At 71.6% G+C, this 57010-nt stretch carries 55 protein-coding genes (1 of these 55 cut by a window edge); 23 read left to right on the top strand and 32 right to left on the bottom strand.

The features are described 5' to 3' along the window. On the top strand, window positions 1-100 hold a 100-nt coding region (locus LZG04_RS35000), incomplete at its 5' end, for an integrase core domain-containing protein (protein ID WP_233814429.1). Between the two features lie 28 nt (window positions 101-128). Here the strand turns inward: LZG04_RS35000 and LZG04_RS35005 are convergent. Further along, window positions 129-1022: a LysR family transcriptional regulator gene (locus LZG04_RS35005; RefSeq protein ID WP_233825332.1), complete on the bottom strand. Its 894-nt coding sequence runs from the start codon at window positions 1020-1022 to the stop codon at window positions 129-131. 76 nt (window positions 1023-1098) lie between these two features. Here LZG04_RS35005 and LZG04_RS35010 point away from each other — a divergent pair, with 76 nt between their 5' ends. The 3 genes from LZG04_RS35010 to LZG04_RS35020 all read left to right on the top strand — a co-directional run bounded on the left by LZG04_RS35010 (window position 1099) and on the right by LZG04_RS35020 (window position 4097). After that, on the top strand, window positions 1099-2034 hold the full coding sequence (locus LZG04_RS35010) for a DMT family transporter (RefSeq protein WP_233825334.1): 936 nt from the start codon (window positions 1099-1101) through the stop codon (window positions 2032-2034). Between the two features lie 195 nt (window positions 2035-2229). Next, window positions 2230-2640, top strand: a complete 411-nt coding sequence (locus LZG04_RS35015) for an SsgA family sporulation/cell division regulator (RefSeq protein ID WP_233825336.1) — start codon at window positions 2230-2232, stop codon at window positions 2638-2640. A gap of 35 nt (window positions 2641-2675) precedes the next feature. Next, entirely contained in the window at window positions 2676-4097 is a 1422-nt protein-coding gene (locus LZG04_RS35020; protein WP_308199631.1) for a serine/threonine-protein kinase, read from the top strand. Between the two features lie 9 nt (window positions 4098-4106). On the opposite strand, the gene LZG04_RS35025 is transcribed toward LZG04_RS35020, so the two are convergent. Both LZG04_RS35025 and LZG04_RS35030 read right to left on the bottom strand, forming a co-directional pair. Next, window positions 4107-4757, bottom strand: coding sequence for a response regulator transcription factor (locus tag LZG04_RS35025; RefSeq protein WP_053721568.1), 651 nt, complete (start codon window positions 4755-4757; stop codon window positions 4107-4109). Then, window positions 4754-5995, bottom strand: a complete 1242-nt coding sequence (locus LZG04_RS35030; protein ID WP_233825338.1) for an ATP-binding protein — start codon at window positions 5993-5995, stop codon at window positions 4754-4756. Before LZG04_RS35030 ends, LZG04_RS35025 begins: the two co-directional genes overlap by 4 nt. A gap of 111 nt (window positions 5996-6106) precedes the next feature. Here LZG04_RS35030 and LZG04_RS35035 point away from each other — a divergent pair, with 111 nt between their 5' ends. Together LZG04_RS35035 and LZG04_RS35040 are read left to right on the top strand one after the other, a co-directional pair. Next, complete coding sequence (locus LZG04_RS35035; RefSeq protein WP_233825340.1) at window positions 6107-7402, top strand: PspC domain-containing protein; 1296 nt, start codon at window positions 6107-6109, stop codon at window positions 7400-7402. Continuing rightward, window positions 7395-7598, top strand: a complete 204-nt coding sequence (locus LZG04_RS35040; protein ID WP_077010043.1) for a hypothetical protein — start codon at window positions 7395-7397, stop codon at window positions 7596-7598. Before LZG04_RS35035 ends, LZG04_RS35040 begins: the two co-directional genes overlap by 8 nt. Before the next feature lie 52 nt (window positions 7599-7650). Here the strand turns inward: LZG04_RS35040 and guaA are convergent, their stop codons facing one another. Continuing rightward, window positions 7651-9210 (bottom strand): glutamine-hydrolyzing GMP synthase, encoded by a 1560-nt coding sequence (gene guaA / locus LZG04_RS35045; RefSeq protein WP_233825342.1) that lies wholly within the window; start codon window positions 9208-9210, stop codon window positions 7651-7653. 51 nt (window positions 9211-9261) lie between these two features. On the opposite strand from guaA, the gene LZG04_RS35050 reads away from it, so the two are divergent. Further along, entirely contained in the window at window positions 9262-9981 is a 720-nt protein-coding gene (locus LZG04_RS35050; RefSeq protein WP_233825344.1) for a phosphotransferase enzyme family protein, read from the top strand. Window positions 9982-10079: 98 nt separating this feature from the next. Further along, a complete protein-coding gene (locus tag LZG04_RS35055; protein WP_233825346.1) occupies window positions 10080-11525 on the top strand; it encodes an aldehyde dehydrogenase family protein in 1446 nt (481 codons plus the stop codon). Here LZG04_RS35055 and LZG04_RS35060 read toward each other — a convergent pair. After that, the gene (locus LZG04_RS35060; RefSeq protein WP_233825348.1) at window positions 11515-12081 is read right to left on the bottom strand and encodes a TetR/AcrR family transcriptional regulator; all 567 of its coding nucleotides are present in this window, start codon (window positions 12079-12081) and stop codon (window positions 11515-11517) included. The genes LZG04_RS35055 and LZG04_RS35060 overlap by 11 nt on opposite strands. 78 nt (window positions 12082-12159) lie before the next feature. Here LZG04_RS35060 and LZG04_RS35065 point away from each other — a divergent pair, with 78 nt between their 5' ends. Next, window positions 12160-12906, top strand: a complete 747-nt coding sequence (locus LZG04_RS35065) for an SDR family oxidoreductase (protein WP_233825350.1) — start codon at window positions 12160-12162, stop codon at window positions 12904-12906. Beyond that, a complete protein-coding gene (locus LZG04_RS35070) occupies window positions 12903-14240 on the top strand; it encodes a cytochrome P450 (protein WP_233825353.1) in 1338 nt (445 codons plus the stop codon). Before LZG04_RS35065 ends, LZG04_RS35070 begins: the two co-directional genes overlap by 4 nt. Here LZG04_RS35070 and LZG04_RS35075 read toward each other — a convergent pair. From LZG04_RS35075 to guaB, 5 genes are all read right to left on the bottom strand, one after another. Beyond that, on the bottom strand, window positions 14215-15510 hold the full coding sequence (locus LZG04_RS35075) for an FAD-dependent monooxygenase (protein WP_233825355.1): 1296 nt from the start codon (window positions 15508-15510) through the stop codon (window positions 14215-14217). The genes LZG04_RS35070 and LZG04_RS35075 overlap by 26 nt on opposite strands. Further along, window positions 15507-16466, bottom strand: coding sequence for an MBL fold metallo-hydrolase (locus tag LZG04_RS35080; RefSeq protein WP_233825357.1), 960 nt, complete (start codon window positions 16464-16466; stop codon window positions 15507-15509). The genes LZG04_RS35075 and LZG04_RS35080 overlap by 4 nt, the downstream gene beginning before the upstream one ends. Window positions 16467-16485: 19 nt before the next feature. Continuing rightward, complete coding sequence (locus LZG04_RS35085; RefSeq protein WP_233825359.1) at window positions 16486-18204, bottom strand: FAD-dependent oxidoreductase; 1719 nt, start codon at window positions 18202-18204, stop codon at window positions 16486-16488. 112 nt (window positions 18205-18316) lie between these two features. Next, complete coding sequence (locus LZG04_RS35090) at window positions 18317-19450, bottom strand: GuaB3 family IMP dehydrogenase-related protein (protein ID WP_233825362.1); 1134 nt, start codon at window positions 19448-19450, stop codon at window positions 18317-18319. A 78-nt stretch (window positions 19451-19528) separates the two neighbouring features. After that, entirely contained in the window at window positions 19529-21040 is a 1512-nt protein-coding gene (guaB, locus tag LZG04_RS35095; RefSeq protein ID WP_233825365.1) for an IMP dehydrogenase, read from the bottom strand. A 65-nt stretch (window positions 21041-21105) separates the two neighbouring features. Here guaB and LZG04_RS35100 point away from each other — a divergent pair, with 65 nt between their 5' ends. Beyond that, the gene (locus tag LZG04_RS35100) at window positions 21106-21555 is read left to right on the top strand and encodes a DUF5319 domain-containing protein (RefSeq protein WP_233825367.1); all 450 of its coding nucleotides are present in this window, start codon (window positions 21106-21108) and stop codon (window positions 21553-21555) included. 61 nt (window positions 21556-21616) lie between these two features. On the opposite strand, the gene LZG04_RS35105 is transcribed toward LZG04_RS35100, so the two are convergent. The 5 genes from LZG04_RS35105 to LZG04_RS35125 all read right to left on the bottom strand — a co-directional run bounded on the left by LZG04_RS35105 (window position 21617) and on the right by LZG04_RS35125 (window position 27089). Continuing rightward, on the bottom strand, window positions 21617-22537 hold the full coding sequence (locus LZG04_RS35105) for an anti-sigma-D factor RsdA (protein ID WP_233825369.1): 921 nt from the start codon (window positions 22535-22537) through the stop codon (window positions 21617-21619). Next, window positions 22538-23110, bottom strand: coding sequence for a sigma-70 family RNA polymerase sigma factor (locus LZG04_RS35110; RefSeq protein WP_141980366.1), 573 nt, complete (start codon window positions 23108-23110; stop codon window positions 22538-22540). A 284-nt stretch (window positions 23111-23394) separates the two neighbouring features. After that, window positions 23395-23991, bottom strand: a complete 597-nt coding sequence (locus LZG04_RS35115; protein WP_015805222.1) for a response regulator transcription factor — start codon at window positions 23989-23991, stop codon at window positions 23395-23397. A gap of 80 nt (window positions 23992-24071) precedes the next feature. Then, the gene (locus LZG04_RS35120) at window positions 24072-24881 is read right to left on the bottom strand and encodes a hypothetical protein (RefSeq protein ID WP_233825371.1); all 810 of its coding nucleotides are present in this window, start codon (window positions 24879-24881) and stop codon (window positions 24072-24074) included. 1296 nt (window positions 24882-26177) lie between these two features. Further along, window positions 26178-27089, bottom strand: coding sequence for a MerR family transcriptional regulator (locus LZG04_RS35125; RefSeq protein ID WP_233825373.1), 912 nt, complete (start codon window positions 27087-27089; stop codon window positions 26178-26180). A gap of 283 nt (window positions 27090-27372) precedes the next feature. On the opposite strand from LZG04_RS35125, the gene LZG04_RS35130 reads away from it, so the two are divergent. Then, window positions 27373-27669 (top strand): WhiB family transcriptional regulator, encoded by a 297-nt coding sequence (locus LZG04_RS35130; protein ID WP_033428626.1) that lies wholly within the window; start codon window positions 27373-27375, stop codon window positions 27667-27669. Window positions 27670-27748: 79 nt separating this feature from the next. Here LZG04_RS35130 and groL read toward each other — a convergent pair whose 3' ends face one another. Next, window positions 27749-29374, bottom strand: a complete 1626-nt coding sequence (gene groL, locus LZG04_RS35135) for a chaperonin GroEL (protein ID WP_233825375.1) — start codon at window positions 29372-29374, stop codon at window positions 27749-27751. An 81-nt stretch (window positions 29375-29455) separates the two neighbouring features. Continuing rightward, window positions 29456-29749: a co-chaperone GroES gene (gene groES / locus LZG04_RS35140; protein ID WP_033428811.1), complete on the bottom strand. Its 294-nt coding sequence runs from the start codon at window positions 29747-29749 to the stop codon at window positions 29456-29458. A gap of 226 nt (window positions 29750-29975) precedes the next feature. Here groES and LZG04_RS35145 point away from each other — a divergent pair, with 226 nt between their 5' ends. Further along, window positions 29976-31493 carry an alkaline phosphatase gene (locus LZG04_RS35145; protein WP_233825377.1) on the top strand — a complete coding sequence of 506 codons (1518 nt, stop codon included), beginning with the start codon at window positions 29976-29978 and terminating at the stop codon, window positions 31491-31493. Here LZG04_RS35145 and LZG04_RS42785 read toward each other — a convergent pair whose 3' ends face one another. Continuing rightward, on the bottom strand, window positions 31494-31937 hold the full coding sequence (locus tag LZG04_RS42785; RefSeq protein WP_308199632.1) for a hypothetical protein: 444 nt from the start codon (window positions 31935-31937) through the stop codon (window positions 31494-31496). It lies immediately after the preceding gene. Window positions 31938-31961: 24 nt separating this feature from the next. After that, the gene (locus tag LZG04_RS42790) at window positions 31962-32354 is read right to left on the bottom strand and encodes an NAD(P)-binding domain-containing protein (protein ID WP_308199633.1); all 393 of its coding nucleotides are present in this window, start codon (window positions 32352-32354) and stop codon (window positions 31962-31964) included. Between the two features lie 105 nt (window positions 32355-32459). Between LZG04_RS42790 and LZG04_RS35155 the strand changes: the two genes are divergently transcribed. Next, window positions 32460-35546, top strand: coding sequence for a BTAD domain-containing putative transcriptional regulator (locus tag LZG04_RS35155; RefSeq protein WP_233825379.1), 3087 nt, complete (start codon window positions 32460-32462; stop codon window positions 35544-35546). Between the two features lie 93 nt (window positions 35547-35639). Here the strand turns inward: LZG04_RS35155 and LZG04_RS35160 are convergent, their stop codons facing one another. The 4 genes from LZG04_RS35160 to tsaB form a co-directional block, all read right to left on the bottom strand. Next, complete coding sequence (locus tag LZG04_RS35160; RefSeq protein WP_233825381.1) at window positions 35640-36413, bottom strand: transposase family protein; 774 nt, start codon at window positions 36411-36413, stop codon at window positions 35640-35642. A gap of 120 nt (window positions 36414-36533) precedes the next feature. Continuing rightward, the gene (tsaD, locus tag LZG04_RS35165) at window positions 36534-37586 is read right to left on the bottom strand and encodes a tRNA (adenosine(37)-N6)-threonylcarbamoyltransferase complex transferase subunit TsaD (RefSeq protein WP_233825384.1); all 1053 of its coding nucleotides are present in this window, start codon (window positions 37584-37586) and stop codon (window positions 36534-36536) included. Beyond that, window positions 37579-38022 carry a ribosomal protein S18-alanine N-acetyltransferase gene (rimI, locus tag LZG04_RS35170; protein ID WP_233825587.1) on the bottom strand — a complete coding sequence of 148 codons (444 nt, stop codon included), beginning with the start codon at window positions 38020-38022 and terminating at the stop codon, window positions 37579-37581. The genes tsaD and rimI overlap by 8 nt, the downstream gene beginning before the upstream one ends. Before the next feature lie 11 nt (window positions 38023-38033). Beyond that, on the bottom strand, window positions 38034-38708 hold the full coding sequence (gene tsaB / locus LZG04_RS35175) for a tRNA (adenosine(37)-N6)-threonylcarbamoyltransferase complex dimerization subunit type 1 TsaB (RefSeq protein WP_233825386.1): 675 nt from the start codon (window positions 38706-38708) through the stop codon (window positions 38034-38036). Between the two features lie 71 nt (window positions 38709-38779). Here tsaB and LZG04_RS35180 point away from each other — a divergent pair, with 71 nt between their 5' ends. The 3 genes from LZG04_RS35180 to LZG04_RS35190 are packed head-to-tail and all read left to right on the top strand — an operon-like array spanning window position 38780 to window position 40816. Next, the gene (locus LZG04_RS35180) at window positions 38780-39151 is read left to right on the top strand and encodes a MerR family transcriptional regulator (protein ID WP_233825388.1); all 372 of its coding nucleotides are present in this window, start codon (window positions 38780-38782) and stop codon (window positions 39149-39151) included. Next, window positions 39139-39444, top strand: a complete 306-nt coding sequence (locus tag LZG04_RS35185) for a co-chaperone YbbN (protein WP_233825390.1) — start codon at window positions 39139-39141, stop codon at window positions 39442-39444. Before LZG04_RS35180 ends, LZG04_RS35185 begins: the two co-directional genes overlap by 13 nt. A gap of 34 nt (window positions 39445-39478) precedes the next feature. Then, on the top strand, window positions 39479-40816 hold the full coding sequence (locus LZG04_RS35190) for an acyl-CoA synthetase (protein ID WP_233825392.1): 1338 nt from the start codon (window positions 39479-39481) through the stop codon (window positions 40814-40816). 9 nt (window positions 40817-40825) lie between these two features. On the opposite strand, the gene tsaE is transcribed toward LZG04_RS35190, so the two are convergent. From tsaE to LZG04_RS35210, 4 genes are all read right to left on the bottom strand, one after another. Then, entirely contained in the window at window positions 40826-41293 is a 468-nt protein-coding gene (gene tsaE / locus LZG04_RS35195; protein WP_233825590.1) for a tRNA (adenosine(37)-N6)-threonylcarbamoyltransferase complex ATPase subunit type 1 TsaE, read from the bottom strand. Beyond that, entirely contained in the window at window positions 41290-42384 is a 1095-nt protein-coding gene (locus LZG04_RS35200) for an alpha/beta fold hydrolase (RefSeq protein ID WP_233825393.1), read from the bottom strand. The genes tsaE and LZG04_RS35200 overlap by 4 nt, the downstream gene beginning before the upstream one ends. After that, window positions 42381-43493 carry an alanine racemase gene (gene alr, locus LZG04_RS35205; protein ID WP_233825395.1) on the bottom strand — a complete coding sequence of 371 codons (1113 nt, stop codon included), beginning with the start codon at window positions 43491-43493 and terminating at the stop codon, window positions 42381-42383. Before alr ends, LZG04_RS35200 begins: the two co-directional genes overlap by 4 nt. A gap of 551 nt (window positions 43494-44044) precedes the next feature. Beyond that, on the bottom strand, window positions 44045-45187 hold the full coding sequence (locus LZG04_RS35210) for a helix-turn-helix domain-containing protein (protein ID WP_233825397.1): 1143 nt from the start codon (window positions 45185-45187) through the stop codon (window positions 44045-44047). Between the two features lie 243 nt (window positions 45188-45430). Here LZG04_RS35210 and LZG04_RS42795 point away from each other — a divergent pair, with 243 nt between their 5' ends. After that, the gene (locus tag LZG04_RS42795) at window positions 45431-45706 is read left to right on the top strand and encodes a hypothetical protein (RefSeq protein ID WP_308199635.1); all 276 of its coding nucleotides are present in this window, start codon (window positions 45431-45433) and stop codon (window positions 45704-45706) included. A 108-nt stretch (window positions 45707-45814) separates the two neighbouring features. Continuing rightward, window positions 45815-46651 (top strand): tetratricopeptide repeat protein, encoded by an 837-nt coding sequence (locus LZG04_RS35220; protein ID WP_233825399.1) that lies wholly within the window; start codon window positions 45815-45817, stop codon window positions 46649-46651. A gap of 163 nt (window positions 46652-46814) precedes the next feature. Here the strand turns inward: LZG04_RS35220 and LZG04_RS35225 are convergent, their stop codons facing one another. Continuing rightward, a complete protein-coding gene (locus LZG04_RS35225; protein WP_233825401.1) occupies window positions 46815-47645 on the bottom strand; it encodes a phage major capsid protein in 831 nt (276 codons plus the stop codon). A gap of 621 nt (window positions 47646-48266) precedes the next feature. On the opposite strand from LZG04_RS35225, the gene LZG04_RS42800 reads away from it, so the two are divergent. The 3 genes from LZG04_RS42800 to LZG04_RS35240 all read left to right on the top strand — a co-directional run bounded on the left by LZG04_RS42800 (window position 48267) and on the right by LZG04_RS35240 (window position 50774). Next, window positions 48267-49076 (top strand): DddA-like double-stranded DNA deaminase toxin, encoded by an 810-nt coding sequence (locus LZG04_RS42800; RefSeq protein WP_233825403.1) that lies wholly within the window; start codon window positions 48267-48269, stop codon window positions 49074-49076. Next, entirely contained in the window at window positions 49067-49474 is a 408-nt protein-coding gene (locus LZG04_RS35235; protein WP_233825405.1) for an Imm1 family immunity protein, read from the top strand. Before LZG04_RS42800 ends, LZG04_RS35235 begins: the two co-directional genes overlap by 10 nt. A 92-nt stretch (window positions 49475-49566) precedes the next feature. Continuing rightward, window positions 49567-50774 (top strand): IS3 family transposase gene (locus LZG04_RS35240; RefSeq protein WP_233825407.1). Its coding sequence is split into 2 segments (ribosomal slippage): window positions 49567-49864 and window positions 49864-50774, totalling 1209 coding nucleotides; the frame shifts between segments, so codons are not numbered across the junction. Between the two features lie 210 nt (window positions 50775-50984). On the opposite strand, the gene LZG04_RS42805 is transcribed toward LZG04_RS35240, so the two are convergent. From LZG04_RS42805 to glmS, 3 genes are all read right to left on the bottom strand, one after another. Further along, window positions 50985-52082 carry a site-specific integrase gene (locus LZG04_RS42805; protein ID WP_233825409.1) on the bottom strand — a complete coding sequence of 366 codons (1098 nt, stop codon included), beginning with the start codon at window positions 52080-52082 and terminating at the stop codon, window positions 50985-50987. A 151-nt stretch (window positions 52083-52233) separates the two neighbouring features. Then, complete coding sequence (locus LZG04_RS35250) at window positions 52234-53631, bottom strand: NAD(P)H-hydrate dehydratase (RefSeq protein WP_233825411.1); 1398 nt, start codon at window positions 53629-53631, stop codon at window positions 52234-52236. 15 nt (window positions 53632-53646) lie between these two features. Then, window positions 53647-55509: a glutamine--fructose-6-phosphate transaminase (isomerizing) gene (gene glmS / locus LZG04_RS35255; RefSeq protein ID WP_233825413.1), complete on the bottom strand. Its 1863-nt coding sequence runs from the start codon at window positions 55507-55509 to the stop codon at window positions 53647-53649. Window positions 55510-55643: 134 nt separating this feature from the next. On the opposite strand from glmS, the gene LZG04_RS35260 reads away from it, so the two are divergent. Then, complete coding sequence (locus LZG04_RS35260; protein ID WP_233825414.1) at window positions 55644-56459, top strand: dienelactone hydrolase family protein; 816 nt, start codon at window positions 55644-55646, stop codon at window positions 56457-56459. 399 nt (window positions 56460-56858) lie between these two features. On the opposite strand, the gene LZG04_RS35265 is transcribed toward LZG04_RS35260, so the two are convergent. Further along, window positions 56859-57010, bottom strand: the 3' end of a protein-coding gene (locus LZG04_RS35265) for a hypothetical protein (protein WP_233825415.1). 295 nt of this gene lie beyond the right edge of the window; only the last 152 of its 447 coding nucleotides appear in the window; its start codon lies beyond the right edge, outside the window; it ends in the stop codon at window positions 56859-56861.

Below are 57010 nucleotides of genomic sequence, written 5' to 3' on the forward strand. Positions count from 1 at the left end.
CCGCCTGGCCGCCCTGCCCTACTGGGTCCAGGACTACAACACCCGACGCGCCCACAGCGCCATCGGCGGCCAGCCCCCCATCACCCGACTGACCGCCTAAGCGTCAACAACGTCACGAATCAGTACACCTAGCGCGCGGACGCCTTCAGGCCGTCCAGCAGGCTGGTCACCGCGGGCGAGCCGACGCCGTCCCCGCGGATCGCCGCGCAGATGGTCCTGGTCGGCTCGGGGTGGCGCAGCTTGCGGATCACCACGCCGGGGTGCACGACGCCCAGGCTGAGCTTGGGCACGATGGTCACGCCGAGCCCGGCCGCGACGAAGCCCTGCGCGGTCGGGTAGTCGTCGGCCTCCACCACGATGTTGGGCGCGAACCCCGCGCCCGCGCACGCGTCGAGCACGATGTCGCGGCACGGCCCGGGCGGCGTCACGGCGTCCACCCACTGCTCGTCGGCCAGGTCGGCGAGGTCGACCACGCGCTTGCGGGTCAGCTCGTGGCCTCGCGGCAGCACGGCCAGGTAGGGGTCGTCGAGCAGGTGCACGAGGTGCACGCCGCGCGGCGGCTCGTTCTCCCGGTGGTGCACGACGATGGCCACGTCGGCGCGACCGGCCTCGACCTCCACCATCGGGTCGTCCGGTTCGGTGAGCTTGAGGTCGAGCTGCACGTCGGCGTGCTTGGCCCGGAACAGGGCCACGGCGGGCGGCACGAGCGCCGCGCCCGCGGTGGCGAAGTAGCGCACGCGCAGCCGCCCCGTGCGGCCCGCGCGCAAGTCGGCGAGCGCCGCCTCGGCCTCGACGAGCTTGTCGGTGATCTGCGCGGCGTGCTCGGTGAGCAGCCTGCCCGCCACGGTCGGCCGCACGCCCCGCCCGACCCGGTCCAGCAGCGGCAGGCCCGCCTGCTTCTCCAGGGCCGAGACCTGCTGGCTGACCGCCGAGGGCGTGTACCCGAGGTTGACCGCCGCGGCGGTGATGGAGCCGGTGGTGACCACGGCCCGGAGCACCTGCATGCGTCGCACGTCCAACATGACCCGACCATACAGCGTTGCTTAAGGGTCGTGCAGTTCTATTCACTTGTGCTGGATACTTCGCAGCGCGCAGAGTATGGCCGTGAACAAGCCTGGCACGCTGATCAGGATGGGTGTCCTGGCCCTGCTCTGGGGTTCCAGCTTCCTGTGGATCAAGATCGCGCTGACCGGTCTCTCGCCGGTCCAGATCACGCTGACCCGCACCGCGCTCGGCGCGGCGGTGCTGGTCGCCCTCGTCTACTGGAGCAAGCAGCGGTTGCCTCGGGACCGGGCGTCGTGGCTGCACCTGGGTTTCGCGGCGTTCTTCGGCAGCGCGGTGCCGTTCGCGCTGTTCGCGTTGGGCGAGCAGACGGTGGACTCCGGCGTGGCGGGCGTGCTCAACGCCACCACGCCGCTGTGGGCGCTGGGCATCGGCCTGGCCCTGGGCACGGAGCGTCAGCGCAACCCGGCCCGGTTCCTGGGCCTCGCGCTCGGCTTCGCGGGCGTGCTGCTCATCTTCGCGCCGTGGCAGAAGGCCGGGCTGGCCGGCTGGGGCGCGCTCGCGTGCCTGGCCGCCGCGGCCTCCTACGCGGTCAGCTACGCCTACGTCGGCCGCAAGGTCTCCGGGCGGGGCCTGACGCCGATGCAGATCTCCTCGTCGCAACTGGTGGCCGCGGCCGGCATGACGGCCCTGGTGGTGCCGGTGGCGGGGGCGCAGCCGGTGCACCTGTCCTGGCAGCCGCTGGTGGCCGTGGCGATCCTGGGCGTCTTCGGGACGGGCGTGGCGTTCGTGCTGAACTACCGCGTCATCGAGGACGAGGGCGCGACCAACGCGACGATGGTCGGCTACCTGCTGCCCGTGGTGTCGGTGCTGCTGGGCGCGCTGTTCCTCGGCGAGGCGCTCAACCTCCGCGTCGTGCTGGGCATGGTGATCGTGCTCGTCGGGGTCGCGCTGACCCGCAAGCAGCCCGCGACGGCGATCGTGCCGGTGGTCGAGGAGCGCGTCGCCGAGAAGGCGACTACGCTCAAGTGACCTGCGATAACGCACTGTTACCCATCGGTACGGCGGGCGGCGCGGCCTACTGAGACAGCCGTCCTGGGCAAACGGGTGGACTTGAGACCCAGGTCTCCCCCGATAGCGTGGTGTTCACGCGAACCTCGTCCCGATTCGCCCTCTCGGACGTCTCCTCACATGAGAGGGACGACTCCGGAAGGGAACCCACAGGCCATGAGCAACGACAGCATCACCATCACCACGACGTTCCACCTCCTCGTCCCGGGCGTGGCCCCGGCGCCGGTGGAGGCCGAGCTCCACTACGAGCCGGAGGACCCGTACGCGGTCGCTGTGCTGTTCCACACCGGCCAGGGCAAGGTCGAGTGGATCTTCGCCCGCGACCTGCTGGCGGACGGGCTGCTGACCTCCGCGGGCGAGGGCGACATCCTGGTCCGGCCGGCCGCCGACGACCCCGAGCGGGTGCTGGTGGAGCTGAACGCGCCCACGGGCTTCGCCATCCTGTCCGCCGACGCCGAGGACATCGCCGAGTTCCTGGACCTCACCTACGACGTGGTCCAGCCCGGCGAGGAGGACCTGTGGATCGACTTCGACCGCGAACTGGCCAAGCTGGTCTCGACCAACTGACCCTCGCGGGCCGCGCCATCACCTAACCTGCTGGCGTGGCGGAGTCCGGGGGGACGGGGACGGTCGGCGGTCGGTACGCGCTGGTCGAGCGCATCGGCGGCGGCGCGATGGGCGTCGTCTGGCGGGCGAAGGACCGGTTGCTGGACCGCGACGTGGCGGTGAAGCAGCTCCGGTGGCCCGACCTGACGGCCGACGAGGTCGAGGTGGCCAGGGCGCGGGCCATGCGCGAGGCGCGCAACGCGGCCCGGTTGCAGCACCCCGACGCGATCTCCGTGTTCGACGTGGTGGTGGAGGACGACCGGCCTTGGCTGGTCATGGAGTACCTGCCCTCGCGCAGCCTGGCGGGGCTGGTGGCGCAGCGGGGCGGGCTGAGCCCGGACGAGGCGGCCCGGATCGGCGCCCGGGTGGCGGCCGCGCTGGCCGCGGCGCACGCGGCGGGCATCGTGCACCGGGACGTGAAGCCGTCCAACGTGCTCATCGGGCACGACGGCAAGGTCAAGCTCACCGATTTCGGCATCTCGCGGGCCGCGGGCGACGGCACGCTCACCGCCAACGGCATGATCACCGGGACACCGGCCTACCTGGCGCCCGAGGTGGCGCGCGGGGAGCAGCCGTCCCAGGCGTCCGACGTGTTCTCGCTGGGCGCGACGCTGTACGCGGCGATCGAGGGCAAGTCGCCGCACGGGGTGAGCGACAACAGCTTCGGGCTGCTGTACCGGGCCGCGGCGGGGCTGATCGAGCCGCCTGCGCGTTCCGGGGCGTTGACGGGGGTGTTGACGCGGTTGCTCGCCGCCGAGCCCGCTGAGCGGCCCACGGCGGCCGAAGCGGTCGAGCTGCTGGCCGACCTCGGATCGCAGGTCACGCCCGACCCGCCGGTCGCGGACGAGCCGGGCGGGCAGGAGCCGGGCGGGCAAGGGCCGGGCGGGCAAGGGCCGGGCGGGCAAGGGCCGGAACCCCGGGTCGAGGCGCGGTCGACCGAGGGCGGGGGCGAGGGCGGCGGGGGTGCGAAGCGGAAGCGGTGGCTCGCGCCGGTCGTGGCGGCGGTGGTGCTGCTGGTCGTCGCGGGTGCGGTCGCGGTGGCCGCGCTCCAGCCGTGGCGCTTCGGGGCAGGCACGTCGACGGCACCGAACGCGGCGGACGCGGCGGCGGACGCGGAGGCGGCCGCCGGGTTGGTGCGCCGGCACTACGACCTGCTGCCCGAGAACACGTCGGCGGCCTACGAGAACCTGGCCGTGTCGTTCCGCCAGCCGTTCGAGGAGTACCAGCGGTTCTGGAGCCAGTACGACGACGTGCGCACCGACCAGTTCGAGGCCGTGCAGGACCACCCGACCAGGTTCCTGGTCAGGGTGAGGGTGACCTTCGTGCGACGCCCGTCGGAGGTGGCGGGCCTCTACCAGCTCGTGGTCGAGCAGGTCGACGGCAGGCTCCAGATCAGCTCGTCCGAGCAGCTGGGCTAGCCCCGCCGGTCAGACCAGGCGGCGGTCCGACGCCCAGCGCGACAGCTCGTACCGGTTCGACAGCTGCGTCTTGCGCAGCACGCTCGACACGTGCGTCTCGACCGTCTTCACCGAGATGAACAGCTCCGACGCGATCTCCTTGTACGCGTAACCCCGCGCGAGCAGCCGCAGCACGTCCCGTTCCCGCGGGGTCAGCAGGTCCAGCTCGGGGTCGCTGATCGGGGCCGCGCCCGGCCGGTCGGCGAACGCGTCCAGCACGAACCCGGCCAGCCGCGGGCTGAACACCGCGTCGCCCTCCGAGACCCGCACGACCGCGCGCACCAGCTCCTGGCTGGAGATGGTCTTCGTCACGTACCCGCGCGCGCCGGCCCTGATGACCGCGATGACGTCCTCGGCGGCGTCGGACACCGACAGCGCCAGGAACACCACCTCCGGCAACGCGGTGCGCACCTGCCGCAGCACCTCCGCGCCACCGCCGTCGGGCATGTGCACGTCCAGCAGCACCACGTCCGGGCGGTGGTGCCCGATGCCCGCCACCGCCTCGCCGACCGAACCGGCCTCGCCGACGACCTCGATCTCGTCGGTGATCGAGTCCAGCTCGGCCCGCACCCCGGCGCGGAACAACGCGTGGTCGTCCACCAGGAACACCCGAACGGTCATGTCCTGGCCCCCGTCTCTCGCTTGTCTGCGGTCTTCCTCGGCATCATCAGCTGCACCTCCGTGCCCTCACCCAACCGGGTGCGGATCCGGACTTCGCCGCCGTGCCGGTCCATCCTCCCCCCAATCGAGTCCGCGAGGCCATGCCGGTCCTCCGGCACGGTCTGCGGGTCGAAGCCCTTGCCCCGGTCGCGGACGAAGACGGTCACCCGTTCGGGTTCGACCTCGCCGTACACGCTGATCTCCGCGACGCCCGCGTGCTTGGCCGCGTTGACCATCGCCTCCCGGGCGGCCTGCACCAGGGCGTACAGGTTCGGGTCGAGGTGGCAGTCGCCGACCACGACCTGCTGCACGGCCAGCGCGAAGCTGTCCTCCACCTCGCCCGACGCCTTGGCGATCGCGGCGGACATGGTGGTCGGCTGGCTGTTGTCCTCCACGATCCGCCCGTACAGCCACTCGCGCAGCTGCCGCTCCTGGCCCCGCGCCAGGCGCTTGACCTCGCGCGGCTGCTCGGCCTGCTTCTGGATCAGGGCGAGCGTCTGGAGCACCGAGTCGTGCAGGTGGGCGGCGATCTCGGCGCGCTCCTCGGTGCGGATGCGGACCCGGCGCTCCTCGCCCAGGTCGTTGATCAGCTTGATCCACAGCGGCACGGTGAGCACCGCCACGCCACCCAGCGTGGCGACCACCGCCAGCAGCGCGAACCGGAGCTGGTCGATGCCGTAGCTGTTGACCAGCAGGACGCCGATGCCGATGGCGACCAGCGCCACGCCCGCGAGGACGCGCACGATCGTGCTGCGGCCCGTGCCGCCGAGGATCCCGGACTTCGCGCCGTCACGCCACCGGCGGCGCTGCGCCTCGTCGGCCTCGCGCCAGACCACGGCCGCGCCCACGAGGGCGACCGCGAGCGGTCCGGCGATCCAGCCGCTGAGCGGGCCGGAGAACAGGCCGGCCAGCACGGCCGCGCCGATGCCCAGCGCGACCAGGCCCAGGGCCTGCTGGCGTTCCCTCGGGTTCGCGGCCTCCTCCGGCTCGCCGGCGGCCCGTTGGGGCACGAACAGCCACAGCAGGCCGTACGCGATCACGCCGACGCCGTTGAGCGCGGTCAGCGCGGCGAACGCCGCCCGCACCCAGAACACCTCGATGCCGAGGTGGTCGGCGACACCACCGGCCACGCCCGCGACCACCCGGCCGGTCCGCCTGCGGCGCACCGGCTCGACGGCGGTCTTCGTCTCCACGCTCACCCCTCGATGGTCACACGCGGGTCCGGGCCGGTCATCAGGGTTCCACCCGATGCCCGGTTCAGGGTGGGTCCCCGATGTGCGCGGGCACGTCGGGGACGCAAGCTTGTCGTCGTGAGCGGGAGCATCAGCGCAGCGAGCGTCGAAGAGACGCTGAAGGACTTCTGGGCCACTCGGCCCAGGCGGCCTCACGACGGTCGCAAGATCGCCGGTGTCGCCGCCGGTATCGCCCAGCGGTACCAGATCGACCCGGTCATCGTCCGGGTCGCGTTCGTGGCCATGGCCCTGTGCAACGGGGCCGGGCTGCTCGTCTACCTGCTCGGCTGGTTGTGGCTCGCGCAGACCGACGACGAGGTGTCGGCGGCGGAGTCGCTGCTCGGGCGGGGGCGCAGCTCGACGCCGACGGCGTTGACGGTGCTGCTCGGGCTCGCGGTGATCCCGGCGACCGGGTTCTTCGTGGACGGCGGGTTCACCATGGTCGGCGGCGTGCTGCTGTCCGTGGGCGCGATCTACCTGCTGCACCGCGGTCGCGGGCAGCTCAACCGGCCGGAGCCGACGGTGGCGTTCGGGACGGGGGACGGGGTCGGCGGTCTCGGCGGCGGGATCGGCGGGGTCGGGGACGGGGTTCAGGTCGGTGACGGTGCGGGGGGCAAGGTGTCGACGGAGGAGCAGACGACCGGGCGCGTGACGCCACCGGCCTGGGACCCGCTGGGTGCCGCGCCGTTCGCCTGGGACCTGCCCGAGCCGGGGGGCGTGCCGGAGCCCGCGGGTGCTCAGCCCGCGCCGGTGGCCGCGCGTCGGCCCAGGTCACGGGTCGGGGTGGCGACGTTCGGCGCGGCGCTCGTGGTGCTGGCCGGGTCGCTGGTGGCGTCGTCGTACTCGGACTGGTTCCACGCCGAGCACGTGCTGGGGCTGCTGGTCGCGGTGCTGGGCGCGGGGATGGTGCTCGGCTCGTTGCGCGGCGACGGCGGGCGCGGGCTGATCTGGCTCGTGGTGCCGCTGTCGGTGGTCGGGGTGGTGCTGACGTCGGTGGACTTCGACGTCGACGCCGATCAGATGGGCAGCACGCGGGCCAAGCCGACCACGCTGGAAGAGGTGCGGGACCGGTACACGGCCGGCGTCGGCGAGGTCGAGCTGGACCTGACCGCGTTGCCCGTCGACCGGGCGGCGACCGTGACCACGGACGTCGAGGTCGGGTTGGGCAGCGCGCGGGTCAGGGTGCCCGCCGACGCCGACGTGACGGTGGACTGCCGGACCGACCTGGGCTCGGTGCGCTGCCTCGGCCGCGAGTCCGACGGCGAGGGCAGGCACGAGGAGGTCACCGATTACGGGTCCGACGGGCCCGGTGGGTTGAAGATCGTGCTGGACGTGCGCAGCGATCTCGGAGAGGTGGAGGTGAGTCGTGGCTGACCAGGATTCGGTCGAGAAGCGCGGTGTGGACGTGGTGGGGCTGGTGTTCGGGGTCGCGGCCCTGGTCGCGGCCGCCTACATGCTCTCCGACGGCGCGTCGTGGCCCGACTTCCTCGACCTGAGGTGGGCGTTGGCCGGAGGGGCGATGGTGATCGGGCTGGGGTTGCTGGCGGGGTCGGCTCGTCGGCGGCGCTGAGGGGGTTCGGAAAGGGAGAAGGGCCCGTCCTGGGGAGGACGGGCCCTTCTTGCTACTCCCACTCGATGGTGCCCGGCGGCTTGCTCGTCACGTCCAGCACCACGCGGTTGACCTCGGCCACCTCGTTGGTGATGCGGGTCGAGATGCGCTCCAGCACGTCGTACGGCAGGCGCGTCCAGTCCGCGGTCATGGCGTCCTCGCTGGACACCGGGCGCAGGACCACCGGGTGGCCGTACGTGCGGCCGTCACCCTGCACGCCCACGCTGCGCACGTCGGCGAGCAGCACGACCGGGCACTGCCAGATCTGGCGGTCCAGGCCCGCGCTGGTCAGCTCCTCGCGGGCGATCGCGTCGGCCTTGCGCAGGACGTCCAGCCGCTCCTGGGTGACCTCGCCGATGATCCGGATGCCGAGGCCCGGACCGGGGAACGGCTGGCGCTGCACGATCGTCTCGGGCAGGCCCAGCTCGGTGCCGACCCGGCGGACCTCGTCCTTGAACAGCGCGCGGAGGGGCTCGACCAGGGTGAACTGGAGGTCGTCCGGCAGCCCGCCGACGTTGTGGTGGCTCTTGATGTTCGCCGCGCCCGCGCCGCCGCCGGACTCGACCACGTCCGGGTAGAGCGTGCCCTGGACCAGGAACCGGTAGTCGCCCTCGGCCTTGAGGTCGCGTTCGGCCTGCTCGAAGACGCGGATGAACTCACGGCCGATGATCTTGCGCTTCTGCTCCGGGTCGGTGACGCCCTTGAGCGCGTCGAGGAACCGCTCGCGGGCGTCGACGGTGACCAGGTTGACGCCGGTCGCGGCCACGAAGTCGCGCTCGACCTGCGCCCGCTCCCCTGCGCGCAGCAGGCCGTGGTCGACGAAGACGCAGGTCAAGCGGTCACCGATGGCGCGCTGGACGAGCGCGGCCGCCACGGCGGAGTCGACGCCGCCGGACAGGCCGCAGATCGCCTTGCCGTCGCCGACCTGCTCGCGGATCAGGGCCACCTGCTCGTCCACGATCGAGGAGGTCGTCCACTGCGGCCGGATGCCCGCGATCTCGTGCAGGAACCGGCGCAGCACCTCCTGGCCGTGCGGCGAGTGGCCGACCTCGGGGTGGTACTGGACGCCCGCGAACCGGCGCTCGGGATCCTCGAACGCGGCCACCGGCGCGCCTTCGCTGGTCGCGGTGACCGTGAAGCCGTCGGGGGCCTTGGTGACGCAGTCGCCGTGGCTCATCCACACGGGGTGGTTGGCGGGCAGCTCCTCGTGCAGCAGGCCGCCGGTGTGCTGGACGCCGAGCTCGGTGCGGCCGTACTCGCGGGTGCCGGTGTGCTCGACCGTGCCGCCCAGCGCACCCGCCATGGCCTGGAAGCCGTAGCAGATGCCGAAGACCGGGACGTTCATCTCGAACAGCTTCGGGTCGACCTGCGGCGCGCCCGGCTCGTAGACGCTCGACGGGCCGCCCGACAGCACGATGGCGGCCGGGTCGCGTTCCAGCAGCTCCGCCACGGGTGTGGTGTGCGGGACGACTTCCGAGTAGACCTGCGCCTCCCGGACTCGCCGGGCGATCAGCTGCGCGTACTGCGCGCCGAAGTCGACTACCAGCACAGGGCGGTTGCTGCTCTCGGCCACTGGGGGAAAACCTCTCGTCTGGCGGATCCGCGCAGGTGAAGGATGTCATGCGTGCAGGAGGAAGTGCTCACCGGAGGCGGGCTCAACGAGGTCGTGCGGGTCGGGTCGACGGTCCGGCGGCCGGTCGGACCGTGGACGCCCAACGTGCACCGGCTGCTGGAACACCTTGCCCCGCTTGGCATTTCGCCGGTGCCGCACGGGGTGGAGGTGGTGGGCGGCCGGGAGCGCGAGGTGTTGTCGTACCTGGAGGGTGAGGTCGGCCACCCGCCGTTGAGGGACGAGTTGCGGTCGGACGAGGTGTTGGTGGCGGTGGCGCGGATGGCACGTCGGTTGCACGACGCGTCGGCCGCGTTGGTCGGGGTCGCGGAGGGGTGGCAGTTCCCGGCCGTCGAGCCGGTCGAGGTGATCTGCCACAACGACCTCGCGCCCTACAACATGGTGTTCCGGGACGGGCTGCCGGTCGGGGTGTTCGATTTCGACGGTGCGCGGCCGGGGCCGCGGTGGTGGGACATCGCGTACACGGCGTATTGCCTGGTGCCGTTCTCGCCGGAATTCGGCGAGGTGGAGGACCAGCGGCGGCGGGCGGAATCGTTCTGCGCGGCGTACGAAATCGAAGTGGCCGGGATGGGACGGCGGGTGCTGGCGCGGCTGGACGACATGGTCACGATGATCCGGGAACGACCCGAGTTCCGGCGGCAACGCGAAGAGGGGCACGACGCGTACTACTTGCGGCACATCGACTACGTGCGCGAGAACTTTTCGGACCTGTAGCGGCGCCGGTCGCCCGCCGCGCCGGTCCGGTCGCCGCGAACGGGTGACGTCCAAGATCACTAGGCCGAAGTGCGCGGGTCGGGCATACGGTGTTCGGCATGGACGCGTTCACGCCCCAGCCACGGCCTTGTTGGATCGCCGGACACGCCGAACAGGGCGCTTCCGCCCTCGCCGTGCACCACCCGTTCGACGGAACCGAGGTGGCCTCGGTCGCCGTGCCGGGACCGGAGCAGGTGGAGCGGGCCGTCGCCGCCGCGGCGGCGGTGGCGAAGCAGTTCCGGCGCACGCCCGCGCACGTGCGGGCCCAGGCGCTGCTCCAGGTGTCGCAGGCGTTGACCGAGCGGGCCGAGGAGATCGCGGAGACGATCACCGCCGAGAACGGCAAGCCGTTGAAGTGGGCCGAGATCGAGGTGCGGCGGGCGGTGAGCACGTTCCGGTTCGCGGCCGAGGAGGCGCGGCGGTTCACCGGCGACCTCCAGCGCTTGGACACCGACGTCAGCGGCGAGGGCCGGTTGGCGGTGGTCCGGCGGGTGCCGCGCGGGCCGGTGCTCGCGGTCGCGCCGTTCAACTTCCCGTTGAACCTGGTCGCGCACAAGGTCGCGCCGGCGTTGGCGGTCGGCGCGCCGGTGATCGTGAAGCCCGCCTCGGCCACGCCGTTGTCGGCGTTGTTGTTGGGCGAGTTGCTGGCGGAGACGGAATTGCCCGAGGGCGCGTTCTCCGTGTTGCCGGTGCGCGGGTCGGACATGAAGAGCCTGGTCACCGACGAGCGGTTGCCCGTCATTTCCTTCACCGGGTCAACCGGGGTCGGGTGGTCGTTGGCGGACTCCGCCCCGCGCAAGCACGTGGTGATGGAGTTGGGGTCCAATTCGGCGGCGATCGTGTGCGCGGATTGGGACGATCTGGATTTCGCGGCGCGGCGGATCGCCACGTTCGGGAACTACCAGGGCGGCCAGTCGTGCATCGCGGTGCAGCGGGTCCTGGTGCACCGCGCCGTGGCCGAGGAGTTCGTGCCGAAGCTGGTCGAGGCGGTGCGGGGGCTGAAGACTGGCGACCCGCACGACCCCGAGGTCGAGGTCGGGCCGCTGATCGACGAGGACAACGCCCGACGGGTCGAGGAGTGGGTCGCCGAGGCCGTGGCCGGCGGCGGCGTGCTGCACGTCGGGGGCGGGCGGTCGGGCACGTCCGTCGAGCCGACCGTGGTGCAGGACGTGCCGGCGGACGCGAAGCTGTGGCGCGAGGAGGTGTTCGGGCCCGTGCTGGCGGTGGCCGTGGTGGACTCGGTGGACGAGGCGTTCGAACTGGCCAACGCGACGGAGTACGGGTTGCAAGCGGGTGTGTTCACCAAGGACGTGACGGTGGCGTTCGCGGCGGCGGCGGAGTTGGAGGTCGGTGGGGTGATCATCGGCGACGTGCCGTCCTACCGGGCCGACCAGATGCCCTACGGCGGGGTGAAGGGGTCGGGCACGGGACGCGAGGGCGTGCGGTCGGCGATGGAGGACTTCACCGAGGAGCGCACGATGGTGCTCACCGGCATCACTCTTTGAGCGCGCCCTTGGCGAGCATCAGCAAGCCGTTGACCAGGTCGTCCGCGCCGGAGCCGGTGGCCAGGGCACGCAGTTTGAGGCCCATGACCATGCCGACGACGGCACTGGCGACCTGGTCGGCGTCCTTGACGCCGATGGAGGCCAGCACGGTCGCGGCGAGCTTGTCGTAGGCGGCGAAGCACTCGGCGGCGGCGGCGCGCAGCTCCGGGTCGCGGCCGGCGTGCAGGTACAGCTCGTAGGGCGCGATGCGCTCGCTGTCGGTGCCGGTGGCCTCGGCCACCTGCCCGACGATGTCCGCCACCTGGTGCAGGTCGGCGCACGAGGCCCGGTTGTCGGTGGCCAGCTCGCCGAAGCGCCTCGTCTCCTCGGTGACGAAGTGGCGCAGGCTCTCGCGCAGCAAGTCCTGCTGGGTGGCGAAGTGGTAGGTGACGGAGCCGAGCGAGACCCCCGCCTCCTGCGCGATGCGCCGGTTGGTCACGCCCGCGACGCCGTCGTCACCGATGATCCGCAGCACGGCCGCGATGATCCGCTGCCTCGTCTCGGCCGGTCTCGTCATGTCGTTCATTGTCCGCCATGGGACGGGCGGCCGGATTCGCGATACTGTTCGTTCGAACGAACAGTATCGGGAGGGCGCATGAAGGTCTCGGGATCGACCGTGTTGGTGACCGGCGCGACGGGCGGGATCGGGCAGTCGATCGCACGCGTGCTGGCCGGACGCGGGGCGAAGCTGGTCCTGACCGGACGGAAGGTCGCCGAGCTGGAGCGGCTCGCCGACCAGGTCGGTGGGCGCGCGGTGGTGGCGGACCTGGCCGACGGGGTCGGGCGGTTGCTGGACGAGGTCGGGGCGGTGGACGTGCTGGTGGCCAACGCGGCGCTGCCGGCCGGTGGGGCGTTGGTGGAGCTCACCGCCGAGCAGGTGAGGCGGGCGTTGGCGGTGAACCTGGAAGCGCCCGTCGAGCTGGCCCGCGGGTTGGTGCCGTCGATGGTGCGGGCGGGGCGCGGGCACGTGGTGCTCGTCGGGTCGTTGGCGGGCAAGGTGGCGTCGGCGCACAGCTCGCTCTACAACGCGACGAAGTTCGGGCTGCGCGGCTTCGCGCTGGGGCTGCGGGAGGACCTGCGGGGCACCGGGGTGGGCGTGTCGGTCGTGCAGCCCGGCTTCGTGCGGGACGCCGGGATGTTCGCCGACACGGGCGCGAAGCCGCCCGCCGGGATGCGGACGGTGTCGCCGGAGCAGGTCGCGGCCGGGGTGGTGGAGGCGATCGAGGAGGACCGCGCCGAGGTGAACGTGGCACCGCCGGAGCTGCGGGTGATCAGCACGCTCGGCGGCGCGTTCCCCGCGTTCTCGTCGGGGTTGCAGCGGCGGTTGGCGGGCCGGCGGTGACGGCCGCGGTGATCCCGCACCCGAAGTGGCGGGTGCCGTTCCTGGGTGACGTGCTGGGCACCAACCGGCACACGCCGGTGCAGGACACGATGCGGCTGGGGCGCGAGCTGGGGCCCATCTTCACCCGGCGGTTCCTCGACCAGGAGATCGTGTTCGTGGGCGGGGCGGCGTTGGCGGCGGAGCTGGCCGACGAGTCGCGGTTCGCCAAGCACCTCGCGCTGGGTGTGGAGGCGTTGCGGGACGTCGGCGGGGACGGGCTGTTCACCGCCTACAACGACGAGCCGAACTGGAAGGCGGCGCACGACGTGCTGCTGCCCGCGTTCACGCAGAGCGCGATGCGCGCCTACCACCCGACGATGGTGGACGTGACGGCGCAGCTCGTCGCGAAGTGGGACCGGGGCGGGGTCGTCGACGTGTCGGCGGACATGACGAAGCTGACGCTGGAGACGATCGGGCGGGTCGGGTTCGGGTACTCGTTCGAGTCGTTCTCGCGGTCGCAGACCCACCCGTTCGTGCGGGCGATGACCGGGTCGTTGCGGTACGCGCAGCGCAAGAACTTCGTGATCCCGGTGCTGCGCAAGCTGTTCGGGCGCGAGGCGGAGGAGCGCTACCAGCGCGACCTCGCGTACCTGGCGCGGGTCGTGGACGAGGTGGTCCGGTCGCGGCGGGGGTCGGGCGGGTCGGACCTGCTGGGGCTGATGCTGTCCTCGGGTGAGCTGGACGAGGTGAACGTCCGCAACCAGGTGATCACGTTCCTGGTGGCGGGGCACGAGACGACGTCCGGCGCGCTGTCGTTCGCCCTGTACTACCTGTCGCGGCACCCCGAGGTGGTCGAGCGGGCCCGCGCGGAGATCGACGCGGTGTGGGGCGCGGCGGACGTGCCGGAGTTCGAGCAGGTCACGAAGCTGCGGTACGTGCGGCGGGTGCTGGACGAGGCGCTGCGGCTGTGGCCGACGGCGCCGGCGTTCGCGCGGGAGGCGCGGTCGGACACCGTGCTCGGCGAGCGGTACCCGATGCGGGCCGGCCAGTGGGCGTTGGTGCTGCTGCCGCTGGTGCACCGCGACCCGTCGGTGTGGCGGTCGCCGGAGGAGTTCGACCCGGACCGGTTCCAGCCGGCGGCGGTGAAGGCGCGGCCCGCGCACGTCTACAAGCCGTTCGGCACGGGTGAGCGGGCGTGCATCGGGCGGCAGTTCGCGGTGCACGAGGCGACGCTGGCGCTGGCCACCGTGCTGCGGCGGTACGACCTGGTGGCGCCGGCGGACTACGAGCTGCGGGTGGCCGAGATGCTGACGCTGAAGCCGGAGGGGTTCACGGTGACGCCTCGGCGGCGGTGAAGCCCTTCGCGCGGCGCAGGGCCCGGCCGAGGTCGGTCCCGGTGGCGGCGGTGTGGCCGTCGGGGCGGACCAGCGCGTCGCCCTCGACGGTGAAGCCGGGGCCGTAGCGGTGGCTGTCCGGGCGCAGCTCGCCGTCGCCGTTGGTGGTCAGCGGCGAGTCCCGGTAGGCGAAGGGCTCGAAGAGCTTGCCGGAGTCGATCTCGTCGGTGCGGGCGTCGGCCAGGACGCGGTGGCGGTGGGCGCGTTCGGCTTCGGTCCGCGGCACCAGGAAGCGCATGGTGGCGTCGGTGACGCGCAGGTTCTCGTCGGCGGCCGCGGCGCGTTCGTGGTGGTAGGAGTCGAGCAGGTGCGGGCCGGCTTCGCCCGCCCGGTCGAGGGCGATCTTCCACGCGGCGTTGTCGGCGTCGCAGATCCCGGAGTTGAGGCCGCGCGCGCCGAACGGGCTCATCACGTGGGCGGCGTCACCCGCCAGCAGGACGTCGCCGACGCGGAAGCGCTCGGCCCGGCGCTGGTGGAAGCGGTAGGTGGACTGCCAGAGGACCTCGTGCGGGCGGTCGCCGGTCACGGCCCGGACGTGCTCCGGGGTGAGCTCGAAGTCCTCGGGCACCTGCCAGTCGACGCGGTGGACGCCGTCGGGCTGGGGGTGGACGAGCACCTGGCGGCCGGGGTGCCACGGCGGGTCGAAGTAGAAGCGGCGCTCGGGCTCGCGGTGGCCCAGGTCGACGCGGATGTCGGCGATGACGAACCGGTCGTCGTAGGAGTGCCCCTCGAACGGGATGCCGAGCAGGTGCCGGACGGTGGAGTGCGCGCCGTCGGCGGCGACGCAGTGCGTGCCCTCGAACGTCCGGCCTTGCGCCTGCACGATGACGTGGTCGGCCTGCCGCACGTGGTCGACCCGGCAGCCGAAGCGGACGTCCACGAGAGGTTCCGTTCGGGCTTTGGCGTGCAGGATGCGTTCGACGGTCGTCTGAGGGGTGTTGACGAACGGCGGGAAGCCGTCCGCGCGCGGCAGCTCGACGGTCAGCACCTCGCGGTCGCGGAAGTAGGTGCGGCCGCGGTACCAGGTGACGCCCGCGTCCACGACCGCCCGGCCGACGCCGACGCGTTCGAGGATGTTCAGCACGTCCCGGTGCACGCAGATGGAGCGGCTGCCGATCGCCGCGTGCCGCTCGGCCGCCTCCAGCACGGTCGTCGGCACGCCGGCGCGGGCCAGCAGGAGCGCGGTGGTCAGCCCCACCGGGCCCGCCCCGACCACCAGCACCGGTGTCATCGCAGCGCCGCCCACACCTCGCGGTCCCGTTCGGCGGTCCAGATCCGGGGCCACTGCACCCCGTCGCACTCGTCCCAGTACCGCTGCACGTCGAACGGCAGGCAGTGCTCGAAGATCGGCCACCGGCCGTAGCGCGGTGCCAGGGCGGCGTGCGCGGCCTCGAACGCCTCCTTCACCGTGCCGCCGCCGAGGTGCACCGTGCCGACCGTGCGGCGCAGCTCGTCCAGGAAGTGCCGCGACTGCGCGATGGCCGCCTCGACCTCGGTCCGGTCCCGCGCGGGCGCGCCGCGGCCGCCGACGAGCTGCTCCGCGCCCAGCGCGGCCACGCGGTCCAACGTCGTCGTGGCCCACTCGTCGTGGAACGCGTCACCGGTGTAGAGGGCGGCCTGGGACTCGACGAGGTCGCCCGCGAACAGGATGCGCTGGTGCGGCAGCCACGCCACGACGTCGCCCGCGGTGTGGCCGCGCCCGCAGAAGCGCAGCTCCACCTCGCCCCGGTCGCCGCCGAGCGGGATGGTGAGCCGGTCGGAGAACGTGACCGTCGGCCAGGTCAGGCCGGGGATGCCCTCGGGTTCCTCGAACAGCCGGGGCATGCGGCCGTACTCGCTGAGCCAGTCCTCCCGGCCGCGTTCGGCGATCAACGTCCGGGTGGTGTCGTGGGCGATGACCTCGGCGGCGTCGAACGCGCTCGCGCCGAGCGTGCGCACCGCGTGGTAGTGGGTGAGCACCAGGTGGCGGACGGGCTTGTCGGTGTGCTCGCGGAGCAGGTCGAGCCAGCGCCGGGCAGCCTTCGGCGTGGCCCGCGCCTCGATGCAGACGAGGAAGTCCTCGCCCTCGATCGCGCCGACGTTCGGGTCGCCCTCGGCGGTGAGGGCGTAGACGCCGTCGGCGAGTTCGACGAACCGCTCGTCCTTGGGGGTCAGGTCGGCACTGGACGCGAACGGCTTCGATGCCACACCACCCACCATAGGACGATCAGCGGGACTTGACCTCCACGATCGGCAACCGCAACGCCCCCGGAGCAGCGGCCGGCACGGCGGGTTTCCCGGGCGCCACCGGGGCGATCCGCCGGTAGCCCTGCGACTGGTCCGGGCGCCGGTCCGGCTCGCCCTTGTTCGGCCACACCGAGAACGCCCGCTCGGCCTGCGCGGTGATCGTGAGCGACGGGTTCACGCCCAGGTTCGCCGAGATCGCGGCGCCGTCCACCACGGACAGCCCAGGGTAGCCGTAGACGCGGTGGTAGGGGTCGATGACACCGCTGGACGGGTCGGAGCCGATCGGGCAGCCGCCGATGAAGTGCGCGGTCAGGGGGATGTTGAACAGCTCGCCCCAGGTGCCGCCCGCGATGCCGTCGATGTGCTCGGCCGCGAGCAGGTTCGCCCGGTGGCCCGCCTCGATGAACGTCGGGTTCGGCTGCCCGTGCCCCTGCTTCGAGGTGAGCTTGCGGCCGAACAGGCCCTTCTTGGTGGACGTGGTGATGGAGTTGTCGAGGCTCTGCATCACCAGCAGGATCACGGTCCGCTCGCTCCACCGGTGCACCGACATGAGCCGGGCCAGCCGCACCGGGTGGCGGACCGCCTGCGCCAGGAACTGCACCAGCCTCGGCGTGGACTTCGCGCCGTCCGTGGCCAGGGTCTGGAGCAGCCCCATCGCGTTGCTGCCCTTGCCGTAGCGGACCGGCTCGATGTGGGTCTGCTCGTCCGGGTGGATGGACGACGTGATGGCCACGCCCCGGCTGAAGTTGCGCTGCTCGTCCACGGTGAAGCGGGCCGCGCCGATGATCGACTCGGAGTTGGTCCTGGTCAGCTCGCCGAGCCTGGGCGAGAGCTTCGGCAGCGCGCCTTCGGCCTTCATCCGGTGCAGCAACTGCTGGGTGCCCCACGTGCCGGCGGCCAGCACGACCTGGCCCGCGGTGATCGTGCGCCTGCCCTTGCGCAGCTTGCCGCCGGTGCGCCGGGTGCCGACCGCCCACGTGCCGTCCGGTGCCTGGCGCAGGTCGGTCACGGTGGTCAGCGGCAGCACCTGCGCGCCGTTGCGCTCGGCCAGGTAGAGGTAGTTCTTGACCAGGGTGTTCTTCGCGCCGACCCGGCAGCCCGACATGCACGCGCCGCACTGCGTGCAGCCGGTCCGGCTCGGTCCCGCGCCGCCGAAGTAGGGGTCCTCGGCCGGCTCGCCCGGCTCGCCGAAGAACACGCCGACCGGCGTCGGGTGGTAGGTGTCGGCCACGCCCATGTCCTCGGCGACGCGTTGCATCACCACGTCCGAGGGCGTGGTGGTCGGGTTCTGCACCACGCCCAGCATCCGGCTCGCCTGGTCGTAGAACGGGGCGAGCTCGGCCTCCCAGTCGGTGATGTGCGCCCACTGCCGGTCGGCGTAGAACGGCTTGAGCGGCCGGTACAGGGTGTTGGCGTACACCAGCGACCCGCCGCCGACGCCCGCACCGGCCAGGATCATCACGCTGCGCAGCGCGTGGATGCGCTGGATGCCGTAGCAGCCCAGCGCCGGCGCCCACAGGTACCGCCGCAGGTTCCAGGACGTCTCGGCGAACTCGTCGTCGGCGAACCGGCGGCCGGCCTCGACCACGGCCACCCGATAGCCCTTCTCGGTGAGGCGGAGCGCGGCGACGCTGCCGCCGAAGCCCGAGCCCACCACCACGACGTCGTAGTCGGTGTTGTTACCGGCGAGTTCACCCATGGCTGGGAGATTAGGCGTAACTTCCGGTAACAGGCTAGTGCTCACCCGGTTCAGGCACGTCCGGGCACGAAAAAGCCCCCGCGTGGAGCAGGGGCTCGTTCGCGTGTCGTGCTCAGCCGCGGATGGTCAGGCCGACCTTCTGGAACTCCTTGAGGTCCGAGTAGCCGGTCTTGGCCATCGCCCGGCGCAGCGAGCCGAACAGGTTCGTCACGCCCCGCGGGTCCACGGACGGGCCGAACAGCAGCTTGCGCAGGTCCACCACCTGGTCGACCCCGGTCGACACGTGGCTGCGCGGCACCGACGGGTGCGCCGACGCGGCCGTCCAGTACAGGCCCTGGCCGGGCGCCTCGGACGCCGCCGCCAGCGGCTCGCCCAGCATCACCGCGTCCGCGCCGCACGCGATCGACTTGGCGATGTCACCGCTGGTCAGCACGCCGCCGTCGGCGATCACGTGCACGTACCGGCCACCGGTCTCGTCCAGGTAGTCCCGGCGCGCCGCGGCCGCGTCGGCGATGGCCGTGGCCATCGGCACGCCGATGCCCAGCACCGAGTCCGTCGTGGTCACGCCCGGCGTGTAGCCGTAGCCGACGATCACGCCCGCCGCGCCCGTGCGCATCAGGTGCATCGCGGTCCGGTAGTCGCCGACGCCGCCCGCGATCACCGGGATGTCGAGGTCGGCGATGAACGACTTGAGGTTCAGCGGCTCGCCGTCGCGCGCCACGTGCTCGGCGGAGATGATCGTGCCCTGCACGACCAGGATCTCCACGCCCGCCGCCAGCAGGTCCGGGGTCAGCTCGGCCGCCCGCTGCGGGCTGACCCGCACCGCGACCGTGACGCCCGACTCGCGCACCTGCTTGATCGCCTCGGCGATCAGGTCCATCCGCACCGGCGCCGCGTGCAGCTCCTGGAGCACCCGCACCGGCGCGGCCGGGTCGTCGGTGTCCTCCACCGCCTGCACCAGGCGGAACAGGGCCTCCTCCACGTCACCGTGCCGCGCCCACAGCCCTTCGGCGTTGAGCACGCCCAAGCCGCCGAGCTCGCCGATCGCGACCGCCGTGCCCGGCGACACGATCGCGTCCGTCGGATGGGTGATCAGCGGGATCTCGAACCGGTAGGCGTCGATCTGCCACGCCGTCGAGACGTCCTTGGAGGACCGGGTCCTGCGGGACGGGATGATTTCGAGGTCGTCCAGCTCGTAGGCCCGCCTCGCGGTCCGGCCCATGCCGATCTCGACCAGATCGCGCACCTTTGTACGTCCTTCCGTGGAGCCAGTGAACCTGGGGAGCTAGCGGAACCTGGGAACACTAGCCCAAGGCGATCCGATTCAGCGGGTCGTGTAGTTCGGGGCTTCGACGGTCATGGTGATGTCGTGCGGGTGGCTCTCCTTCAGCCCCGCCGCCGTGATCCGCACCAGCTGCTTCTGCTGGAGGTCGGCGACGGTCTTCGAGCCGGTGTAGCCCATGGCCGCGCGCAGGCCGCCCACGAGCTGGTGCACCACGGTCGACAGCGGGCCGCGGAACGGCGTGCGGCCCTCGATGCCCTCGGGCACCAGCTTGTCCTCCGACAGCACGTCGTCCTGGAAGTAGCGGTCCTTGGAGTAGGACTTGCCCTCGCCGCGACCCTGCAACGCCGCCAGCGAGCCCATGCCCCGGTAGGTCTTGAACTGCTTGCCGTTGACCAGCACCAGCTCGCCCGGCGACTCGGCCGTGCCCGCGAGCAGGCTGCCCAGCATGACCGCGCTCGCGCCCGCCGCGATGGCCTTGGCGATGTCGCCGGAGTACTGGATGCCGCCGTCGCCGATCACCGGCACGCCCGCCGGCGCGCACGCCAGGCTGGCCTCGTAGATCGCGGTGATCTGCGGCACGCCGACGCCCGCGACCACGCGCGTGGTGCAGATCGAGCCGGGGCCGACGCCGACCTTCACGCCGTCCGCGCCCGCGTCCACCAGGGCCTGGGCGCCGGCGCGGGTGGCCACGTTGCCGCCGACCACGTCGACCTCGTCGCCCAGCTCCTTCTTCACCCGGGCGACCATCTCCAGCACGTTGCGCTGGTGGCCGTGCGCCGTGTCGACCATGATCACGTCCACGCCCGCCTCGGCCAGCGCCATGGCCCGCGCGAAGCTGTCCTCGCCGACGCCGATCGCGGCCGCGCACAGCAGCCGGCCGTCCGGGTCCTTCGAGGCGTTCGGGTACTGCTCGGTCTTGACGAAGTCCTTGACCGTGATCAGGCCGCGCAGCTTGCCCTCGCCGTCCACGATCGGCAGCTTCTCCACCTTGTGCCTGCGCAGCAGGCCCAGCGCGGCCTCGGCCGAGACGCCGACCTGGGCCGTGATCAGCGGGCCCTTGGTCATCACCTCGCTGACCTTGCGCGAGTGGTCGACCTCGAAGCGCATGTCGCGGTTGGTGATGATGCCGACGAGCTTGCCGTCGGCGTCGGTGACCGGCACGCCGGAGATCCGGTAGCGGGCGCACAGCTCGTCGACGTGGCGGATCGTGTCGTCCGGCGTGCAGGTCACGGGGTCGCTCACCATGCCGGCCTCGGACCGCTTCACCGTCTCCACCTGCCGCGCCTGCTCTTCCAGGGACAGGTTGCGGTGCAGCACGCCGATCCCGCCCTGGCGGGCCATCGAGATGGCCATCCGGCCCTCGGTCACGGTGTCCATGGCGGCCGAGGCCAGCGGCACGCGCAGCGTGATGTTGCGCGACAGCCTGGTGCTGGTGTCCACGCCGCTGGGCACGATCTCGGACTCGGCGGGCAGCAGCAGTACGTCGTCGAAGGTCAGTCCCAGCATGGCGAACTTGGGCGGGACTCCGTCAGCGTTGAGCTCGCTGGTCATGGCGGCTGGCTTGCCTTCCGTAGTGCGGCGATCCCGCCGCCGCGGATCGGTTCCACGCAGCGGCGATGGGTTCAGGTCATGGTATCTGGACGTGGTCGGGGGTCCGCCCGGTACCGTGCGGGGTCGTGCCGCACGACGCGTTGCCACCAGACCCGTTCGCGGGCGACCCGGAGGACCCGGCCCGGGTGCTCGGCGAACCCGACCACGACCACGACCACCCGCCGATGGACGACGCCGAGCGGGCCGAGCTGATCGGCGACCTCAGCGACCTCGCGGTGTACCAGGCGCTGCTCGAACCCCGTGGTGTCAGGGGGATCGTGGTCGACTGCGGCGAGTGCCAGGAGCCGCACTACCACGACTGGGCGCTGCTGCGGTCGAGCCTGGAGCAGCTGCTGTCCGACGGCCGGATGCGCCCGCACGAGCCCGCGTACGACCCGGACCCGGCGACCTACGTCAGCTGGGAGTACTGCCGCGGTTACGCCGACGGGGTCACCGCGACCGAGAGCGCCCGCTGAAGATGTGACGAAGCCCGCCCTGCGGTGAGGGGCGGGCTTCGTCACAGGCGTGCCGGACGGGTCAGTTCCCGGTCGTGGTCTGGCCGTCCGTGGAGCCCGGGGTCTCGGTCTCGCCCCGGCCGCTGGCCGGCGGCTCGCCCGACGTGGGCGGCGGCAGGACCACCGTGTTGTCGCTCGTGGGCGGCGGCGTTTCCTTGGTCGTCGCGGGCGTGGTCGTCGTGACCGGCGCGGGCTGGGTGGTCGTCGTGGTCGTCTGCGCCGGGAGGTCGATCGACCGGGACGGCGCGGTCGTGGACGGACCGGCCGAGGTCGGCGTGTTCGGCGACGGCGTGGTGCTGGTCAGCTCCTCCAGCAGCGACGAGTGCTGCTGGACCAGGGCGTCCTTGTCGTCGTCGGGCGAGATCGACGGCAGGACCTCACCCGCCTTGATCAACGCGTCGCGGGCCTCGCTGTACCGGCCCTCGCGCAGGGCCGCGCGGGCGGTGTCGAGGTCGGTGCGCACCGCGACGGCGGCTTCCACCGACCGCGCGTGCTCGGAGTACAGGACCCTGGTCAGGCCCCAGAGCGCGTCACCGGGCTGGGCGTCGCGCGCGACCAGGCTCATCCCGGTGAACGCGATCGCCAGCACGGCGGCGGCGCTCGCGAGGGGGATGAGGAAGCGCCTGCCCCTGGGCTGGGGGCGGGCGGCGGCGATCGTGGCCACCGCCGTGTCGGTGTCGACCAGCTCGCCCATCGGGGGGCTGTCGACCTCGCGCCGCCAGGCCAGCAGCAGCGCGTTCAGCTCGTCGTCGACGAGCGATTCCGAGTGCTCGCCGCCACGCCCGCCCAGGGCGTCGAGCAGCGCGTCATCGGCCCGGATACCCGCGAGGTCGTCGCCCGGCTCGGCCGCGGTGTCCTCGACCAGGGTGTCCTCGGACCGCGGCGGTCTCTCATCTCGTCCGCGCACGACTTCTCCGTTGCTCTTCTCGTGCTGGTCAGCCACTCAGACCACCTCCTCCGCTGCCAACGTCTTGCGAAGGCGGGCCAGGGCGCGGTGTTGCGCCACCCGAACCGCGCCCGGCGTGGAGCCGACCGCGTCGGCGGTCTCCTCGGCCGACAGGCCGACGACCACGCGAAGCAGCAGGATCTCCCGCTGCTTCTCCGGAAGGACCTTGAGGAGCAGCGCCATCCGGTCCGACAGCTCGCCCTGCATGGCGCGCTGCTCGGGGCCGGCCTCCGTCTCGGGGGCGTCAGGCACCTCCGGGACCGGTTCGGACCGGTTCCGGGCTGCGGAGCGATGCGCGTCGGCCACCTTGTGCGCGGCGATCCCGTAGACGAACGCCAAGAACGGCCGACCCTGGTCGCGATAGCTGGGCAGGGCCGTCAGCACCGCGAGACACACCTCCTGGGCCACGTCGTCCGCCGAAGCGAAGGACCTCTCCTGCCTTCCGACTCTGGCGCGGCAGTACCGCACCACGAGGGGCCGGATGGATGCCAGGAGCCGCTCGATCGCGTGGCGGTCGCCATCGACGGCTGCGCCCACTTCGGCGTCCAGTCCGTCCCCCAAGTTGGTCATCGCAGACAACTGCCCTGGTGTTACGCGTAGGCGTACCGACAAAGAACAGCACGGGACGATCGACGTCGCCCGTACTGGTGATGCTCACCGTACCGGTCTGGTGGCCCGATGTTCCGCAATGGGGTCGAGATGGGGTCTTTCGACCTCACCTGACCAGCCGACACGCCGCGGACGCACGGCGGCCCGGTGACGCGTGGCGTCACCGGGCCGTGGCTGGAGGAAGGAGTGCCGGTGCGACTCGCCTGACGAGTCCGACGAGCCTGGCCCCGAGCCGTGCGCGTGCGCTAGGACACCAGCCCGCGCCGGAAGCCGTGCGCGACGGCCTGGGCGCGGTCGCGCACGCCGAGCTTGCGGAACAAGCGCCGGGCGTGCGTCTTCACCGTGTCCTCGGACAGGTAGAGCTCGCGCCCGATCTGCCCGTTGCTCTTGCCCTGGCTCATCCCGCGCAGCACCTGGAGCTCGCGCTCGGTGAGCTGGACGCCCGGGTCCGACGGCTGGCGCGGCGCGGGCACGCTGGTGCTCGCGAGGGTGTGCGCCAGTGCGGCGACCAGTTCGGGGCGCGAGGCGTCCCAACGCAGGTAGCCACGAGCTCCGCCGGCGATCGCGGCGGCGATGCTTCCCGCGTCGTCCGGTGCGCCGAAGACGATGACGTTTGCCTGCGGGTTGGCCGAGACGAGTCGCCGGGTCGCTTCGACCCCGGTCGGGACGGCGCGCTGGGTGCCAACCAGTACGACGTCGACCGGCTGCCGAGAGAACCGAGCCAACAACTCGTCACCGTGCGCTACGCAGTCGATGCGGCTAACCCCTGGGACAGCCGACATCACGCGGGTGAGACCCTCCCGCACACTGCGCCGGTCGTCGCAAATAAGGACCGTGGTCACGGGGACTCCTTCCTGCAGCCGAGTGACGTTCCACATCCCCTATCGGACGCTAGAGGCCGAACCTTGACACGATCCGGTGCTTAATCCGTCAAGAAGTTCGTCTGCGCGTCTGCGTTCGGGGGTTCCCCGGAACGGAGCAGCGCAGTCGGGATCCACGGCGAGCGGTCCGCGAGCCGGCGGCCCGCCGGGTCGGCTCTGCGCAACACGCAGCTCAGAGCGTTTTCGGCGCATTCCTTCACGTTTTGCATGTCCGCAAAAGTGCGGTCTGCCTGGGCGTTTGCCAGGACGAGCGCCGTCGGCCAGATCAACGAGAAAAGCCCTCGACGGTTGGTGTGATTTAGGTCACACAGTAGCACGTCGACCCCTCGGGCGACGCTTTCGGGTGTCCCCCGAACCACCAACGCGGTGCCCAGGACCAGGTCGGACTTGAGGATGTGTCGCGTTGCGCCCGCCTCTCGAGCGGTCGAAGCGGCCACCCCGGCCGGGTGCACCGCCTGCTCCGCGTGACCGCCGGCCAACGCGATCTCCGCCGCCAGCCACTGGTGCCGCACCCGGCTGCGCCATCCGCGCGGCTCGACCCTCGCGTGCAGTCGCCGGGCCTCCGCGAGCCGTCCCGCGCCGACCGCGTCGGCCGCGAGCCCGAGCAGCGCGTCGGCCCGCGCCCCGGCCGCGTCCACGTCGTCGGGATCGCGGCCCCCGCCGTCAGGCACCATCGCCAACGCCCGCCCGTCCAGCACCCGTGCCGCCGCGTGCCCACCCAACTGCCGCCGGTGCGACGCGAGCGTGGAAGCCGCCAACGACCCGAACAACCCCCCACCGGCCATCAACCCCTCGAGCACCACCGCCGCCGCCGCGTACCACCCCTGCCCACCGAGCACGACCGCCGCCAACCACCGCTCCTCCACCCCACCACCCAACGCCCCCCACACCTCGGCCTCGGGCCGATCCCCGAACGCCGCCCGCCTCATCCCCACCCGCTCCACGCCGATCGCTCCCGGTTAGTCGTCCACAGGCGGTCAGTTGTCCACAAGGCGGTCGGTTGTCCACAGGCAGCGCGCAGACGCCCCGGATCGTCAGACCCCTCTGGCAGGGTAAAACCAGGGGTCCCCCGGGCGGGTACCCCTGCGGAGCAGGCAATACGTCCGACAGGCAGCGCCGTCGGCAGGTGGGAGAGCCAGCAGGGCTCCGCAGCACACGGAACCTCGGCGAGCGGCAGGTCTATCGAGCAGGCAATACCTCCGGCAGACGAAGCCCTGTAAGCAGGAGGGTTGTCGGGCCTTGCGGCGAGGAACGTCGACGGCCGGCGGGTCCACCAGGCAGGCAAAACCCCCGGCAGACGACACCCCGCGAACAGAAGAGCCGCCAGAACCCCGCAGCGCACGAAACCCCGGCGGGCGGCGGCTCCAGCACGCGAGCGGAAGCTGCCGGCGCACGCGCGCAGAAGAACTTCGGCGAGCGTCACTGCCGAGCAAGCGATACCTCCGGCAGGCGAAGCCCTCGTGAGCGGGAGGGCTGTCAGGCCGTGCGGCGCGGAGAACTCGACGGGCGGCGGGTCCGCCGAGCAGGCAAAACCCCCGGCAGACGACACCCCGCGAACAGGAGAGCCACCAGAACCCGCAGCGCACGAAACCCCGGCGGGCGGCGGCTCCAGCACGCGAGCGGAAGCTGCCGGCGCACGCGCGCAGAAGAACATCGGCGAGCGACAGGTCCACCGAGCAGGCAATACCTCCGGCAGACGAAGCCCCGTGAGCAGGAGGGTTGTCGGGCCTTGCGGCGAGGAACGTCGGCGGCCGGCGGGTCCACCGAGCAGGCAAAACCCCCGGCAGCGACACCCCGCGAACAGGAGAGCCACCAAAACCCGCAGCGCAGTAAACCCCGGCGCGCGGCGGCTCCAGCACGCGAGAGCCCCGCGAGCGGAAGCTGTCGGCGCACGCGCGCAGAGGAACTTCGGCGAGCGGCAGGTCCGCCGAGCAGGCGATATCTCCAGCAGACGAAGCCCTGTGAGCGAGAGAGCCGCCAGGGCAGGCGTTCCGTGATGGAACTCGGCGGGTGCGCAGAGCGGTAGAGCGCCTGCCGAGGTGGACCTGTGCAGGCAGCGGAACCCCGGAAACATGAAGAAATTCCGGAAGGTGCGGTGTACCAACAAGAGCGCGGGCCAGGTCAGAGGCAGTGAACAGCAGGTCCGGTCAGCAGACGGCTCGTTCGATCGCGTCCGCGGCCGAGGCGAGGTTGTTGATCCGTTCCGCCGGTTGCGGCACGACGCCGCGTTCCCAGCCCGGCCCCCCGGCGAAGACGCGGACCTGTTGGCGGGTCCTCGGCAACGACGTCACGACACCCGGATCGGCGTAGCGCGGCAGCTGGGCCCACAGCACGACGGCCGACGGGGCGGTTCGGCGGACGGCGGAGGCCAGGGCGTCGGCGGGCAGCGCCGCGCCCAGTTGCCGGACGCCCACGCCGCGCTGCGCCAGCACCGCCGCCAACGGGTACAGCGGCAGGTTGTGCCGTTCGTCCGGCATGCACGCCAGCAGCACGGGCCGGTGGTTGCGCGGGTTCGCCACGACGGGGGTGGCGCGCACCAGGGCGGCCAGCACGCACTCGTCCATCAGGTGCGACACCTCGATCCCGGCGCCGGAGTGCTCCCACCGCGCCGCGATCGCGGCCATCACCGGGCGCACGACCTCGTCCCACGTCGTGACCACGCCGTCCGCCTCGATGGCGTCCGCCAGCAGCGACTGCACCGCCGCCGAGTCCATCGCCAGCGCCGCCCGCCCCACGCCGCGCGCCCGCCGGTTCGCCGCCTGGAGCTTCAGCCCGCGCCCGCCGGGCGGCGCGCCGCCGTCGAGCTCACCGCCCGTCAACGTCGGGGGCACGGCGGTCAGCGGCGCGCGCACCGGGCTGGCCAGGGCGTACTTGGCCGCCTCGGCCGACGACGCGCCGCGCAGCAGGGCCCGCTGCATCAGCTCCAGGCGCGCTACGTCGAGTGGCGCGTACTTGCGGTGTCGCCCGGTTGTGTGATCGCTCGGTCCGAGGCCGTACCGGCGGTCCCAGGTGCGCAGGGTGGCCGGCGCGACGCCCAGCCTGCGTGCGACGGCGGCCACCGAGAGGGTCACCGCATGCGCGGGATCGTCTTCCGCCGCAACCGTTTCCCGGTCGCCTTCCGGCACGGTCCCGGTCTGGTCGGGGGGCGTCATCACGCTGACATCGTCCGTTCACCTGACGTCACCGGCAACTCCGGGTTTCAACGCCAACCGATCACCCATCGTATGAATTGCCCGCAAAAGCCCCCGCACCCCCTTGAACAAGTTTTGGCGCGGTTCTACGGTGGATCATCGTTAAGCCGAATGGAGCAGTTCTCGTCCATGGGCCAAGGAGGCGGTCTCGATGGCGGACACCCGAAGGCTTCCCGGTCCCAACGCGGATCTGTGGGACTGGCAGATGCGCGGCTCGTGCCGCGGGATGGACAGCGCGTTCTTCTTCCACCCGGACGGGGAGCGCGGACCGGCACGGGCACGGCGGGAGGCGCGGGCCAAGGCCGTGTGCCTGTCGTGCCCGGTGTTGGAGATGTGTCGGCGGCACGCCCTGGCGGTGCAGGAGCCCTACGGGATCTGGGGCGGCCTCTCGGAGTCCGAGCGGGACAGCATCATCAAGGCGCGCAAGCGGCAGCTGACGCCCGCTTGACGCCGCAACGCGCGGGAGGGGCGGCACCACGCGGGTGCCGCCCCTCCCCTCAGCGCTTCAGCTGACCGGTGACGCCTGGTCAGTGACCGTGACCGTGGCCGTGCCCGTGACCGTTGCCGCCGGCGGGCTCCTCTTCCTTCTTCTCCACGACGGCGCTCTCGGTGGTGAGCACCATGCGGGCGATGGAAGCGGCGTTGGTGACCGCGGAACGCGTCACCTTCACCGGGTCGATGATCCCGGCCTCGAGCAGGTCGCCGTAGGCCAGCGTGGCGGCGTTGAGGCCGAAGCCCCAGTCCTGCTCGCGCACCTTGTTCACCACGACCGCGCCTTCGAGGCCCGCGTTCGCGGCGATCCAGAACAGCGCCGAGCCCAGCGCCTCGCGGACGATGGCGACACCGGTCGCCTCGTCGCCGGACAGGCCGAGGCCGCCGTCGAGCACCTTGGCCGCGTGCACCAGGGCCGAACCGCCGCCGGGCACGATGCCCTCCTCGACCGCGGCCTTGGTCGCCGCCACCGCGTCCTCGATGCGGTGCTTGCGCTCCTTCAGCTCGGTCTCGGTGGCCGCGCCGACCTTGATCACCGCGATGCCGCCGGACAGCTTGGCCAGCCGCTCCTGCAGCTTCTCGCGGTCCCAGTCGGAGTCGGTGGCCTCGATCTCGCGGCGCAGCTGCTCCGCGCGGCCCGCGACGTCGGCCTTGGTGCCGCCGCCGTCGACGATGGTCGTGTTGTCCTTCGACACCACGACGCGGCGGGCGGTGCCCAGCACGTCGAGGTTCGCCTCGGACAGCTTCAGGCCGACCTCGGCCGAGATGACCGTGGCGCCGGTGACGACGGCCAGGTCGTCCAGGAACGCCTTGCGGCGGTCGCCGAAGTACGGCGCCTTGACCGCGACCACGCGCAGCGTCTTGCGCAGGGCGTTGACGACCAGGGTCGACAGCGCCTCGCCCTCGACGTCCTCGGCGATGATGACCAGCGGCTTGCCGGCCTCGGCGACCTTCTCCAGGATCGGCAGCAGGTCGGCCAGCGCCGAGATCTTCTCGCGGTGCAGCAGGATGCGGGCGTCCTCGAACACCGCCTCCTGGGCCTCCAGGTCGGTGGCGAAGTGCGCCGACACGTAGCCCTTGTCGAACTGCACGCCCTCGGTGATCTGCAGCTCGGTGGCCATCGAGGAGGACTCCTCGACGGTGATCACACCGTCCTCGCCGACCTTCTCGATGGCTTCGCCGAGCAGGGCGCCGATGGACTCGTCACGGGACGAGACGGTGCCGACCTGGGCGATGTTGTCGCGGCCCTTGACCGGGGTGGCCTTGGCCTTGAGGGCGTCCACGACGGCCTCGGCCGCGGCCTGGATGCCGACGCCGAGCGACATCGGGTTCGCGCCGGCCGCGACGTTGCGCAGGCCGACCCGGACCATGGCCTGGGCCAGCACGGTCGCGGTCGTCGTGCCGTCACCGGCGACGTCGTTGGTCTTGGTGGCGACGCTCTTGGCGAGCTGCGCGCCGAGGTTCTCGAACGCGTCGTCCAGCTCGATCTCGCGGGCGATGGTCACGCCGTCGTTGGTGACGGTGGGGCCGCCGAACTTCTTGTCGAGCACGACGTGCCTGCCGCGCGGGCCGAGGGTCACCTTGACCGTGTCCGCGAGCTTGTTGACGCCGCGCTCGAGGGCCCGACGAGCGTCCTCGTCGAAGCTGATCTGCTTGGGCATTGCCTACGCCTCTCTTGATGCGAAACGCCCCGGGAGCCCCGGTGAGGGGTTCGCCGGGGCGTCTTGCGTGTCAGCCGAGCGTCAGTTGATGACGGCCAGCACGTCGCGGGCGGAGAGGATGAGGTACTCCTCGCCGTTGTACTTGACCTCGGTGCCGCCGTACTTGGAGTAGATGACGACGTCGCCGACAGCCACGTCCACGGGGACGCGGTTGCCCTTGTCGTCGATCCGGCCGGGGCCGACCGCGAGGACCTTGCCCTCCTGGGGCTTCTCCTTCGCGGTGTCCGGGATCACGAGGCCGGAAGCGGTCGTGGTCTCGGCCTCGCTGGCCTGGACGACGATCTTGTCCTCGAGCGGCTTGATGTTCACGCTCACCGGGCTGACCTCCACGGTCGTCGAAAGCGTTGGCAGGTTGCTGTTACGGCTCCTGCCACCCCGCCGTCGCGGGGGTCGGGGCGGTTGCTGGTGCCGTGCATCTAGCACTCTACCCACGCGAGTGCCAACGCTTCAACGACCCCCCGATCTCGGCCGGGTGAAGTCGTCCACTCGTGTCACACCGCCGTTCACCTGGTCGCCAACCTGGTCGGCAACGGTGTGCCACATGACTGCGGTGACCCGACGTTCCCTGCTCATCGGCGGTGTGGCCGGTGTGGCGCTGGCAACAACCGGCACGGGCTTCCCCAAGCTCGAAGATCCCTTCACCCTGGGCGTCGCCTCCGGCGACCCCCGTCCCGACAGCGTGGTGCTGTGGACGCGCCTCGCGCCCCGGCCGCTGGAGGAGAACGGCCTGGGCGGCATGCCCGACCGGGTCGTGCCGGTGCACTGGGAGCTGGCCGAGGACGAGCGGTTCCAGCGGGTGGTGCGCCGCGGCGTGCGGCCCGCCCGACCGGAGCTCGGGCACAGCGTGCACGTGGAGCCGTTCGGCCTGCGCCCCGGCCGCGAGTACTACTACCGGTTCCGGGTGGACGGCCACCTGTCCCCCGTCGGCCGCACCCGCACCACGCCCGAGCCGTGGGTCCTCGGGCAGGACCTGACCATGTGCTTCGCGTCGTGCGCGCACTACGGCGAGGGCTACTTCACCGCGTACCGGCGGCTGGCCGAGGACCACCCGGACCTGGTGCTGCACCTCGGCGACTACCAGTACGAGTACGCCGCCAAGGCGGCGGACGTGCGCACGGTCATCGGGCCGGAGACGCGGACGCTCGCCGACTACCGGCTGCGGCACGCGCAGTACAAGACCGACGCCGACCTGCAGCTCGCGCACTCCGTCGCGCCGTGGCTGGTGGTGTGGGACGACCACGAGGTCGAGAACAACTGGGCCGACGACGTGCCCGAGCAGCCCGACCCGGAGTTCCCCGCGCGGCGGGCGGCGGCGTTCCAGGCGTACTACGAGAACATGCCGCTGCGGCGCGGCGCCCGGCCCGACGGCACCGACATGCAGCTCTACCGGCGGGCCCAGTGGGGCGGGCTGGTCAACTTCCACATGCTCGACACCCGGCAGTACCGCGACGACCAGGCGTGCGGCGACGGGTGGAAGACCTGCGCGGACGCCGCCCTGCCGACGCGCTCGATCACCGGGGCGGCGCAGGAGGAGTGGCTGCTCGACGGTTTCCGCCGGTCCCGGTCGCGGTGGGACGTGCTGGGCCAGCAGGTGTTCTTCGCCGAGCGCGACCGCAAGGACGGGCCGGAGAAGGAGGTCTCGATGGACGGCTGGGACGGCTACCTGGCCTCCCGCGACCGCGTCACGCGCGGCTGGGTCGACGCGGGCGTGCGCAACGCCGTCGTGCTGACCGGTGACGTGCACGCGCACTACGCGGCGGACGTGAAGCTGGACTGGAACGACCCGGCGTCGTCGCCGACCGTCGGCACCGAGCTGGTGTGCACGTCGGTGACCTCCGGCGGCGACGGCAACGACACCGTCGACGAGGTGCAGTTGCGGCTGAACCCGCACATCAAGCTGCACAGCAGGCGGCGCGGGTACGTGCGGACGAAGTTCACCGCGCGGGAGCTGCGCGCCGACTTCCGCACGCTGCCCTCCGTCCGGACGGCCGGGGCGCGGGCCACGACGCTGAAGTCGTTCGTGGTCGAGGACCGCAACCCCGGCTTGAACCCCGTGTGATCAGCCGCGCAGGACGTTGATCAGGGCGGTCCAGCTGTCCTTGCCGTGCCCCGCCGCGAGGGCGCGGTCGTAGAGCGACCGGACCGCCCTGGGCAGCTCGGCGTCGACCCCGGCGGCCTCGCTCGCGCCCACGACGTGCGCCGCCGTCGCGCCCATCATGGCCGCGTTGGCGAGGTCGCCGGGGTGCTCGCCGGAGTCGACGTGCCGGGCGGTCTCGGCCACGTACATCGACAGGGTGTCGAGGTTGTCGACCAGGTAGGGCGCGTACCACTCGGCCGTGAGGCCCGCCGACTTCACCAGGGCGATGCCGTGCAGCATCGCGGCCAGCGAGGTGAGGAAGACGTCGAGCTGCGCCTGGTAGAGCAGCTGGGCCAGGGAGTGGTCCGCGCCCGCGTAGTCCGGCCTGCCGATCGCGGCGAGCGTGCCGGCGTGCCGGTCGAACACCTCGCGCGGTCCGCTGTAGAAGACCTACGCGGCCGGGTGGCCGACCATCTCCGCGTTCGCCATCACGCCGCCGACCAGCAGTTCCGCGCCCCGTTCGGCGAGCCACGCGGCGGCCTTGACGGTCTTGTCGGGCGTCTCGGAGCTGAGGTTGACCACCACGCGGCCGGCGAGGTCGACGCCGTCGAGGATGTCGTGCATGGCGGCGTAGTCGGTGAGGCTGACGATCACCAGCCGGTTCGCGGCCACGGCGTCGGCGGCGGTGTCGGCGCGGACGGCCCCTCGGGCGACCAGGGCGTCGGCTCGGGCCGGGGTGCGGTTCCACACCGTGGTCGGGTGGCCCGCGTCGAGGAACCGGGACACCATGGCCTGGCCCATCGGGCCGAGGCCGATCACGGTCAACGGGGTCTTGTCGGTCATGTGTTTCTCACTCCTTCGTGTGGTTTCCACGGTGGAGGAGGGCGCGCACGGTTCGCTGCGGGTCCGCTGGGGGTCGGCTGCGGGTGGCCCGGTTACGGTCCGGGCGTGAGATTCGGGGTGTTGGGGCCGCTGGGGGTCTGGACGACGGGCGGTGCGGCGGTCCGGGTGCCGGAGGTGAAGGTCCGGTTGCTGCTGGCGGACCTGCTCGCGCACGAGGGGCGGCCGGTGTCGGCGGACCGGTTGGCGTTCGACCTGTGGGGCGACCGGCCGCCCGGCAACCCGGTGAACACGTTGCAGACCAAGGTCTCGCAGTTGCGGCGGGCGTTGGAGGCGGGCGAGCCGGGCGGGCGCGAGCTGGTGGCGCACGGGCCCGCCGGGTACGCCGTGCCGGTCGATTCGTCCACTTTGGACGTGCTGCGGTTCCGGGAGCTGGTGGCGGACGGGCGGTGGGGCGAGGCGCTGGCGTTGTGGCGGGGCGAGCCGCTGGCGGAGTTCGCCGACGCGCCGTTCCTGGTGCCGGTGACGGCGCGGTGGGCCGAGGAGCGGTTGGTGGCGGTGGAGGGGTTCGCCGAGTCGGGTGGGGTGGGTTTGGTGGACCTGGCGGTCGAGGTGGCGCGGCACCCGTTGCGCGAACGTTTGCGCGGGCTGCACATGCGTGCCCTCTACCGGGCCGGGCGGCAGGTCGAGGCGTTGGCGAGCTACGCCGAGCTGCGGCGGTTGCTGGTCGAGGAGCAGGGGCTGGAGCCGGGGCCCGAGCTGGTCGCCCTGCACCGGGCGATCCTCGACCACGACCCGGCGCTCGGTCCGGTCGCTCCGTCCGGGCCCGGGGCGGCGGTCGGTTCAGGCACGGCGATCGGTTCCGGCACCGGGCGCACCCCCGGCACCGCGCCCGGTCCCGGTGCGGCGCGCACCAACCTGCCGGTGCCCGTGACGGAGCTGGTCGGGCGCGAGCAGGCGGTGCGGGACCTGTGCGGGCTGCCCCGTGACACGCGGTTGGTGACGCTCACCGGACCCGGCGGGGTCGGCAAGACCAGCCTGGCGCTGGAGGTGGCGCGGCGGGTGTCGGTCGCGGACGGGGCGTGGCTGGTCGAGCTGGCCGGTGTCGGCCGGGCCGAGCAGGTGATCGGCGCGGTGGCCGACGTGCTCGGGGTGCGCGAGGACGCGTCGGGGTCGTCGCTGGTCGAGGCGTTGCGCGGCCGTGAGGTGCTGCTGGTGCTGGACAACTGCGAGCGGCTGGTCGAGCCGGTCGCCGCGCTGGTCTCGCGGCTGCTGCGGGCCGTGCCGGGCCTGCGCGTGCTGGCCACCAGCCAGGAACCGCTCGGGTTGGCCTTCGAGGCGGTGTGGGCCGTGCCGCCGTTGGACCTGTCGGACGCGGTCACGTTGTTCGCAGCGCGCGCTGCCGCCGCCGCGCCCGGGTTCGCGGTGACGCCGGACAACGAGCCGGTGGTCGAGGCGATCTGCCGCCGGCTCGACGGGCTGCCGCTGGCGGTGGAGCTGGCCGCGACGCGCGTGCGCGGGCTGGGCGTGACGGCGTTGCTGGACCGGCTGGACGACCGGTTCCGGCTGCTGGCCACCGGGCACCGGGACGCGCCCGCCCGGCAGCGCACGTTGCGGGCGATGATCGACTGGAGCTGGGACCTGCTCGGTGACGCCGAGCGCATCGTGCTGCGGCGGTTGTCGGTGCACGTGGACGGGTGCGCGTTGGACGCCGCCGAGGCCGTGTGCGCGGGTGGCGGTGTGGCGGCCGACGAGGTGCTCGACGTGCTGACCCGGCTGGTGGACCGGTCGTTGGTGGTCGCGCCGGAGCACACCGGTGAGCCGCGGTTCCGGCTGTTGGAGTCGGTCGCCGACTACGGGCGGGAACGGCTGCGCGAGGCGGGCGAGCTCGACCGGGTGCGAGACCGGCACGCGGCGTTCTACCTGGCGTTGGCCGAACGCGCCGACCCGGAGCTGCGCGGGCCTCGGCAGTTGGCGTGGCTGGCACGGCTGGACGCCGACACCGCGAACCTGCGTGCCGCGCACGACGCGTTGGGCCCGGCCGGCGCGGCCCGATTGACGTGCGCGTTGACCTGGTACTGGTTCCTGCGCGGGCGGCTGCGGGAGGGTCGGCGGCTGATGACCGCGACCGACCCGGTGACGGTGGCGTGGCGGGCGGGGTTCGGGGTGCTGCTCGGTGAGCCGGCGGAACCGTCCGCGATCTCGGGGACCGCGAACATCGACGATGCCACGCAGAAGGCGCGGGCGCGGTGGTTCCTGGGCTACGTCCTGTCGACGGTGGGCGACATGGCGTCGGGCGAGCGGCTGACCGACCAGGCGTTGGCGGCGTTCGAGGAGCTGGGTGACCAGTGGGGCGTGGCCGCCGCGCACAGCGACCGGGTGAGCCAGGCGCTGGCCGGGGGTCGGGTGGACCGGGCGCGGGCGTCGGCGGCTCGGGCGACGGAGCTGTTCGCGGCGTCGGGTGAGCGGTGGGGGCAGTTGAAGGCGTCGTTCGGGTTGGGGATGCTCGCGCAGTTGGCCGGTGACTACGAGCGCGCGGAGGCCGTGCACCGGGACGGGCTGCGGGTGGCGCAGGAGCTGCGGTCGTGGCCGGAGGTGTCGTACAAGCTGTCGTGGCTGGGGCGGGTGGCGTTGACCCGCGGCGACTACGCGCAGGCTCGTGAGCTGCACGAACAGGCCCGTCGGACGGCGGCGGAGCACGGGTTCTCGCCGGGTGAGGTGTACGCGGAGACCGGGTTGGCGCTGGGCGCACGGCGGGAGGGGCGACTGGACGAGGCGGAGGCGCTGTGGGAGCGGCTGCGGGCGTGGCACCGTCGGGTCGGGTTCGAGGCGGGCGCGACGCTGGTGCTGGCCGAGCTGGGGTTCGTGGCCGAGCAGCGGGGTGACGCGGCGCGGGCGTTGGAGTTGCAGTCGGAGGCGTTGTCGCTGGCACGGCGGGTGGGCGACCCGCGGGCGATCGCGTTGGCGCTGGAGGGGGTGGCGGGCGCCCGGGCGCTGGCGGGTGACGCGGCGACGGCGGCCCGGCTGCTGGGTGCGGCGACGGCGGCGCGGGCGTCCGTGGGCGTGCCGCTGCCGGTCGGGGAACGCGCCGACGTGGACCGGATCGCCGCCGCGGCCCGTGACGCGCTGGGCGACGAGCCCTACGCGGCGGCCTTCGCCGCGGGCCACGCCGAAGGGCTCGGCGTGGCGTTCTGAGCGTTGAACTCGGGTGTTCCGAACGTAGGACTCTCGCGTTCTGAACGTAGGACACACGCGTTCTGAACGTAGGAGCGTTATTCAGAAGTGGGTTCACCAGCCGAGGCGGTAGAACTCCAGGCAGGCCACGATGCGGACGATGGTGGGCAGTTCGGTCAGGCGTGCGCGGTAGCCGGTGGCGAGGATCTTCCAGGCTTTGAGGTGGGCGATGGCGTGTTCCACCGCCCACCTGATCCGGCTGACGCTGGTGTTCCAGATCTTGTCGGCGGGGGTGTGTTTCTTGTGGCCGGGGCGTTTGCGGCGGGGTCGGATGGCCGGGGTGCCCTGGTAGCCCAGGTCCGCGACGACCTCGTTGTCGGCCAGGAGTGTGTCCAGGCCGGTGAGGGTGTAGGCGGTCTTGTCGTGGGTGCGGCCTTCGACCGGGTCCGACACCGCGAGCAGGGTGCCGTCGAGGGTGGAGAGGACCTGCACGGTCATGCCGGGGCGGCGGTGTTTGGTGTTGAAGTTGGCCTTGCGGTGGGAGGCGTGGTCGTCGGTGGGGATCAGGGCGCCGTCGACGAGCACCACCCGTCCCCGCAGTGCCTCGGGCAGCGGCGGGGTGTGCAGGCGGAGCACCTGTCCGATCAGCGGGGCGAACCGGCGGAAGATCCGGGACACGGTGGGTTGGGAGAGGCCGAGCAGGTCCGCCGCGACGGTCTGGGCCAGGTTCTGTCGCAGCAGCAGGAGGGTGAGCAGCACGGATCGGTGCACGTCCAGCGTCGGAGGCCGGCCCGTCCGGCGCTGTGCCGGCTGCAGGATCTGCTCGATGCGGGCGACCAACTCCCGGATCCGGTCGTGGTCGAGTCCGGTCGTAGACTGGTAACGCAACGGCTCCGCTCCTGGTCAGACGTCTTCTGTGAGAGGAAAACGATCTTAACCAGGCGGAGCCGTTGCGCTACCCACCCATGATCAAGAGTTTTGAATAACGCTCTAGGACTCGCGCGGGGGTCAGAGGATTTGGATGGTGCTCACGGGCAGGCCCGGGGTGGTGGACAGGTCCAGGGCGGAGGGCTTCGCGCCGGCGGCGACCAGGTGCGCGCCGAGGGCGGCGATCATCGCGCCGTTGTCGGTGCACAGGCGGGGGCGCGGGACGCGCAGCTCGATGCCCGCCTCGGCGCAGCGCTCGGCCGCCAGGCCCGACAGGCGCGAGTTCGCGGCCACCCCGCCGGAGATCACCAGGGTGTCCACGCCGAGGTCCTGGCACGCCCGGATCGCCTTGGCGGTCAGCACGTCGGCCACCGCCTCCTGGAACGACGCGGCCACGTCGGCCAGCGGGATCTCCTCGCCCGCCCGCTCCTGCTTCTCGACCCACCGCGCGACCGACGTCTTCAAGCCGGAGAACGAGAAGTCGTACTTCGCGTCACGCGGACCGGTCAGCCCGCGCGGGAACGCGATGGCGCAACCGTTGCCCTGCTTGGCCAGCTTGTCGATCGGCGGGCCGCCCGGGTACGGCAGGTCGAGCAGCCGGGCCACCTTGTCGTAGGCCTCACCGGCCGCGTCGTCCACGGTGGACCCGATCTCGGTGATCTTCTCCGCCAGGCCCTCGATCAGCAGCAGCTGCGAGTGGCCGCCCGACACCAGCAGCGCCAGGCACCGCTTCGGCAGCGGCCCGTGCTGGAGGGTGTCCGCGGCGACGTGCCCGGCCAGGTGGTTCACGCCGTACAGCGGCTTGTCCAGCGCCGCCGCGTACGCCTTCGCCGCCGACACTCCCACCAGCAGCGCGCCCGCGAGCCCCGGACCGGCGGTGACCGCGATCGAGTGCACGTCGCGCAGCTCGATCCCGGCCTTGTCCACCGCCCGGCGCATGGTCGGCACCATGGCCTCCAGGTGCGCGCGGGACGCCACCTCGGGCACGACGCCGCCGAAGCGGGCGTGCTCCTCGACGCTGGACGCGACCTCGTCGGCGAGCAGTTCCATCGACCCGTCCGGGCCGAGCCGGACGATGCCGACGCCGGTCTCGTCGCACGAGCTCTCGATACCGAGGATGAGCCGGTCAGTCACGGTTCGCGGGCCTTCCCATCGTGTACGCGTCGGCACCCGACGGCTGGTAGTAGCGGCGGCGCAGGCCGAGGTGCTCGAAGCCGTGCGCCAGGTAGAGGCCGATCGCGGTGGCGTTGTCGGTGCGGACCTCCAGGAACACCGGCACGCCCCGCTCGTCGGCCTCGGCGAGCAGGGCCCGCAGCAGGGTCTTGCCGACGCCGCCGCCCTGGTAGTCGGCCACGACTGCGATGGTGTGCACGCTGGCCTCGAAGTCGGTCAGGCCCAGCCCCGCGTACCCGACCAGGGTGTCGCCGACGTACGCGCCGACGTAGAAGTTGCCGTTGTCGAGCTCGCTGCGGAACGCGTCCGCGCTCCACGGGTCGTCACCGGGGAACAGCTCCTGCTCGATCTGCGCGCACCGCGCCGCGTCCTCGCGGCGCAGCGGGGCGATCGTCACGGTGCCGGAGCTCACGCCCTGGTCACCCGCTTGCGGCCGACGGGCTCCACCGCGTCGGGACGGCGCAGGTAGAGCGGGGTGAGCGCGGCGGGGCGCGCACCGGCGAGCAGTTCACCGGCCGCGGCGGCGACCAGGGACACCGGCGACGGGTAACGCGCCCGCACCACCGGCAGCCCGATCACGTCGGCGTACAGCTCGGCGCCCTCGCCGGCGGCCTCGGCCACCGCGGGCAGCTTCGCGACCAGGTCGGCCGGCCGGTCGACGTGCGGGCCGTCGGTGCGCCTGCCGGCCGCGTCGTAGGCCGCCCAGTACACCTCCTTGCGGCGCGCGTCGGTGGCCACGAGCAGCGGCTTGCCGGTGGCGGCGTCCAGCGCGACGGCGTCCGGCGTCGGCACGGGGTACACGGGCCGGTTGAGCGCCTGGCCGAGGGCGGCGGCGGTGACCAGGCCGACGCGCAGCCCGGTGAACGGGCCGGGGCCGGAGCCGCACACGATGGCGTCGAGGTCGGCGAGCCGGTGGCCCGCCTCCGCCATGGCCTCCTGGAGGTGCGGGGTGAGCAGCTCGCCGTGGGCCTTCGCGTTCACCGTCACCCGCTGGGCGAGCAGCCGAGGGGGCGACCCGGGCGTCAGTTCGACGACACCGGCCGTGACGGCGGGGGTGGCGGTGTCCAACGCGAGCACTAGCACAACTGACAAGGGTATCGGGTGGCGTGCACCACACTTGTGTTGACGTCCACGTCAAGTCGGAGGATGGGTCCGTGCGCATCGGAGAACTGGCACGGCGGGATGGGACCACCACCCGGGCGCTGCGCTACTACGAGTCCCTCGGCCTGCTGACCGCCCGGCGCGGCGCGAACGGGCAGCGGGAGTACGACGAGGAAGACCTGAAGCTGGTGCACGAGATCCGCTCGCTCACCGGCATCGGGTTCGCCCTGGAGGACACCCGGCCGTTCGTCCAGTGCCTGCGCGACGGCCACACGAGCGGTGACGCCTGCCCGGCGTCGGTCGAGGTGTACCGGCGCAAGCTCGCGGAGCTGGACGACTGCATCACGCGGTTGCAGGCCGCGCGGGACCAGGTGCGCGCGCAGTTGCAGGACGCCGAGCAGAGGAGCAGGCCGTGCGGACGTTGACCGACGACGAGTTCACCGGGGCCGTGGCCACCGGGAACGTGCTGGTGGAGTTCGGCGCGCAGTGGTGCGGGCCGTGCCGGATGCTGGAACCGGTGCTCGACGAGCTGGACCGGGAGCGCGGCGACCTGACCGTGGTGAAGGTCGACCTGGACGAGAGCCCGCGCACCGCGCGTGACCAGCGGATCATGTCCGCGCCCACGCTCCAGCTCTACCAGGACGGGCAGTTGGTCGCACAGACCGTCGGCGCTCGGCCGAAGATCCACCTGATCGCGTGGCTCGAACCACACTTGTGATGCGTCCGGCGGCCCGGCCGGTCACTGTAAGCGGATGCTGCTGCCAGCGCTGGCCTCGCCGTCGTCGAAGATCGCCCTGCGGTTCCCCGAGCGGGAGCTGACGTACGAGCAGTTGGCGCGCGAGGCGCGGGCGGTCGCGCACGGGCTGGTCGGCAAGCGGCGGGTGGCGGTGTGGGCGCACGTCCGGCCCGAGACGTGCGTGGTGGTCGTGGGCGCGTTGCTGGCGGGCGTGCCGGTCGTGCCGCTCAACCCCAAGATCGGGGAGCGCGAGCTGGCGCACGTCCTCGCCGACAGCGAGCCCGACCTGGTGATCGACGACGAGCTGCCGTCCGGCCCGGCCGTCGACCTGCCCGAGCCGGACGGCGAAGCGCCCGCGTTGATCGTCTACACCAGCGGCACGACGGGGCCGCCCAAGGGCGTGGTGCTGCCCAGGCGGGCGCTGGCCGCGAACCTCGACGCGCTGGCCGACGCGTGGGCGTGGACCGGGGACGACGTGGTGGTGCACGGCCTGCCGCTGTTCCACGTGCACGGCCTGGTCGTCGGGGTGATCGGGCCGTTGCGGCGCGGCGGGACCGTGCACCACCTGGGGTCGTTCAGCGTGGCGAAGGCCGCCGCGGCGTTGCGGGACGGCGGCACGATGATGTTCGGCGTGCCGACCATGTACCACCGGGTCGCGGCCGAGCCCGAGCACGCGGCGGCGTTCGGGCGGGCGCGGTTGCTGGTGTCCGGTTCGGCGGCGCTGCCCGCGTCGGTGCACGAGCGCATCGAGCGGTTGACCGGCCAACGGGTGGTCGAGCGGTACGGGATGACCGAGACGTTGATGAACACCAGCGTCCGGGCCGACGGCGACCGCAGGCCCGGCACGGTCGGCGTGCCGTTGGCCGGCGTGGAGCTGCGGGTCGTCCGGGACGGGGCGGCCGACGAACCCGGCGAGATCGAGGTGCGCGGGCCGAACCTGTTCTCCGGCTACCTGAACCGGCCGGACGCCACGCGGGAGGCGGTGCGCGACGGCTGGTTCCGCACCGGCGACCTCGCGGTGGTCGAGCCGGACGGGTACGTGCGGATCGTCGGGCGGCGCGCCACGGACCTGATCAAGAGCGGCGGGTACAAGATCGGCGCGGGCGAGATCGAGAACGCCCTGCTGGAGCACCCGGCGGTGGCCGAGGTCGCGGTGACCGGCGAGCCGGACGACGACCTGGGCGAACGGGTGGTGGCCTGGGTCGTGGCCCGCGGCGAGCCGGTCGCGCCCGAGGTGTTGAGCGACCACGTGGCCCGGTTGCTGTCACCGCACAAGCGGCCCAGGGTGGTGCGGTACGTGGACGCCCTGCCGCGCAACGAGATGGGCAAGGTGCTCAAGCGGGAGCTGCGGTGAACCCGCCCGTCAGACCGGGAGCTCGCGCCGCTCCCAGCTGCCGTGGGGGTGCAGGTGGGCGACGCGGACGTCGTCGTCGCGGCGTTCCAGCCTGATCAGCAGGTGGTCCTCGGACAGCCGCTCGGCCGCGCCCTCGCCCCACTCGACGGCCACCACGGCGTCCACCAGGTCGGTGTCCAGGTCGAGGTCGTCCAGCTCGTCCAGGTGACCGCCGAGCCGGTAGGCGTCGACGTGCACGAGCGGCACGCCGCGGCCGCCCGGGGCGGGGTCGTGCACGCGGGCGATCACGAAGGTCGGCGAGCTGACCCGTCCCGTCACGCCGAGGCCGGCGGCCAGGCCGCGCACCAGCGCCGTCTTGCCCGCGCCCAACGGGCCGGACAGCAGCACGAGGTCACCGCCCCGCACCAGCCCGCCCAGCCTGCGCCCGAACTCCTCGGTGTCGTGCACCTCGGGGAGCGTCACGCTCACGCTCGTCACCACCACCGCCGCCTGCTTTCCGACCGTTCGGCGGCACTGCGCCGAACCAGACCGACCAGGTGCCCGGTGACCAGGTCGGGTTGTTCCAACATGAGCATGTGGCCCGCGCCGGACACGCGGACCAGTTCGCCGTGCGGCATCTCCTCGGCCATCCGCTCGGCGTGCGAGAACGGGGTCAGCTTGTCCGCGTCCCCGCTGATCACGAGCACCTCGCAGTGCCGCAGGCCGGCCAGCGCCTTGTAGCGGTTGTGCGTGCCGAGGGTCTCCAGGAACTCGGTGAGCACCTGCACCGTCGTCCCGTTGATCATCTGCTCCATCAGGTCGACCAGCGAGGGGCTGACCTTGCCGGTGCCGAACGCCAGCGCCCGGATGCCGCTCCACGTCAGCGTGGACGCCCGCCGCCTGACCCACTCGACCAGGCCGGGTTGCAGGCCGGCGATCCGGCCGACGCCCAACGTCACCGGGTTGTAGCGCGACAGCACCGACTTCGGCAGGCCCGCGCCACCGACCGCCCCGGCCGCCGTGCCGACGAGCGCGACGCCGCGCACCCGGTCGGCGAACAGCTCCGGTCGCTGCTCCGCCAACGCCATGATCGTCATGCCGCCCATGGAGTGGCCGACCAGTACCAACGGGCCGTCGGGGGCCATCGAGCGGATCACCGCGTCGAGGTCCTTGGCGCACTGGTCGATCGTGCTGCCCTCGGCGGTGGACCGGCCGGACCGGCCGTGGCCGCGCTGGTCGTAGAGGACCTGCCGCACGCGTGGTCCGGTCAGGGCGGCCAGGTCGCGGCGCTGGAAGTGCCAGCAGCGGCGGTCCAGGGCGAAGCCGTGCACGAGGACGACGGTGACCTCCGGCTTCCCGCCGTCCTCCGGGTCGACCTCCTCCACCGACAGCGGCACGCCGTCGTCCGCCGCGACGGTCGACTCCCGGGTCGGGGTGAGGCGGCCCAGCGGTTCGTCGGCGAGCGGGTCGTCGGCCTTGCGGTCGTCCGAGACCTTCTTCTGGTTGGCGGCCACGCCCACGGCGACCCCGGTCGCGGCGGCGCCGAGGATGCCGCCGGCCCAGCCGACGGCCTTCCACACCGTGTTCACGGCCGTCTACCCACGTACGTCCGGGTGACGCGCGGTCGGTACATGCCGGTGACGATCTCGTAGTCGATGGTGCCGGTGGTGTCGGCCCACTCGCGGGCCGTCGGCTCGCCCTGGTCACCCGGTCCGAACAGCACGACCTCGTCCCCCTCCGCCACCACGTCGTCGCCGCAGTCGACCACGACCTGGTCCATGCAGATGCGGCCGACGACCGGGCGGCGGCGCCCGGCCAGCCAGACGTCCATCCGGTTCGACAGGCTGCGCGGCACGCCGTCGGCGTACCCGACGGGCACCAGGGCCAGGTTCGTGTCCCTCGTCGCGGTCCAGCTCAGACCGTAGGACACCGACTCACCGGCCGGGATGCGCTTGGCCAGCGCGACCGCGGACCGGAACGTCATCACCGGGCGCAGGTCGGTGGGCACCGGGACCGGGTTGAGGCCGTAGATCGCGATGCCGGGGCGGACGAGGTCGAGGTGGAGGTCCGGTCGGGTGATGAGCGCGGCGGAGTTCGCGATGTGGCGGCGCGGGTCCAGGCCGGCGGCGACGGCTTCGCGGTAGGCGTCGTCGAAGCGCTCGGCCTGGGCGTCGGTGGCGCGGTGGCCGATCTCGTCGGCGACGGCCAGGTGTGACCAGATCGCGTGAACTTCGACGTTGTGGGTCTTGGCGGCGCGCTCGACCAGCTCCGGCCAGTCGGCGGCCGGGCAGCCGTTGCGGGACAGACCGGTGTCGATCTTGAGGTGGACGCGGGCGGTCCTGCCCGCCTTGTCGGCTGCCGCCGAGATCTCCTCCAGCTGGGCCAGGGAGGACGCGGCCAGGTCGACGTCCTGCTCCACGCCGGCGGCGTAGTCCGTGCCGGGCGGGTCCAGCCAGGCCAGGATCGGCACGGTGAGGCCGGCCGCGCGCAGCGCCAGGGCCTCGGCGAGCGAGCAGGAGCCGAGCCACGTCGCGCCCGCCTCCACCGCCGCTCTAGCCACCTCCACCGCGCCGTGCCCGTAGCCGTCGGCCTTGACGACGGCCATCGTGTCGGCGTTCGGCGCGAGGGCGTCGAGGTGGGCGACGTTGTGCCGGAGGTTGTCGAGGTCGATCACGACCTCAGCGCGAGGAGCAGCCATAACGCCGTTCATGGTGACACAGCCGGCCGACCGCGCCCGCGCGAGTCCTACGTTCGCGTCGCGTGTGTCCTACGTTCAGAACGCGAGAGTCCTACGTTCAGAACGCGTGTGTCCTACCTATGGGCCCCTGGTGGGGCCACCAGCGTTGATGCTGGTCGGCGCGGTCTGTAGCGGCCAGGTGTGGCCTGGTGTGACGGGTAACGGCCGTTCGGTGCTCCCCGTGGGATCACGCGGTTGTCGTTGCCTGTCCCCGCCTGGCCGGTGGTGGCCGGGTGGGTCCGGACACCCACGTTAGCCACGGTTCCCGATGCGCTCCGCGGACCGTTCGGGTGATCGTTCCCGTAGGTCGCGGGAACATCCAGAGGATCGGCCCGGTCGGTGCGTCTGCGGACACGGATTGGACGTGGTCCGGATGAGACGTACCGGCCGGGCTCGGTGCTTCTTCGGCCACCGGGCTGGGACCGCTGGTTTGAGGGGCTTGACGAGTTATCGCCGGACTTGTTCTCACTCCTAGACCGGGTGAGTTGTGCATGACGCATGTGTTACACCGGTCAGTGTTCGCTACGCCGTGCGGCCGTTACGCGCTGTCGCAACGTCAGAAGGGAAGCGGTTGCGCGGGCGGAGCGGACATCGCTCAGGGCCGCTTCCGCTTCCGCTGCCAACGCCTGAGCTTCATCCACCCGGCCGGTCCGGGCGTAGAGGTCGGCGAGGTCGATCATCCGTCCCGCTCGGCCGCGCAGCCGGTCCGGGCCCATGCGGGGCAGCAGGTTCTCGAACCGCCGGATCGCCTCCCCATGCTCGCCGGCGGCAGCCAGCGCCTGGGTGATGATCGAGTCGAGGCTTTCCGGTGTGAGGAAGCGCAACCATTGAGGGGTTTCACCGCCACGTTCGGCCAGTGCCTCGGCTTTGACGATGTGCTTGATCGCGCCGTGCTTGTCGCCGGTCTTCGCCAGGTGTCCGGCCAAACCGGCGTGCAGGTTCGCACGTTCCAGGCCACAGACACGGGTGTCGGATACTGCTGACCGGACAAGGGCGGCGGCATCGTTTGGGTGATCGTCGCCGACCTGGGCGGCCATGTTGAGCACCACGTGCGCGCGTAGGTCCGGATCGGCTCCCGCGTTGGCCGTGCGCAGAGCGAGGGTGGACAACCGGCGGGCCGAGTAGGTGCGGCCGGAGTCGAAGTGGGTCCACGCCGTGCGGTCGGCCAGCGCACCGACGGCCGCTGAGAGCGCAATCCGCGTGTCGTCCCGCATCGGCGCGTCCAGGAGCGTCACCGCCCATCGCAGAGCGCCGCTGGAGACGTCTGCCGCGACCGCACCGCCGAATCGCAGGTCCATCGTCGTGTAGACCGACGTGGCGTGCTGCACTGCTTCGACCTCGGACCGGCCGACCGTGCCGGGTGCCTCCGCCGACGTGAGTCCGTCCAGTAGTCGGGCGAGAGGTTCCGGCGTGTTCGCTCCGGCGAGTACGGCGGCTGCCGCCGCCAGCAGCTCTCGTCTGTTCACTTCCTCACCCAGCCCTTGTGCGTCGAGCGCACGCTCGTAGGCGGCCACCAGTTCAGGTGTCGCGGTCCGCTGTCCTGTCTCCACCATGCCCAGGAACGACTTGCTGTAGTGGGTCCGCTGAGCCATCACGGCCAGGCTGACGCCTGCCGCCTCTCGGGCCGCACGCAGTGCCCTTGCCGTCTCGGACATGACGCCTGGCTCCCGATGACTGTGGACGGGTGTGGACGGGTTGTTCATTCCAGCAACGCTCCGCACACGAGAGGCTACCCGTAGGCACAAACGAGTCCGAAGGTCCGAAAGGCTTGAATGCCACTGCTGGCGTGCGGGGTGAATGGATGTGTTGATCTCGATCGGGGTAGCGGTCACGGCCGCTGTTCCGGCAACTGCATGGCTCATCGGCACCGCGCGTGCACTCGGTTGTGGATGCGTGGAGTGCACAGCGAGAACGGCTTGGCTTCGGGCGGTATGCCGCCGGACTTCGGGGTTCGCCAGTTGGGCATCGCGAGCTTTCACGTGGCGAACGTGGGTGTGACACCGATGGCACATACCGTAAGAGTCAAGGTGGGGATGATCGAGAAGGCGATGAGCCTTTCGGGGCACCGATCGGAGTATTCCATGGCTAAAGCGATGGGTATCAACCGCTCAACCTTGGCGCGGGTGAGGTCCGGCAACTCCAACCCGGCCCGTCGTTCATCGCCGGCGCACTGATAGCGCTGTCCCCGTTCGAGTTCAGCGACTTATTCGAGATAGTGCCGCGTAGTCATGATGTTCACCAATTCGTCCCACAGTCTGGACCTGAAACCGAGAATGATGACGATGGCTTCCCTCAGTCGCGTATTGATTAATGTCCGATTCCATATGATGCAAGGTGAAGTCGAAGAGGCGGTGCGTTCACTGGTTGACGAGTGGCGGGGAGCCCTGACTGAGGGTTACGCGGACGACGTCGTCAAGCTGCATGAAACAACTTTGGAGCTGGCTGACCGGTTTCCTCTCGCAGAAGCGGTTTCGCACGTACTCCACCGCGCCACCGTGGCCTACGCCCGGGCGGGGGACTTCACCGCCGCTACTGTGACGGCGGCGCGGATGGTGTCGGTCTGGCGGGCGCGCTGTCAGCGGAACCCGACTCCCGATAATCTGGCGGGGCACATTCACGCTTTGGATACGATGGCCGGAATTTTCCGCGCACGCGACATGGCGGCCTCCGTGGTCGGATGCCTGGTGGAGTTGGCGGAATGGCACCTGACCCACGGCAACAATGTCGGAGTCGCTTGGGCGCTCCGGGAGATCGGAGCACTGGCTCTCCGGTCGGGCAATCTGACCAACGCTGCCGAGAAGTTCACCAGGGCCGACGAAATATATGCCGACGAGGCCGGTGACACTTCAGTCGTCGAAGAGCGTGCCGAGTGTCATGTACTCCTGGGTCGCTTGGCGCACATCAACGGGGATCACGAAACGGCGCGGCTCTGGTTCGAACGAGCAGCGGTACATCTGAAGGATGATGCCGAGAGTGAGGTCCGGAGTCTCATAGAGGGGTTGAGCATTGGTGACACCCTGCCCGAACTGCGGATACTGAAGGTCGGCGTATTCGGCCTGCCATTCTGGGAGAACGATGCGCAATCCGACTCAATTCCATGTTCGGAAATTTCCGCCTAGTCGACCTCCGTATGGGCACCAGCCATGCGCCGGAGTTAGCCTAGGGGTGCTGAATACTCCCTGATAGTGCAGGAAGACCGAAACCCCGGCGTGGTCTGCGGTGCAATGACGATCCGGTATGGGAATGCCCTGGGGAGGGGTAACCTCCCCAGGGCCGTGGGGACTAGTTGGCCTTAGCGGTCGTGGTCTGCATGGTGGTGAGCGTGACCAGGCGCATGGACTTCGCGGCGTCGGGTGCGGCAATGGCGGCCCGCATGGTCGCGCGGATACCGATCGCGCCCTGTTCGGCGTAGCACTCCCGGAGGAAACGCATTTCCGATTCCCGCTGGATGTAGTAGATGCGGGTGTGGTCGTAGACCAGTGCCCTGCCCGTGGGCATGGACGGGACCATGACCGGGGTGAGGCCGAACTGTCCGGCCACGCCGTCCGGGCCCCAGATCGGACGGCCGTCCGGGCTGACACGGGCGTTCTCGGTGGCGTAGTCGGCCGGGTTGAACGCGACGCGGGTACCGGTGGCCCCTTGTGCGCCGAGCTCGCCCACGGCCGTGCCGATACCGGCCATCCACGACGGGCCGGGGACGGTGGTGGCCGCGCCGAGAACGCCGCGCGGGGTGGTGCCCTGGCCGTCCCCGTTGAGAAGGTCGGTGTCCAACTTGGACATTGCCGTGTCCCGCAACAGGTTTGCCACCTGGTCCGCGATGGGGAAGGCCGTGTCGTAGACGGATTCCTCGCTGAGCAGGACGATGGTCCCGAGCTTGGCCACGGCCACGGTGTAGGTGTCGTCGTTGAGGCTGGCCAGCGGATAGGGCTGCATCTCGTTGAGCCATTCCGCGCCCGTGGGGGAGGCCAGGGGGAACACGACCTTGCCCGTGGACGTGGGCATTGGAGTCAACGACTGGGTGAACGAGGCCCCGGTCAACGCCTGGTTGATGATGCGCTGGACAAGGTAGGGAGGGGCGAGTTCACCGTCGAACGATCGGGTGGTGATGGGCATTCGTTCTTCTCGCTATTCAGTTGGTATGTAGTTGTCAAGGCCACGCGCGGCCATGTGGTTCTAATGGGGGCCACATTTGGACAGGGGGTACCTATCCGACCCCTGGGCCCCGCGAGGATCGGACTACCCGCACGTTAAGCACGTTCCGTGGTGTAGTCCAGGGATACGCGAAAGGTTGGCCGCACCGGGCCGTCCACTGTCGGTGAACGCACCCGGTGGGTTGGCCACTTGGCCACTTGTCCAAGGCGTAGGGAACGGGGACAAAGTGGACAAGTCGGCTCATGGGCCGGGTTACGACTTGCCCACTTGCCCACTTGCCAAGGTCTAGGAAACGAGGGCAAATGGGGCCGCAAGTCGGTAGGGCCGTCATGCGGGGAATCGACTCGACTTGCTCACTTGCTCACTTGCCAGGGCTCGGGAGGACTGAGCAAGTGAGCCGAGCGAGCCACCCCGGCTGGTGTCACGTGCTCACCCGGGCCACACCTGCGCACGTGAGCAAGTCGGGTGACGCGACTTGCCCGCGTTCCCCAGACCTCGGCAAGTGGGCAAGTCGTCACGGCCGGTGTCGTCGTGGTGACTGTCGGACCCCTGTGCGACGCTCCGCCGGGGAAGGGGCACCGGGTGGCGTCGATCGGGGAAGTGGCCAAGCGCGTGTCCCAGGCGTGCGATCAGGCGTCGAAGTGTCGGGACGCGTTGGGGCAGGCTCAGGACTTGGCCGAAGAGGCACACGAGCTGTTGGCCGCGAACCTGCGCGGGGCCGTTGACCTGGAGTCGGACACGGAACAGACGCTGGCCCGGTTCGCCGCAGTGAAAGACGGCATCACCGACTTGTGGAAGATCCTCGGTACCGGCATGGACCGGGCACAGGCAGCCTTGACCGCCCTCATGGGTGAGAACACCCCAACGCCGGTCCCGAACGCTCCACAGCCCGCACAGTCACCGCAACGGCCACCCGAAGAACAGCCATCCACGCCACCCCCGGCCCGCCCGGCCGAACCCGACCCGCCCGTGATCGAACCGGAGAAGGTCGAGGAACTACGGCGCGAACTGCCGCCGCCCGTCGTGGGCAACACCGGCCAGAAAACACACGGCCGATGGATCGGCCCGAATGGCACCGCCGAGCCGATCGTCAGCGGCCGGGATGAACACGCCAAGGCAGCCGACGCCCGACTCAAGTACATGGGCTTGCCCGGTCCCTCCGCGAAGACCGGAGACGTCGAGATCAAGTTGGCAACCCGCATGGTCGAGGAGGGGATTCAGCACGCCACAGTCGTGATCAACAACGTCCCGTGTGTCGGGCGGTTCGGTTGCGACACCCTCGTGCCGATCCTGCTCCCCGAAGGGGCCACACTCACCGTGCACGGCACGAACGAAAAAGGCGAACGGTTCCGCAAGCGGTACACAGGAGGTGCCCGCCCGTGGTGGCGCTAGAAGCATGGTTCGACCGGAACGCCGAAGGGCCCACCATCGTGCACACCCCGGCCGAGCTGGACGCCGTGTTGGACACCGTCGTGGAGTGGAACATGCCCACCACCGTCCAACTGCTGACCGCAGACAACCCCGGACACGTGCTGTTGGACGTGGGCTTGGATGCCAGGACCGGGCGCGGAGTCCTCTACTACTTCGGGCCGGACAAACCTGACGGCTGGATCAGCAAGGGGCCGTACGCCACCGAGCCACCGCCCATCTACTACTTCACCGGCTCGGACACCGAATTCCCTGCAGACGCGGAAATCCCGCTGGCCGACGCACGCCGCGCGGCCCACGAGTTCATGCACAACGGGGGTGGATGGCCGAACGGCATCGAGGGGCAACCGCGCTGGGACTAGCCACCCAACGCGAACGGGGGACTTGACCCTAAATGTTGGACACCAGACACACTTGGATCCTGGCGATCCGGGTGGACAGGAGTCCCGTTCAGATGGTGATGAAGCACTACCCGCCGGAGTTCCGGGCCGAGGCGGTCGCGCTCTACCGGTCCCGCCCTGGCGCGACGATCAAGTCGGTGGCCCAGGATCTCGGGGTCAACCACGAGACGCTGCGCAACTGGATCCGGCTCGACGACGGACGCCGCACCGGAACCCCCATCGCCGCCGCCCCCGCGACCGCGCCGCCGTCGGGCACGACGGAGGACGAGAACGCCGCGCTGCGCAAGCGGATCCGCGAGCTGGAGGAGGAACGCGACATCCTGCGCAAGGCGGCCAAGTATTTCGCAGGGGAGACGCGCTGGTGAACCGCTTCGGGTTCGTCTCCGAAAACCGACGCCGGTACGGCGTGAAGCGGTTGTGCCAGGTCATCGGTATCGCCCGGTCCAGTTACTACCACTGGAAGGCCACCGAACCCGATCGGGCCGCGCGCGTAGCCGACGACGCGCGCCTGGCCGCCCGCGTCCGGGTCATCCACCGCGAGTCGGCCGGCACCTACGGCGTCCCCCGGATCACCGCCGAACTGCACGACACCGGGCACGTGGTCAACCACAAGCGCGTCGCCCGCGTGATGCGCAGCATCGGGCTGGCCGGGGTGCGGTTGCGCCGCCGGCACCGCACCACCCTCCCCGACCCCAGCGCGGTCAAGGCCCCGGACCTGCTCGGACGCGACTTCACCGCCGAGGCGCCCAACACCCGCTACGTCGGCGACATCACCTATCTGCCGATCGCCGACGGCACGTTCCTCTACCTGGCCACGGTGATGGATCTGTGCTCGCGACGCCTGGTCGGCTGGTCCGTCGCCGACCACATGCGCGTCGACCTGGTCCTCGACGCCCTGCACGCGGCCGAGCGGACACGGGGCAGCCTGGCCGGGGCGGTGTTCCACAGCGACCACGGGGCCCAATACGGCGCCAAATCCTTCGCCGAGGCCTGTCGCGCCGCCGGGGTGACCCAGTCGATGGACGCGGTGGGCAGCTCCGCGGACAACGCCGCCGCCGAGAGTCTCAACGCCTCCTTCAAACGCGAAACCCTCCAAGGCGCTCAGAATTGGTGCAGCGCAGGGGACGCACGCCTGGCCGTGTTCGGCTGGGCACACCGCTACAACACCCGACGACGCCATTCACACCTCGGCCAGACATCCCCGATCGACTACGAGAACAGCCTGCTACCAACACCGGCTACGCTGACCCCCGCCGCATAACCCCGTGTCCAACATCCGGGGTGAAGTCCCCGGGGCCCCGGACGTTCCCGGGGCCCCGTGGTGGGTTCTGCGGCGTTCTCAGCGCCGTTAGGCGGCTACCGCGTCCACCGGCACAACCGCGTGGACACGCCGAACCGGGGCCACCAGGGCGGTCCGCCGGTTGGTCAGCACGGCCCGGATCGCGTCGTCACCCTCGGGCAACAGGTGCCCCTAAAAGTCCGCCGTGATCCCGATCGATTCGTGCCCAAGACGACGCGACACCGCCAACAGCGGAACCCCGTCGGTGAGCAGCCACCCGGCGTGGGTGTGGCGCAGGTCGTGAACCCGGGGCGTCTTGACCATCCCTGCCCGCTTGGCCGCCGTGCGGGCCCGCTCGAACGCCTTGCCGAACACCCGGTGGCCCCACCACTCGCCCGTGACGGGGTGGGCGAACACCGGGGCGTCCGCGGCCTTGCCCGCGACCAGCCGGGCCAGCACACGGGCCGTGGACGAGTCCAGCGCCACCCGGCGGTGTGACGCCTCGGTCTTCAACGACACCCGCCGGGACTCCGCGCTACCGGACGTCTTCCGGGTGAGCTGCATTGCCACGTCGATCCACGCCCGGTCCACGTCGTCCACGTGCACGTCACCGGCCACCAGGCCGAGCGCTTCCGAGATCCGCAGACCGGTCCCGAGGATCACGTCCACCACGTCCGCCAGCGCGTCATCGACATGGGGCAGGGTCCGGCATCCGTCCAGCAGCAAACCCGCGTCACGGGAGCTGAGGAAGTTCACTGTCCGGGGCCGCCGCTTGGGCGGCTCGACCCCGTTCATCGGGTTGGCGGCAAGGGAGGTCTTGACCACCGCGTAGCGGAAGATGCCCCGCAACAGGTCGTAGATCATCGCGGACGACTGGCCCGCGTCGGTGATGCCCGACAGCAGAGCACTCACGTCGTCATCGGTGATGCTCTCGACCGGCCGGGCCAACAGCGCACCCGCACGGTTCCTGAGCGTCCGCCGGTAGAGATCCTTCGTGGTGGCCTTGGCGCGGGTCCGGGTGGTGACGTACTTCTCCGCGATCTCACCGAACGTCGGGGCCGTGTAGGCGGTCGGTTTCTGCCCAGTGACCAGCTCGAACGAGATCACGCGCGGGTCGGTGTCGTACACGTGGTGCCGCAGAGCCTCGATCGCGCCTTTCATGCTCTTGGCGTCGTCGTGCTCGGCGTAGGTGATGCTCTGCAGTGCGCCGTCCCGCCTGCCCCCGAAACGCCACTTCAGGCGGTAGGCGGTGGTGCCGTCCTTGCGCTTGCGGGGCTCGATCGTCGCCACGTCTGGGACTCCCTGTGAGAGTGGTGCTCCCCTGGGAGTCCCAAGACGACGCGCATACCCTCAAACTACCTGGTCACAGCCCCTACGTCCCGCAAGTCCTACGTTCAGGACCCCTGAGTTCAACGCTCGGAACGGTCGGCGCACGGCACCGTCAGCGCTCGGCACGGGCGGTGCGGATCGCGTCGGGGATCGACCGCAGGAGCGAGGTGGCCGGGATCGGCACGCCGTCGGCGGCCAGCTCCGCCGCCAGCACGTGGACCTTGGCGGCGCAGCCCGCGGCCAGGACCGGGTCGAGACCGGCGGCCAGCAGCGAGCCCAGGACGCCCGACAGCACGTCGCCGGAGCCCGCCGTCGCGGCCCACGACGTGCGGGCGCGGTTGACCAGCACGCGGCCGTCCGGGCCGGCGATCACGGTGGCGTGCCCCTTCAGCAGCACGACCGCGTTGTAACGCTCCGCGGCCTTCCGCGCGGCCGTCACCCGATCAGGGCCGACCGGTCCGGCGAGCCGTTCGTACTCGCGGTCGTGCGGGGTCAGCACGAGGGGGGTGTCGGGGTCGCGGGCGTCCCACAGGTCGGGGTTGTTGGCCAGCATGGTGATCGCGTCGGCGTCCGCGCAGACCGGGACGCCGGCCTCGAAGACCGTGCGCAGCACCGCCTCCGCGCCGAGCCCGGTGCCCAGCCCCGGCCCGACGACCCACGCCTGCACCCGGCCCGCGTCCGTGATCGAACCCGTGCAGATCGCCTCCGGCCACCGCGCCCGGACGTCCTCGGCCGCCGCACCCGCGTACCTGACCAGGCCGGACGTCGACAGCAACGCCGCACCGGTCGCCAGCACCGCCGCGCCGGGGTACGTCGCCGAACCGGCCGCGACGCCCGTGACGCCCTGCGTGTACTTGTCGTCCTCGGGGCCCGGCACCGGCCACGCCGCGCCGACGTCGGTGACGTCCAGCTCGACCAGGTCCGGGCCGTGCAGCTCGTCGCCCAGCCCGATGTCGACCAGCCGCACGTCACCGCAGTCGGCGAGCGCGTGCACGGGCTTGAGGCAGCCGAACGTCACGGTGGTGTGCGCGCGCACGGCCGGCCCGGAGGTCGCGCCGGTGTCGGGGTCGATGCCGCTGGGCAGGTCGACCGACAGCACGGGCGCGTCGAGGTGCGCGACGTGCTCGGCGGCGTCCGGGCGCAACGGGCCGCGCGCGGACAGGCCCACGATGCCGTCGATCACCAGGTCCACGTCGACCAGCCGGTCCACCACCCGGCCGCCGACGCGACGGAACGCGGCCAAGCCCTCGCCGTGCACACGATCGGGTGTCAGTAGGACGGCGGAGACGGCGACGCCCCGCTTGCGCAGGTAGTAGCCCGCCCAGAGCGCGTCGCCACCGTTGTTGCCCGCGCCGACGAGCAGGCCGACCCGCCGCTTGCCCGCGAGCAGCTCCGCCGCGACAACCGCCACGCCGAACGCCGCCCGGCGCATCAGCGCGCCGGCCGGCACGACCGCCATGACGCGTTCTTCCGCCGCCCTGACCCGATCCGTCGTCCACAGACCCCGCATGGGGCCAAGCCTGCCCTACTCGACCGTGACGGACTTGGCGAGGTTGCGCGGCTTGTCCACGTCGTAACCGCGGCTGCGCGCGATCTCCGCGGCCAGCACCTGCAACGGCACCGTGGAGATCAACGGCTGCAACAGCGTCGACACCGCCGGGATCTCGATCAGGTGATCCGCGAACGGGCGAACCGTCTCGTCACCCTCCTCAGCGATCACGATCGTGCGCGCACCCCGTGCCTGGATCTCGGAGATGTTCGACACCAGCTTCGAGTGCAGCACCGCCCGGCCCTTCGGCGACGGCATCACCACGACCACCGGCAGGTCCTCTTCGATCAACGCGATCGGGCCGTGCTTCAGCTCGCCCGCCGCGAAGCCCTCGGCGTGCATGTAGGCCAGCTCCTTGAGCTTCAACGCGCCTTCGAGCGCCACCGGGTAGCCGACGTGCCGACCGAGGAACAGCACCGCCTTCGAGTCGGCCAGCTCACGGCCCAGCGCGCGGACCTGCTCGACGGTGCCGAGCACCTTCTGCACGGCGTCCGGCATGGCCTCCAGCTGGTGGAACTCCCGCGCCACCTCGTCGGGGTACTTCGTGCCGCGCGCCTGTGCCAGGGCCAGGCCCACCAGGTAGTTCGCCGCGATCTGGGCGAGGAACGCCTTGGTCGACGCGACGCCGATCTCCGGGCCCGCGTGCGTGTAGAGCACGGCGTCGGACTCGCGCGGGATCTGCGCGCCGTTGGTGTTGCACACCGCCAGCACCCGGGCCTTCTGCGACCGTGCGTGCCGGACGGCCTCCAAAGTGTCAGCGGTTTCACCCGACTGGGACACGGCGACGACGAGCGTGTCGCGGTCCAGCACCGGGTCGCGGTAGCGGAACTCGCTGGCCAGCTCGACCTCGACGGGCAGCCGCGTCCAGTGCTCGATGGCGTACTTGGCGACCAGGCCCGAGTGGTAGGCCGAACCGCAGGCCACCACGAACACCTTGTCCACGTCACGCAGGTCCTGGTCGGACAGGCGCTGCTCGTCCAGCACGACCCGGCCGTCGCGGAAGTGCCCGCGCAGCGTGTTGGCCAGCGCTTCCGGCTGCTCCTCGATCTCCTTGAGCATGAAGTACTCGTGGCCGCCCTTCTCGGCGGCCGACAGGTCCCAGTTCACCGTGAACGGCTTGGCCTGCGCGTCCGCGCCGTCGAAGTCGGTGACGCGGTAGCCGTCGCGGTCGATCACCACGAGCTGGTCCTGGCCCAGCTCGACGGCCTCGCGGGTGTGCTCGATGAACGCGGACACGTCGCTGGCGACGAACGTCTCCCCCTCGCCCACGCCCACTACCAGCGGTGACGAACGACGGGCGGCGATAACCACGTCCGGGTGATCCGCGTGGGTGACGACGAGGGTGAACGCGCCTTCGAGGCGGCGGACCACCGTGCGGACGCTGGCCTCCAGGTCACCCTTGGTGTCGCCCTCGTCGTACGCGCGGGCGATGAGGTGCGCGGTGGTCTCGGTGTCGGTGTCGCTGGCCATCTCCACGCCGACGGCCTCGAGCTCGGCGCGCAGGGCGGCGAAGTTCTCGATGATGCCGTTGTGGACGACGGCGACGCGGCCCGTGACGTCGCAGTGCGGGTGGGAGTTGCGGTCGATCGGCGCGCCGTGGGTGGCCCAGCGGGTGTGGCCCATGCCGGCGGTGCCGGTGAACGCGTCGCGGCCGACCTCGTCCAGGCGGGCCTCCAGGTTCGTCAGGCGACCGGCCTTGCGTTCGACGGCCAGGCCGCCGTCACCGTCGAGGACGGCGACGCCCGCCGAGTCGTAGCCCCGGTACTCCAGCCGCCGCAACCCGTCGAGCACGACGTCCAGCGCCGACCTGTGTCCCACATATCCCACGATTCCGCACACGCCGCACAGCGTAACTAGACCAGGGCCATCCTTCGAACGGGCCGCTTTGCCGCGTTTGCGCAGGTCAACGAGCGAATTGGTGTAGACCAATCGGAGCGTGCGCGCCATCACCACGATCGACTACCGTTCGCGTGGTGAGCGGCTACTCGGCGAAGCAGGTGCTCGACCAGCTCAGCAGGCCCGGTGAGCACCCCGTGCTGCGCGGCGACCTGGCGTTGGTCGGACTTCCGGGCCTGGTCTACACGCCCGCGGCCGGGTTGGGACTGCCCGCGGTCGCCTTCGGCCACGGCTGGTTGCAACCGGTCAACCGCTACCGGGCGCTGCTGCGGCACCTGGCGTCGTGGGGCTTCGTGGCCGCCGCGCCGGGAACCCAGCGCGGGCCGCTGATGTCGTCGCGGCTGCTGGCCGGGAACCTGCGGACGACGCTGGACGTGTGCACCGGCGTGCGGCTGGGTGACGGCGGGATCAGCGTGGACGCGTCACGGCTGGCGGTGGCGGGTCACTCGATGGGCGGCGGCGCGGCCGTGCTGGCCGCCGCGGACGACCCGCGCGTGCGGGCGGTCGTGACGTTCGCCGCATCCGAGACCCGGCCGTCGGCGCTCGACGCGGCCCGCCGGGTGACCGTGCCGGGGCTGCACCTGGCCGGCGGGGAGGACCGCATCGCGCCGCCGGTCGGGCACGCGGAGGCGATCGCCGAGGCGTGGCAGGGGCCGGTGCAGCTGCGGTCGTTGCCGAAGGCCAGCCACCTGGGGTTCGCGGAGGGGCGGCACTGGAGCGAGCTGCTGCTCGACGGCAAGGGCGAGCGGGCGGCGCAGAAGCTGGCACGGGCGCTGATGACGGCGTTCCTGCTGCGGATCCTCAAGGGCGAGAAGCAGTGGGACGCGCTGCTGGACGGCGACGTCAAGGGCGCGGTGCTGACCTACCAACGCGGGCCGCTGGTCTCGCGCTGAGGCCCCTGGTCTCGGGCTGAGGCCGCTGGTCCCGGGCCGAGGGCCCCTGGCCGGTCCGCTGGGGCCGGGCCCAGGCGCCTGGCCGGTCCGCTGAGGCCCGGCCGCTGAACCTGGCACCGGTCCGGCTCCGCGACCGGGCACAGGTCCGGTGGTGCGGGACGGGGGTGGCGGTGGGTGGGGTCGGGGTTGGGGTGGGTGGTGGCATGGGTGAGGTCTCCGGCCCCTCGTCGTGTCCTGTGGTGGCTCCCGTTGGCACCTTTGGCGCTGTGGTGGGCGTCGGTGGTGGTTGGTGGGCGCCGGTCTCTGTTTCAACCGAGGTACGGTAACGGTGTTTCCGTACATTGTCGGGCGATGTTCACCCGATCGGGGTTGGTGGACACGTCGAGGGGCCGGGAAACGTCAGGTCAGCCAGCTCTGGCCGCCGAAGTCGTCGTCATCGTCCACCGGGGCCGGGCGGCGGGGGGTCGGGCGTGGTGCCGGTGGTGGGGGTGGTGGGGCCGTCGGGGGTTGCACCGGGGGTGGGATCGGTGTCCACGACGTGGGCAGCGGCG

Origin of the sequence: Saccharothrix sp. S26 (genome assembly GCF_021390395.1) — a bacterium.
Lineage (GTDB): Bacteria > Actinomycetota > Actinomycetes > Mycobacteriales > Pseudonocardiaceae > Actinosynnema.

What these genes read in the sequence shown, in the direction of transcription:
- LZG04_RS35005 (WP_233825332.1), bottom strand. Translation starts at nt 1,022, where the DNA reads ATGTTGGACGTGCGACGCATGCAGGTGCTCCGGGCCGTGGTCACCACC.
- LZG04_RS35010 (WP_233825334.1), top strand. Translation starts at nt 1,099, where the DNA reads ATGGCCGTGAACAAGCCTGGCACGCTGATCAGGATGGGTGTCCTGGCC.
- LZG04_RS35015 (WP_233825336.1), top strand. Translation starts at nt 2,230, where the DNA reads ATGAGCAACGACAGCATCACCATCACCACGACGTTCCACCTCCTCGTC.
- LZG04_RS35025 (WP_053721568.1), bottom strand. Translation starts at nt 4,757, where the DNA reads ATGACCGTTCGGGTGTTCCTGGTGGACGACCACGCGTTGTTCCGCGCC.
- LZG04_RS35055 (WP_233825346.1), top strand. Translation starts at nt 10,080, where the DNA reads ATGGACGCGTTCACGCCCCAGCCACGGCCTTGTTGGATCGCCGGACAC.
- LZG04_RS35060 (WP_233825348.1), bottom strand. Translation starts at nt 12,081, where the DNA reads ATGACGAGACCGGCCGAGACGAGGCAGCGGATCATCGCGGCCGTGCTG.
- LZG04_RS35065 (WP_233825350.1), top strand. Translation starts at nt 12,160, where the DNA reads ATGAAGGTCTCGGGATCGACCGTGTTGGTGACCGGCGCGACGGGCGGG.
- LZG04_RS35075 (WP_233825355.1), bottom strand. Translation starts at nt 15,510, where the DNA reads ATGACACCGGTGCTGGTGGTCGGGGCGGGCCCGGTGGGGCTGACCACC.
- LZG04_RS35085 (WP_233825359.1), bottom strand. Translation starts at nt 18,204, where the DNA reads ATGGGTGAACTCGCCGGTAACAACACCGACTACGACGTCGTGGTGGTG.
- guaB (WP_233825365.1), bottom strand. Translation starts at nt 21,040, where the DNA reads ATGACCAGCGAGCTCAACGCTGACGGAGTCCCGCCCAAGTTCGCCATG.
- LZG04_RS35100 (WP_233825367.1), top strand. Translation starts at nt 21,106, where the DNA reads ATGGGTTCAGGTCATGGTATCTGGACGTGGTCGGGGGTCCGCCCGGTA.
- LZG04_RS35110 (WP_141980366.1), bottom strand. Translation starts at nt 23,110, where the DNA reads ATGACCAACTTGGGGGACGGACTGGACGCCGAAGTGGGCGCAGCCGTC.
- LZG04_RS35130 (WP_033428626.1), top strand. Translation starts at nt 27,373, where the DNA reads ATGGCGGACACCCGAAGGCTTCCCGGTCCCAACGCGGATCTGTGGGAC.
- groL (WP_233825375.1), bottom strand. Translation starts at nt 29,374, where the DNA reads ATGCCCAAGCAGATCAGCTTCGACGAGGACGCTCGTCGGGCCCTCGAG.
- LZG04_RS35145 (WP_233825377.1), top strand. Translation starts at nt 29,976, where the DNA reads ATGACTGCGGTGACCCGACGTTCCCTGCTCATCGGCGGTGTGGCCGGT.
- LZG04_RS42790 (WP_308199633.1), bottom strand. Translation starts at nt 32,354, where the DNA reads ATGACCGACAAGACCCCGTTGACCGTGATCGGCCTCGGCCCGATGGGC.
- LZG04_RS35190 (WP_233825392.1), top strand. Translation starts at nt 39,479, where the DNA reads ATGCTGCTGCCAGCGCTGGCCTCGCCGTCGTCGAAGATCGCCCTGCGG.
- alr (WP_233825395.1), bottom strand. Translation starts at nt 43,493, where the DNA reads ATGGCTGCTCCTCGCGCTGAGGTCGTGATCGACCTCGACAACCTCCGG.
- LZG04_RS35210 (WP_233825397.1), bottom strand. Translation starts at nt 45,187, where the DNA reads ATGTCCGAGACGGCAAGGGCACTGCGTGCGGCCCGAGAGGCGGCAGGC.
- LZG04_RS35220 (WP_233825399.1), top strand. Translation starts at nt 45,815, where the DNA reads ATGGCTTCCCTCAGTCGCGTATTGATTAATGTCCGATTCCATATGATG.
- LZG04_RS35225 (WP_233825401.1), bottom strand. Translation starts at nt 47,645, where the DNA reads ATGCCCATCACCACCCGATCGTTCGACGGTGAACTCGCCCCTCCCTAC.
- LZG04_RS35250 (WP_233825411.1), bottom strand. Translation starts at nt 53,631, where the DNA reads ATGCGGGGTCTGTGGACGACGGATCGGGTCAGGGCGGCGGAAGAACGC.